The organism is Variovorax sp. GW458-11-26-14-LB1 (assembly GCF_059423965.1).
The window spans coordinates 1-54,553 of the sequence record NZ_JBWKYW010000029.1; the positions used below are offsets into that span (position 1 = coordinate 1).

55 protein-coding genes, 3 tRNA genes and 1 pseudogene (1 of these 59 cut by a window edge) are annotated in these 54,553 nt (G+C 65.8%); 19 read left to right on the forward strand and 40 right to left on the reverse strand.

Going from position 1 to position 54,553, the window contains the following annotated elements:
• On the forward strand, positions 1-660 hold a 660-nt coding region (locus AC07YS_RS19030; protein WP_495275723.1), incomplete at its 5' end, for a phosphatase PAP2 family protein.
• 10 nt (positions 661-670) lie between these two features.
• Here AC07YS_RS19030 and lpxO read toward each other — a convergent pair.
• The 3 genes from lpxO to AC07YS_RS19045 all read right to left on the reverse strand — a co-directional run bounded on the left by lpxO (position 671) and on the right by AC07YS_RS19045 (position 3,771).
• Complete coding sequence (gene lpxO, locus AC07YS_RS19035) at positions 671-1,567, reverse strand: lipid A hydroxylase LpxO (protein WP_062473341.1); 897 nt, start codon at positions 1,565-1,567, stop codon at positions 671-673.
• A gap of 93 nt (positions 1,568-1,660) precedes the next feature.
• Positions 1,661-3,091: a sensor histidine kinase gene (locus AC07YS_RS19040; protein WP_307694715.1), complete on the reverse strand. Its 1,431-nt coding sequence runs from the start codon at positions 3,089-3,091 to the stop codon at positions 1,661-1,663.
• On the reverse strand, positions 3,088-3,771 hold the full coding sequence (locus AC07YS_RS19045; RefSeq protein ID WP_495268814.1) for a response regulator: 684 nt from the start codon (positions 3,769-3,771) through the stop codon (positions 3,088-3,090). Before AC07YS_RS19045 ends, AC07YS_RS19040 begins: the two co-directional genes overlap by 4 nt.
• A 166-nt stretch (positions 3,772-3,937) precedes the next feature.
• On the opposite strand from AC07YS_RS19045, the gene AC07YS_RS19050 reads away from it, so the two are divergent.
• A complete protein-coding gene (locus AC07YS_RS19050; protein WP_495268815.1) occupies positions 3,938-5,074 on the forward strand; it encodes an alpha/beta fold hydrolase in 1,137 nt (378 codons plus the stop codon).
• Between the two features lie 3 nt (positions 5,075-5,077).
• Here AC07YS_RS19050 and AC07YS_RS19055 read toward each other — a convergent pair whose 3' ends face one another.
• Entirely contained in the window at positions 5,078-5,956 is an 879-nt protein-coding gene (locus tag AC07YS_RS19055) for an NAD(P)-dependent oxidoreductase (protein WP_495268816.1), read from the reverse strand.
• Positions 5,957-6,080: 124 nt separating this feature from the next.
• Between AC07YS_RS19055 and AC07YS_RS19060 the strand changes: the two genes are divergently transcribed.
• Entirely contained in the window at positions 6,081-6,434 is a 354-nt protein-coding gene (locus AC07YS_RS19060) for a winged helix-turn-helix transcriptional regulator (RefSeq protein WP_062473331.1), read from the forward strand.
• Positions 6,435-6,447: 13 nt separating this feature from the next.
• On the opposite strand, the gene AC07YS_RS19065 is transcribed toward AC07YS_RS19060, so the two are convergent.
• The 3 genes from AC07YS_RS19065 to AC07YS_RS19075 are packed head-to-tail and all read right to left on the reverse strand — an operon-like array spanning position 6,448 to position 7,824.
• On the reverse strand, positions 6,448-6,849 hold the full coding sequence (locus tag AC07YS_RS19065) for an OsmC family protein (protein ID WP_095746356.1): 402 nt from the start codon (positions 6,847-6,849) through the stop codon (positions 6,448-6,450).
• A gap of 31 nt (positions 6,850-6,880) precedes the next feature.
• On the reverse strand, positions 6,881-7,360 hold the full coding sequence (locus tag AC07YS_RS19070) for a GNAT family N-acetyltransferase (RefSeq protein WP_495268817.1): 480 nt from the start codon (positions 7,358-7,360) through the stop codon (positions 6,881-6,883).
• The gene (locus tag AC07YS_RS19075; RefSeq protein WP_062473326.1) at positions 7,357-7,824 is read right to left on the reverse strand and encodes an Lrp/AsnC ligand binding domain-containing protein; all 468 of its coding nucleotides are present in this window, start codon (positions 7,822-7,824) and stop codon (positions 7,357-7,359) included. The genes AC07YS_RS19070 and AC07YS_RS19075 overlap by 4 nt, the downstream gene beginning before the upstream one ends.
• 128 nt (positions 7,825-7,952) lie before the next feature.
• Here AC07YS_RS19075 and AC07YS_RS19080 point away from each other — a divergent pair, with 128 nt between their 5' ends.
• The gene (locus tag AC07YS_RS19080) at positions 7,953-9,254 is read left to right on the forward strand and encodes a D-amino acid dehydrogenase (protein WP_495268818.1); all 1,302 of its coding nucleotides are present in this window, start codon (positions 7,953-7,955) and stop codon (positions 9,252-9,254) included.
• A gap of 42 nt (positions 9,255-9,296) precedes the next feature.
• On the opposite strand, the gene AC07YS_RS19085 is transcribed toward AC07YS_RS19080, so the two are convergent.
• Genes AC07YS_RS19085 through AC07YS_RS19100 form a run of 4 tightly spaced genes read right to left on the reverse strand, consistent with a single transcriptional unit; the run spans position 9,297 to position 12,068 of the window.
• Positions 9,297-9,647 carry a hypothetical protein gene (locus AC07YS_RS19085; RefSeq protein ID WP_495268819.1) on the reverse strand — a complete coding sequence of 117 codons (351 nt, stop codon included), beginning with the start codon at positions 9,645-9,647 and terminating at the stop codon, positions 9,297-9,299.
• A gap of 28 nt (positions 9,648-9,675) precedes the next feature.
• Positions 9,676-10,500: a MetQ/NlpA family ABC transporter substrate-binding protein gene (locus AC07YS_RS19090; RefSeq protein ID WP_070062374.1), complete on the reverse strand. Its 825-nt coding sequence runs from the start codon at positions 10,498-10,500 to the stop codon at positions 9,676-9,678.
• A gap of 43 nt (positions 10,501-10,543) precedes the next feature.
• A complete protein-coding gene (locus AC07YS_RS19095) occupies positions 10,544-11,206 on the reverse strand; it encodes a methionine ABC transporter permease (protein WP_095746360.1) in 663 nt (220 codons plus the stop codon).
• The gene (locus tag AC07YS_RS19100) at positions 11,199-12,068 is read right to left on the reverse strand and encodes a methionine ABC transporter ATP-binding protein (protein ID WP_062473317.1); all 870 of its coding nucleotides are present in this window, start codon (positions 12,066-12,068) and stop codon (positions 11,199-11,201) included. Before AC07YS_RS19100 ends, AC07YS_RS19095 begins: the two co-directional genes overlap by 8 nt.
• Between AC07YS_RS19100 and AC07YS_RS19105 the strand changes: the two genes are divergently transcribed.
• From AC07YS_RS19105 to AC07YS_RS19140, 8 genes are all read left to right on the forward strand, one after another.
• Positions 12,067-12,231: a hypothetical protein gene (locus AC07YS_RS19105; protein WP_495268820.1), complete on the forward strand. Its 165-nt coding sequence runs from the start codon at positions 12,067-12,069 to the stop codon at positions 12,229-12,231. The two genes, AC07YS_RS19100 and AC07YS_RS19105, sit on opposite strands and share 2 nt — an antisense overlap.
• A gap of 72 nt (positions 12,232-12,303) precedes the next feature.
• Positions 12,304-13,128 carry a MetQ/NlpA family ABC transporter substrate-binding protein gene (locus AC07YS_RS19110; protein WP_495268821.1) on the forward strand — a complete coding sequence of 275 codons (825 nt, stop codon included), beginning with the start codon at positions 12,304-12,306 and terminating at the stop codon, positions 13,126-13,128.
• A 126-nt stretch (positions 13,129-13,254) separates the two neighbouring features.
• Positions 13,255-14,359, forward strand: a protein-coding gene (gene prfB / locus AC07YS_RS19115) for a peptide chain release factor 2 (protein WP_095950518.1) whose coding sequence is annotated in 2 segments (ribosomal slippage) — positions 13,255-13,335 and positions 13,337-14,359 — 1,104 coding nt in all. Because the reading frame shifts where the segments join, the coding sequence is not laid out codon by codon here.
• A gap of 3 nt (positions 14,360-14,362) precedes the next feature.
• Positions 14,363-15,052 (forward strand): HAD family hydrolase, encoded by a 690-nt coding sequence (locus AC07YS_RS19120; protein ID WP_070062371.1) that lies wholly within the window; start codon positions 14,363-14,365, stop codon positions 15,050-15,052.
• Entirely contained in the window at positions 15,036-17,735 is a 2,700-nt protein-coding gene (gene pepN, locus AC07YS_RS19125) for an aminopeptidase N (RefSeq protein WP_495268822.1), read from the forward strand. Before AC07YS_RS19120 ends, pepN begins: the two co-directional genes overlap by 17 nt.
• Before the next feature lie 23 nt (positions 17,736-17,758).
• Positions 17,759-18,772, forward strand: coding sequence for a class 1 fructose-bisphosphatase (locus tag AC07YS_RS19130; RefSeq protein ID WP_070062369.1), 1,014 nt, complete (start codon positions 17,759-17,761; stop codon positions 18,770-18,772).
• A gap of 25 nt (positions 18,773-18,797) precedes the next feature.
• Positions 18,798-18,873 (forward strand) — tRNA-Thr (locus AC07YS_RS19135).
• A 260-nt stretch (positions 18,874-19,133) separates the two neighbouring features.
• Positions 19,134-20,549, forward strand: coding sequence for a DNA cytosine methyltransferase (locus AC07YS_RS19140; RefSeq protein WP_495268823.1), 1,416 nt, complete (start codon positions 19,134-19,136; stop codon positions 20,547-20,549).
• A gap of 51 nt (positions 20,550-20,600) precedes the next feature.
• On the opposite strand, the pseudogene AC07YS_RS19145 reads toward AC07YS_RS19140, so the two are convergent.
• A pseudogene (locus AC07YS_RS19145) lies at positions 20,601-21,131 on the reverse strand (HhH-GPD family protein); the annotation flags it as partial.
• A 38-nt stretch (positions 21,132-21,169) separates the two neighbouring features.
• Here AC07YS_RS19145 and AC07YS_RS19150 point away from each other — a divergent pair.
• Positions 21,170-23,578, forward strand: a complete 2,409-nt coding sequence (locus AC07YS_RS19150) for an ATP-binding protein (RefSeq protein ID WP_495268824.1) — start codon at positions 21,170-21,172, stop codon at positions 23,576-23,578.
• The gene (locus AC07YS_RS19155; protein WP_495268825.1) at positions 23,575-24,531 is read left to right on the forward strand and encodes a response regulator; all 957 of its coding nucleotides are present in this window, start codon (positions 23,575-23,577) and stop codon (positions 24,529-24,531) included. Before AC07YS_RS19150 ends, AC07YS_RS19155 begins: the two co-directional genes overlap by 4 nt.
• 92 nt (positions 24,532-24,623) lie before the next feature.
• Here AC07YS_RS19155 and AC07YS_RS19160 read toward each other — a convergent pair whose 3' ends face one another.
• On the reverse strand, positions 24,624-25,838 hold the full coding sequence (locus tag AC07YS_RS19160) for a restriction endonuclease (RefSeq protein WP_495268826.1): 1,215 nt from the start codon (positions 25,836-25,838) through the stop codon (positions 24,624-24,626).
• Positions 25,839-26,092: 254 nt separating this feature from the next.
• On the opposite strand from AC07YS_RS19160, the gene AC07YS_RS19165 reads away from it, so the two are divergent.
• Together AC07YS_RS19165 and AC07YS_RS19170 are read left to right on the forward strand one after the other, a co-directional pair.
• Positions 26,093-26,506 (forward strand): nucleotide pyrophosphohydrolase, encoded by a 414-nt coding sequence (locus tag AC07YS_RS19165; protein WP_495268827.1) that lies wholly within the window; start codon positions 26,093-26,095, stop codon positions 26,504-26,506.
• 1 nt (position 26,507) lies between these two features.
• Complete coding sequence (locus AC07YS_RS19170) at positions 26,508-28,376, forward strand: DNA/RNA helicase domain-containing protein (RefSeq protein WP_495268828.1); 1,869 nt, start codon at positions 26,508-26,510, stop codon at positions 28,374-28,376.
• On the opposite strand, the gene AC07YS_RS19175 is transcribed toward AC07YS_RS19170, so the two are convergent.
• Entirely contained in the window at positions 28,369-28,641 is a 273-nt protein-coding gene (locus AC07YS_RS19175) for a hypothetical protein (protein WP_495268829.1), read from the reverse strand. The two genes, AC07YS_RS19170 and AC07YS_RS19175, sit on opposite strands and share 8 nt — an antisense overlap.
• Before the next feature lie 249 nt (positions 28,642-28,890).
• Positions 28,891-29,304 (reverse strand): hypothetical protein, encoded by a 414-nt coding sequence (locus AC07YS_RS19180; protein ID WP_487848916.1) that lies wholly within the window; start codon positions 29,302-29,304, stop codon positions 28,891-28,893.
• 109 nt (positions 29,305-29,413) lie between these two features.
• Here AC07YS_RS19180 and AC07YS_RS19185 point away from each other — a divergent pair, with 109 nt between their 5' ends.
• Complete coding sequence (locus tag AC07YS_RS19185; RefSeq protein WP_157627325.1) at positions 29,414-29,590, forward strand: hypothetical protein; 177 nt, start codon at positions 29,414-29,416, stop codon at positions 29,588-29,590.
• A gap of 128 nt (positions 29,591-29,718) precedes the next feature.
• Here the strand turns inward: AC07YS_RS19185 and AC07YS_RS19190 are convergent, their stop codons facing one another.
• The 4 genes from AC07YS_RS19190 to AC07YS_RS19205 all read right to left on the reverse strand — a co-directional run bounded on the left by AC07YS_RS19190 (position 29,719) and on the right by AC07YS_RS19205 (position 30,863).
• Positions 29,719-30,282, reverse strand: a complete 564-nt coding sequence (locus tag AC07YS_RS19190) for an HNH endonuclease (RefSeq protein WP_062473294.1) — start codon at positions 30,280-30,282, stop codon at positions 29,719-29,721.
• A 43-nt stretch (positions 30,283-30,325) separates the two neighbouring features.
• A tRNA-His gene (locus AC07YS_RS19195) sits at positions 30,326-30,399 on the reverse strand.
• Positions 30,400-30,434: 35 nt separating this feature from the next.
• Complete coding sequence (locus tag AC07YS_RS19200) at positions 30,435-30,647, reverse strand: short-chain dehydrogenase (protein WP_139702009.1); 213 nt, start codon at positions 30,645-30,647, stop codon at positions 30,435-30,437.
• Positions 30,648-30,786: 139 nt separating this feature from the next.
• A tRNA-Pro gene (locus AC07YS_RS19205) sits at positions 30,787-30,863 on the reverse strand.
• 285 nt (positions 30,864-31,148) lie between these two features.
• On the opposite strand from AC07YS_RS19205, the gene AC07YS_RS19210 reads away from it, so the two are divergent.
• On the forward strand, positions 31,149-31,478 hold the full coding sequence (locus AC07YS_RS19210) for a hypothetical protein (protein ID WP_307588821.1): 330 nt from the start codon (positions 31,149-31,151) through the stop codon (positions 31,476-31,478).
• 3 nt (positions 31,479-31,481) lie between these two features.
• Positions 31,482-31,898: a hypothetical protein gene (locus AC07YS_RS19215; RefSeq protein WP_095746368.1), complete on the forward strand. Its 417-nt coding sequence runs from the start codon at positions 31,482-31,484 to the stop codon at positions 31,896-31,898.
• Between the two features lie 14 nt (positions 31,899-31,912).
• Here AC07YS_RS19215 and AC07YS_RS19220 read toward each other — a convergent pair whose 3' ends face one another.
• The 21 genes from AC07YS_RS19220 to AC07YS_RS19320 all read right to left on the reverse strand — a co-directional run.
• Positions 31,913-32,380, reverse strand: a complete 468-nt coding sequence (locus AC07YS_RS19220) for an acyl-CoA thioesterase (protein WP_495268830.1) — start codon at positions 32,378-32,380, stop codon at positions 31,913-31,915.
• The gene (locus AC07YS_RS19225) at positions 32,377-32,910 is read right to left on the reverse strand and encodes a MarR family winged helix-turn-helix transcriptional regulator (RefSeq protein WP_062473285.1); all 534 of its coding nucleotides are present in this window, start codon (positions 32,908-32,910) and stop codon (positions 32,377-32,379) included. The genes AC07YS_RS19220 and AC07YS_RS19225 overlap by 4 nt, the downstream gene beginning before the upstream one ends.
• Complete coding sequence (locus tag AC07YS_RS19230; RefSeq protein ID WP_070062353.1) at positions 32,907-33,683, reverse strand: SDR family NAD(P)-dependent oxidoreductase; 777 nt, start codon at positions 33,681-33,683, stop codon at positions 32,907-32,909. Before AC07YS_RS19230 ends, AC07YS_RS19225 begins: the two co-directional genes overlap by 4 nt.
• A gap of 53 nt (positions 33,684-33,736) precedes the next feature.
• Complete coding sequence (locus tag AC07YS_RS19235; RefSeq protein ID WP_495268831.1) at positions 33,737-34,486, reverse strand: SDR family NAD(P)-dependent oxidoreductase; 750 nt, start codon at positions 34,484-34,486, stop codon at positions 33,737-33,739.
• Positions 34,483-36,072 carry an ATP-dependent acyl-CoA ligase gene (locus AC07YS_RS19240; protein ID WP_495268832.1) on the reverse strand — a complete coding sequence of 530 codons (1,590 nt, stop codon included), beginning with the start codon at positions 36,070-36,072 and terminating at the stop codon, positions 34,483-34,485. Before AC07YS_RS19240 ends, AC07YS_RS19235 begins: the two co-directional genes overlap by 4 nt.
• Positions 36,062-36,793, reverse strand: a complete 732-nt coding sequence (locus AC07YS_RS19245; protein ID WP_070062350.1) for an ABC transporter ATP-binding protein — start codon at positions 36,791-36,793, stop codon at positions 36,062-36,064. The genes AC07YS_RS19240 and AC07YS_RS19245 overlap by 11 nt, the downstream gene beginning before the upstream one ends.
• Complete coding sequence (locus tag AC07YS_RS19250) at positions 36,790-38,577, reverse strand: branched-chain amino acid ABC transporter ATP-binding protein/permease (RefSeq protein ID WP_495268833.1); 1,788 nt, start codon at positions 38,575-38,577, stop codon at positions 36,790-36,792. The genes AC07YS_RS19245 and AC07YS_RS19250 overlap by 4 nt, the downstream gene beginning before the upstream one ends.
• Positions 38,574-39,629, reverse strand: coding sequence for a branched-chain amino acid ABC transporter permease (locus AC07YS_RS19255; RefSeq protein ID WP_495268834.1), 1,056 nt, complete (start codon positions 39,627-39,629; stop codon positions 38,574-38,576). The genes AC07YS_RS19250 and AC07YS_RS19255 overlap by 4 nt, the downstream gene beginning before the upstream one ends.
• A gap of 61 nt (positions 39,630-39,690) precedes the next feature.
• On the reverse strand, positions 39,691-40,854 hold the full coding sequence (locus tag AC07YS_RS19260) for an ABC transporter substrate-binding protein (protein ID WP_492680837.1): 1,164 nt from the start codon (positions 40,852-40,854) through the stop codon (positions 39,691-39,693).
• A gap of 39 nt (positions 40,855-40,893) precedes the next feature.
• Entirely contained in the window at positions 40,894-41,358 is a 465-nt protein-coding gene (locus AC07YS_RS19265) for an aromatic-ring-hydroxylating dioxygenase subunit beta (protein WP_495268835.1), read from the reverse strand.
• The gene (locus AC07YS_RS19270) at positions 41,355-42,674 is read right to left on the reverse strand and encodes an aromatic ring-hydroxylating dioxygenase subunit alpha (RefSeq protein ID WP_495268836.1); all 1,320 of its coding nucleotides are present in this window, start codon (positions 42,672-42,674) and stop codon (positions 41,355-41,357) included. Before AC07YS_RS19270 ends, AC07YS_RS19265 begins: the two co-directional genes overlap by 4 nt.
• A gap of 26 nt (positions 42,675-42,700) precedes the next feature.
• Positions 42,701-43,843 carry an ABC transporter substrate-binding protein gene (locus AC07YS_RS19275; protein ID WP_062474995.1) on the reverse strand — a complete coding sequence of 381 codons (1,143 nt, stop codon included), beginning with the start codon at positions 43,841-43,843 and terminating at the stop codon, positions 42,701-42,703.
• Between the two features lie 42 nt (positions 43,844-43,885).
• Positions 43,886-46,360, reverse strand: coding sequence for a penicillin acylase family protein (locus AC07YS_RS19280; RefSeq protein ID WP_495274006.1), 2,475 nt, complete (start codon positions 46,358-46,360; stop codon positions 43,886-43,888).
• A gap of 19 nt (positions 46,361-46,379) precedes the next feature.
• Positions 46,380-47,546: an ABC transporter substrate-binding protein gene (locus AC07YS_RS19285; protein ID WP_489058046.1), complete on the reverse strand. Its 1,167-nt coding sequence runs from the start codon at positions 47,544-47,546 to the stop codon at positions 46,380-46,382.
• A 57-nt stretch (positions 47,547-47,603) separates the two neighbouring features.
• A complete protein-coding gene (locus AC07YS_RS19290) occupies positions 47,604-48,338 on the reverse strand; it encodes an SDR family oxidoreductase (RefSeq protein WP_495268838.1) in 735 nt (244 codons plus the stop codon).
• Positions 48,335-49,147, reverse strand: a complete 813-nt coding sequence (locus AC07YS_RS19295) for a cyclase family protein (RefSeq protein WP_495268839.1) — start codon at positions 49,145-49,147, stop codon at positions 48,335-48,337. Before AC07YS_RS19295 ends, AC07YS_RS19290 begins: the two co-directional genes overlap by 4 nt.
• 17 nt (positions 49,148-49,164) lie before the next feature.
• Positions 49,165-50,418: an SDR family NAD(P)-dependent oxidoreductase gene (locus tag AC07YS_RS19300; protein ID WP_492736882.1), complete on the reverse strand. Its 1,254-nt coding sequence runs from the start codon at positions 50,416-50,418 to the stop codon at positions 49,165-49,167.
• An 85-nt stretch (positions 50,419-50,503) separates the two neighbouring features.
• Positions 50,504-51,676, reverse strand: coding sequence for a thiolase family protein (locus AC07YS_RS19305; RefSeq protein ID WP_369629754.1), 1,173 nt, complete (start codon positions 51,674-51,676; stop codon positions 50,504-50,506).
• Positions 51,673-53,298, reverse strand: coding sequence for an AMP-binding protein (locus tag AC07YS_RS19310; RefSeq protein ID WP_495268840.1), 1,626 nt, complete (start codon positions 53,296-53,298; stop codon positions 51,673-51,675). Before AC07YS_RS19310 ends, AC07YS_RS19305 begins: the two co-directional genes overlap by 4 nt.
• A 7-nt stretch (positions 53,299-53,305) precedes the next feature.
• The gene (locus tag AC07YS_RS19315) at positions 53,306-53,794 is read right to left on the reverse strand and encodes an aromatic-ring-hydroxylating dioxygenase subunit beta (protein WP_159275705.1); all 489 of its coding nucleotides are present in this window, start codon (positions 53,792-53,794) and stop codon (positions 53,306-53,308) included.
• Positions 53,794-54,553: the 3' portion of an aromatic ring-hydroxylating dioxygenase subunit alpha gene (locus tag AC07YS_RS19320; RefSeq protein ID WP_495268841.1), read on the reverse strand. The gene runs 554 nt beyond the window's last position; only the last 760 of its 1,314 coding nucleotides appear in the window; its start codon lies beyond the right edge, outside the window — the gene reads right to left on this strand; the stop codon is at positions 53,794-53,796. Before AC07YS_RS19320 ends, AC07YS_RS19315 begins: the two co-directional genes overlap by 1 nt.

Genomic DNA, 54,553 nt, shown 5'->3' on the forward strand with positions numbered 1-54,553 from the left:
CTCCCCGTCACACCCTGGCACCTGGCGCTGGGGCAGCGCTTCGCCACGCTGTGGGTCGTGAAGATGATCGGCACCACGCTCGGCATCTCGGGCTTCTTCGTCCTGTACTTCTGGGTGATGCACCACCCGCCCTCGGTGCCCACGGTGATGCCGCTCACCGCCATCGACCACTGGGTGGAGGTGAGCGACGACGCGATGCTGCTGTACAGCTCGCTGTGGTTCTATATCTCGCTCGCGCCGGCCTTCACGAAAAACAAGGCCGAGCTGTGGGCCTGCGCGCGTGGCGCCGCGCTCATGGCGGCCATCGGGCTGGCGGTTTTCTGGTGTTTTCCGACGGTGGTGCCGAGCTTCGCGATCGACTGGTCGCAGTACCCGGCGCTGCAGTTCCTCAAGAGCGCCGATGCGGGCGGCAATGCCTTCCCGTCGCTGCATGTGGCCTTCGCCGTGTTCGCGGCCGTGTGGCTCGGCCGCCAGCTGCGCAGCGTGCAGGCGCCCGCGTGGACGCAATGGGTGAACGTGCTGTGGGCCGCGGGAATCGTCTACTCGACGCTGGCCACGCGCCAGCACGTGCTGCTCGACGTGCTCGGCGGTGTGCTGCTGGCGGGCCTCGTGTGCTGGCGTCGCGCGCCGCGTGCCCGCTTGGTGCTGGCCGAGGCGTGAGCGCCGTCGGTTACCAGAAGATCCAGAGGGCGAGGCCGCCGAAGATCGTCCACTTGACCAGGTAGTACGCGCGCTTGTCCCAGGCCTTCAGCCGCTTGCCGACCACGCGGATCTGGTAGATGTACTTGAAGGCGCGGTTCAGCCCGCCCGTCTTGTCGCCCGCGTCGTTGGGCGAGGCGGCGGCGGCCAGCAGGTTCTTGGCGAACCAGCGGTTCACGGCGCTGGCCCAGCGGTACTTCAGCGGACGCTCGATGTCGCAGAACAGGATCACGCGGTCGTGGTCGGTGGTGTTCTCGGCGTAGTGGATGTAGGTCTCGTCGAACACCACGGCCTCGCCGTCGCGCCAGTGGTAGCGCTGGCCGTCCACGTCGATGTAGCAGCCTTCGACGCCCGGCGTCCACAGGCCCAGGTGATAACGCAGCGAACCGGCGAACGGGTCGCGGTGGCGCACGAGGCGGCTGCCCGGGGGCAGCTCGGCGAACATCGCGGCCTTGATGGTGCCGATGCCCTTGAGCAACTCGGTGGTGCGCGGGCACAGCACGGCGGCCGAGGGGTGCGCCTCGTCGTACCACTTCAGGTAGAAGCGCTTCCAGCCGCTCTTGAAGAAGGAGTTGAAGCCCACGTCGTTGAACTGGCTCGAGGCCTTGATGCTGCCGCCGTTGCGCATGGCCAGCGCTTCTTCGCGAATGACTTCCCAGTTTTCCTCGAGGATGCGCATCTCGGGGAACTGCGCGGGCGACAGGTACGGCGTACCGGGCACCTTCGAGAAAAGGTACATGAAGACGTTCAGCGGCGCCAGGAAGGTCGAGTGATCAGAGAGCTGTCTGAAGAACTTGTGCCGGACCTGGCCACGGAAGTGAACGTAGAGTGCGCTGAGCACGAAGATGGCAAGAATGACCCACTTCATTGGTGAAAGTGTCCTGTAGACGAGCGCCGGGGGAGCCGGCTAGTGTAAATCCTTACCCCGAAACAGGCCCGGCCGGGGCCTTTGCCCCCCGGCTCAGGCGCCGACGAGCAAGGGCTGCGGCACATCGGCCTGCGCCAGCGGCAGCCGCACCGTGGCCAGCAGGCCGCCGCCCGGGGCCTCGCCCAGCACCGCATCGCCACCGTGCCGGTCGACCACCGACTTGACGATCGCCAGGCCCAGCCCACTGCCGCTTTGCGTCTGGTCGGGGTTGCGGAAGAAGCGGTCGAACACGCGCTCGCGCAGCGCGGGCGGAATGCCTGGGCCCGTGTCGGCCACGGTCAGCAGCGCCCGTGCGCCCTCGCGCGCCACGTGCACCGTCACGGTGGCGCCGCAGGGGCTGTACTTGATCGCGTTGTCGATCAGGTTGTCGATCATCGAGACCAGGCTTTCGCGCTCGCCGAGCACCGGCACGGCGTCGTCGCACACCAGTTCGAGCTCCACGCCGCGCGCACGCGCCAGGCCCTCGATCATGGCCAGCCGGTCCTGCACCAGCCCGTCGAGCGACAGCATCACGGGCAGCGCGTTGGTGGCCACCGCGTCGCTGCGCATGAGCTGCAGCAGCTGCCCCACCAGCCGCGCCGCGCGGTCATTGCTGCGCAGCAGGTTGGCCATGAGCTCGCGCTGGCCCTCGTCGCTGCTCTGCTCCTTCAGCGCCTCGACGTTCACGCGCATGGCCGCCAGCGGCGTGCGCAGCTCGTGCGCCGCGTCGGCGATCAGGCTGCGCTCGCGCGTGGTGCTGTCGCGCACCCGCAGCAGCAGGCTGTTGATGCTCTGCACCATCGGCTTGAGCTCCTTGTGTGGCGGCGTGTACGACAGCGGCGTCAGGTCGTCGGGACCGCGCTCGGCGGTCTCGCGGCTCACCTGGCGCCACGGACGCAGCGCCAGCCGCACCGACAGCCAGGCGGGAAAGACCAGGAACGGCAGGCTGATCACCAGCGGCAGCAGGTAGTAGCCCCGCGACAGCACGGTGACGGCCAGCCGCCACACGCTGGGCTCGGCCAGCACCACGCGGGTGTCGGCGATGGGCGAGGCCATCGTGCGCGCGCGCCACTCGCGGCCGCCCGCGACCACGGTCTCGTTGCGGTCGGGCACCGAGTTCAGCAGCACGGGCACACCGGCGCGCGAGTTGTAGATCAGCTTGCCGTGCTGCCACACCTGCATGACCGCCAGGGCTTCCGTGGTTTCGTCGCCATCGCTGAGCGCCTCGATGAGCGCGGCGTCGAAGGCCTCGAGCGCCTCTCGTTGCCGCTCGGGTTGGTCCTCCAGCTTCTGCGCGATGGAGATCGCCGCCTTGAAGATGCTGGTGAACCGGAGCAGCCCCGGGTCCTTGTACGAGTCGTACAGCAGCAGCCCCACGGCCGAGGTCCACAGCAGCGCGACCACGGCCATCTGCGCCACCAGCAGGCGGCGCATCAGGGATGGCTGGTTCCAGTTCTTCCAGCCGCGCGCCAGCTGGCGCATCATTTCGACGGGCTCCGCACCAGCGACTGGGTGTCGATCACATAGCCGATGCCGCGCACCGTGCGGATGTAGCCCTGCCCGATCTTCTTGCGCAGGTTGGAGATGTGCACCTCGAGCGAGTTGCTGCCGTTGGCCTGGCCGCCGGGCAGCACCTGCTCTTCCATCACGCGGCGCGTGACCACGCGGCCGGTGCGCTTGAGCAGGAGCGCCAGCAGGTCGAACTCGCAGCGCGACAGCTCCACCGGCTCGCCATCGACGATCACGCCGCGCGTGGGCTCGTGCAACGCCAGGCCGCGCATGCGGATGGTCTCGTCGTTGAAGCCGTAGCTGCGGCGCGCCAGGGCCCGCACGCGCGACAGCAACTCGGCCAGCGCGAAGGGCTTCACGAGGTAGTCGTCGGCGCCGTCGTCCAGGCTGCGCAGGCGGTCGTTGAGCGCATCGCGCGCGCTCAGCACCAGCACCGGCAATATCTGGCGGGTGCGGCGCAGGCGCAGCAGCAGGTCGAGCCCGTCGCCGTCGGGCAGGCCGAGGTCGAGCAGCACCATGTCGAAGGCGCCGTTGTCGAGGGTGCGCAAGGCGTCGTCGAGCCGGCGGACCCGCACCACGTCCAGGCCCTGGTTGGCGAGCGCAATGCGCACGCCGTTGCCAAGATCAAGGTCGTCCTCAACAAGCAAAAGATTCATGGGAAGGATTCCAAGCGAACAAGCCCGGTTCCGGGAAGTGGCCGAAGTATCTGCCACACCCCGTCGTTGCGCTTCAGGAAGCCTTCATGAAGGCTGCAGGGCTTCTTCAGGCGGCGTGCCCACACTGCAAGGCTCCTGTTTTCTTCTTCCTGCCTGGAGCCCCGACGTGCCTCGCCCCTGTCTTTCCACGGTCCGCCCGCACTGGGCGAACCCACTTCACTTCCAGCGCCGCGACCTGCTGCGCGCCGTGCTCCTGGGCAGCGCGGCCGGGCTGGCCGCTTGCGGCGGCGGCGGTGGTGGCAACGCCGGCCCCGCCCCCATCGGCAACGACCTTCCCGTGGCGGCCACCGACCGCCGCGTGAAAGTGTCGACCACGCCCGAGGTCTCGCTGCAGGTGCGCGACTGGCAGCGCAGCGACGACGGCGGTCCCGTGCTCGTGCTGCTCGCCGGCCTGGGCGGCAACGCGCGCTGCTTCGACAGCCTGGCGCCCGCGCTGGTCGCGGCCGGCGCCGCCTCGCGCGTGCTCGCCGTGAGCCGGCGCGGCTACGGCCTGTCGGACAAGCCGCTGCCGGTGAAGAGCGCCACGCAGCACTACGAGGTAGACACGCTGGTCGACGACCTGGCCGCGCTGTGCGATGCGCTCGGCCTCACGCGCGTGGTGCTCGGCGGCCATTCGATTGCCGGCAACGAACTCACGCGCTTCGCGGGCCGCTTTCCCGAGCGGGTGCGCGGCCTGGTGTACCTCGATACCACCTTCGACTACACGAAGGACGCCGACACCGGCGGCGAAGACCCGCCGCTGAATCGCCGGCTCGACGAGCCCGCGCCCACGCCCGAGGACGGCCGTTCGATGAAAGCAGCCGTCGCGTACCTGCGGCGCAAGTCCAAGAACTGGTGGCCGGCGCTCGAAGCCAACCTGCGCGACGCGCTCGAGGTGCAGGCCGACGGCAGCGTGCGGCCCAACACGCCCGACGCCGTGGAGACCGCGATGGACACCGCGGCCCACCGCTTCTCGCCCGACTACCGGCCGGTGCGCGCGCCGGCGCTGGTGGTGACCGCGCTGCCGTTCGACCAGCGCGACCTCTTCCCCTGGCTCGAACGACCGCTGGGCGCGCAGACCGGCCAGGACGCCGCCGACTTCCTGCGCATCTTCCGCCGCGTGCGCCGCGCCGACGCCGACCGTCTGGCCACCGCGCTGCAGACCTCGCACCGGCTCACGCTGGACCACTGCAACCACACCGACTTCTTCATGGAGCGCGAAGCCGAGGTGGTGCGCGCGATCCAGTCGATGCGCTGGGCCTGATCCTTACTTGCGCAGCAGCTTGATCAGCGCCGCCAGTTCCTCGCCGCCGAGCCCCGCCGCATCGGCGCGCTGGAACAGGCCCGCGGCAAAGGCCGGGAACTCGGTGTTGATGCCCGCCTCCTGCGCGGTCTGCAGGATGCGCTGCGTGGCCTCGACCGAGATGCGCATCGGGCTCTGCGTGATCGCGAAGTCGCCCGACTGGATGACCGCGCCCTCGTGCTGGAGAAAGCCCGCGAAGGTCGGCATGATGCCGGCCACGATGCGGCCGTACTCGGCCACGTCGAAGCCTTCGTGCTCGGCGATGCGCGCGCCGTGCAGGAAGCCGAGCATCGTGCCGTAGATGCTGGACAGCGTGGCCAGGTCCATGGCCGCGGCCGCGCTGGCCTTCTCGCCGAGGTAGACGATGCCGCCGGCCAGCACCTTCAGCAAGGGTTCGGCCTCGGCGAACACGGCCCGCGCACCCGACACCAGCAGCGGCGTGTCGGGCCGGCCCATCTGGTCCGGCGCGGCCTGGATCGCGCCTTCGAGGTAGGCGGCGCCGTGGCGGTGCGCCCAGGCCTCCGCCTCGCGCGCGTCCTTCGGGCTGCCGGTGGTGAGCTGCGCGAGCAGGCGGCCGTCCATGGCGGCGGCCACGCCGTCCATCGCGAAGATCGCGTCGGCGGCGCGGTAGTCGTACACGCACATCACGGCCATGCGGCTCGCGCGCAAGGCCTCGGCCGCGCTGCGCGCCAGCACGGCGCCGCGGGCGACCAGCGCGTCGGCCTTGTCGGCCGTGCGGTTCCACAGCGTGACCTTGTAGCCCTGGTCGAGAAAGAGCCGCGCGATGACGACGCCCATGGCGCCCAGGCCCAGAACCGAAACTTCCTTGTTGGTGTTGCTCATGGCAATCCGATGCAGTGGTTGATGACGCCTGCATGGTAGAAATTGCACTTCCATATGGTCAAGTACCTACGATAAAGTAAGGTACTTACCAAATGGGAAGTATTGGAATCGCAAGGAGCAAGAGATGGCAGCGAAGAAGCCCTACAACTGCGGCATCGGCCCCGCGTTCGAGGTCATCGGCGGCAAGTGGAAAGCCGTCATCCTGTGGGAGCTGCACCTGCAGCCCTACCGCTTCGGCGAGCTGAAGCGGCTGCTGCCCGAGGTCAGCGAGAAGATGCTGATCCAGCAGCTGCGCGAGATGGAAACCGACGGCCTCGTGCACCGCGAGGTGTTCCACGAAGTGCCGCCGCGCGTCGAGTACTCCGAGACCTCGCTCGGCGCCACGCTCAACGCCGCGCTGGGGCCGCTGGCCGATTGGGGCGACCGCTATGCCAAGCGCGTGGCGGCGGCGCGCAAGCAGGCCGAAGCGGCGAAGTAGGAACGCAGCGCGTTCAGTCGGCCCAGCCGGTTTCGATCTCGGTCTTGACCTCGGTCATCAGCTTGTGCACGGGGCACTTGCCCGCCACGCGCAGCAGCTCATCGCGCTGCGCCTCGCTCAGATCGCCCGTCAGGCGCAGGCCCGACTTCAGGCGGTAGATGCCCTTGCGCTCCTCGCTGTCGTCGCGATCGACCACGACCTCGATGTCTTCCACCGGAATGCCCTTGCGGCGCGCGTAGAGCAGCACCGTGAGCGCCTTGCAGGCCGCCAGCGACGCGTCGTACAGGTCATGCGGTTCGGCACCGCCGTCGCTGCCGCCGCCAGCGGGCGATGCATCGACGGGGATCTCGTGGTTGCGGATCTTGAGGATGTGGCGCGTGCCGGTGGTGCCGTCGCGGCGGATCGAGAGGGTCATGCCGATGTCCTTGAAGGGGTGGAAAGAATGCTCAGGCCAAGTCTTTCACATACAGGATGGTCGTGAATCCGCTGTGCCATTCGAGGTCGGGGTAGCGGCCGGCCTCTCGGTAGCCGAGCGCAAGGTACAGGCCCTGGCTCTGCGTGTTGAAGGTGTCGGTCTCGAGCCGCGCCTGCGCCACGCCGTCGGCGCGCATGCCGGCTTCGGCAAAGGCCATGAGCGCACGGGCGATGCCCTTGCGCTGGTGCGCGGCGGGCACGTGCAGGGCCTGCACGAAGTCGTGCTCCCAGTGCACCATGCCGACCACCTCGCCCTCGAGTTCCGCCACGAAGAAGGCCGGGCCGCTCTCGTCGATGTAGCCCACGGGCTCGCCGCTGTCGGCATAGGCCTTGGCGGCCTCGGGCGTGAGCTGCGGCAGCCAGGTGCTCGCGAAGGTGTCGTCGAGGATGGCCTTCACCGCGTCGAAGTCCGCCAGGCGCCAAGGCCGGATGACGATGACGGCGGCGCTCACCGGTCCACCGCCAGCATCAGCGTTTCCTTGATCTCTTCCATCACCACGTAGCTGTGCGACTCGGCCGCCACCGGCAGCTTCTTCAGGATGTCGCCCAGCAGGTGCCGGTACTCGCTCATGCCGCTCAGGCGCGCCTTCACGAGGTAGTCGAAGCTGCCCGACACCAGGTGGCATTCGAGCACCTCGGGCATGTGCAGCAGTTCCTGCTTGACCTTGTCGAACACGTCGCCCGACTTGGCCGAGAGCTTGATCTCCACGAACACCAGCAGCGTCTTGCCCAGCGCCTCGGGCGACACGTGCGCGTGGTAGCCGGTGATGACGCCGTCGCGCTCCATGCGCTTGACGCGCTCGGCGCAGGGCGAGGCCGACAGGCCGATGCGCTCGGCCAGTTCGGTCATGGAAATGCGGCCCTGGCGCTGCAGCAGGTCGAGGATCTTGCGGTCGATTCGGTCGAGTTCGGGCATTTCACTCCGCGCGGGGCCTTGGACGGTTTTCGGCAGCGATTTTCACGGCCAAAGACATAAAAACAATGGAATCCACTGCATTGTGCACTTTAGATTCACATCATTCCATTCAGATCAGCGGATACACCATGAAAGTCATCGTTCTCGGCGGCGGCGTGATCGGCACCACCACGGCGTACTACCTCGCGCGCTCCGGCGCCGAAGTCACCTTGCTCGACCGGCAGGCCGGCCCGGCCGAGGAAACGAGCTTCGGCAACGCCGGCCAGGTGTCGCCCGGCTACTCGACGCCGTGGGCCGCGCCCGGCATTCCGCTGAAGGCGATCAAGTGGATGTTCCAGAAGCACGCGCCGCTGTCGATCCGCCCCGACGGCACGCTGTTCCAGCTGCGCTGGATGGCCGCCATGCTGCGCAACTGCTCGCCCGAGCGCTACGCCGTGAACAAGGAACGCATGATGCGCGTGGCCGAATACAGCCGCGGCTGCCTGCAGCAACTGCGCGCCGACACCGGCCTGCAGTACGAGCACCGCACCGGCGGCACGCTGCAGCTGTTCCGCACGCAGGCGCAGCTCGACGCGGTGCAGCGCGACATCGCCGTGCTCGAGGAATGCGGCGTGCCCTATGAACTGCTCGACCGCGACGCCCTGGCGCGCGTCGAACCCGGCCTGGCCGGCGCGCGCGAGCGCCTCACGGGCGGCCTGCGCCTGCCCAACGACGAAACCGGCGACTGTCACCTGTTCACGCGCGGCCTCGCCGAGATCGCGCACGGCCTGGGCGTGGACTTCCGCTTCAGCCAGACCATCGACGGCCTGGAGACCGACGGCGGCCGCATCACCGGCGTGCGCACGCGTGCCGGCAAGATCCTCACGGCCGACCGCTACGTGATGGCCTTCGGCAGCTACTCGCGCGCCGCCATCGCCTCGCTGGGGCTGGACATTCCGGTGTACCCGGTCAAGGGCTATTCGCTCACGGTGCCGCTGCTCGACGAATCGCTCGCGCCGCAATCGACCGTGCTCGACGAAACCTACAAGGTGGCCGTCACGCGCTTCGACAACCGCATCCGCGTGGGCGGCATGGCCGAGCTCGGCGGCTTCGACCTGCGCCTGAACCCGGCGCGTCGCGCCACGCTCGAGAAGGTCGTGAGCGACTTGTTCCCGGGCGGCGACCTGCCCAACGCCAGCTTCTGGACCGGCCTGCGCCCCATGACGCCCGACAGCACGCCCATCGTCGGCGCCACGCGCTACCCCAACCTGTTCCTGAACACGGGCCACGGCACGCTGGGCTGGACCATGGCCTGCGGCTCGGGCAAGCTGATCTCGGACCTGGTGACGGGCCAGCGGCCGGAGATCCGCACGGACGGGTTGGCGATGGACCGCTACACGCAAGGGCCGTCGCGTTCGGCGCGCCCGAGCCCGACGACGGCGCCGGCCTGACCGACGCCTGGGAGGCGACGGGCCGCGCAGGCCCGCGCTGACTTACTCGTCGCTCGCGTCGTTGCCCGTCATCGCGAGCACCTCTTCGACAAAGGCCTCGAAGCGCGGCAACGCGACAGGCAGCCCGTCGAGCGAAGCTGCTTCGCCCGCATCGAAGAAATGCGGCGTATCGGCGGGCATGGCGACCCATTCCCCGCCTTCGACCAGCAACCCCAGATACCCCTGCGCCGTCGGCAGGTAGAACAGCCCCGCGCTGTCGAGCACGCGCTGGCCGTCGGCCTCGCCGCGCCCCCAGCGCACGCCGTGGCGCGCGAGGTGGTCGCTGATCCAGCCGTCGCACACGTGCGTGTCGCGCCAATTGGCCTGGCCATCGAATACGGCGAGCACGGGCATGGGGCGTCCTTCGCTGAAGCCTGATCGATTACTGCAGGAAGCTGGGCTTGGCGTAGCCCTGGAACTTGCTGTCGACCACCGTCTTGAATTCCTTCGAGCGGTAGGCGTCGGCGATGTCCTTGGCCCAGGCGGCGTTCTTGTCGGCGCTCTTCACGGCGACCACATTCAGGTAGTAGTCGGGCGTCTTCTCGAGCACCACGGCCTCGGTGAGCTTCAGGCCCGACGAGATCGCGAAGTTGCCGTTGACGATGGCGTACTCGGTGTCGCCCAGCGAACGCGGCAGCTGCGCGGCCTCGAGCGGAATGAACTTGAGCTTCTTCGGGTTCTCGGCCACGTCCTTCTCGGACGCGCGCAGCGGATCGATGCCGGCCTTGATCGTGACCAGCTTGTTCTGCTCCAGCAGCACCAGCGCGCGCGCCAGGTTGCTCGGGTCGTTCGGCAGCGTCACGCGGTCGCCTTCCTTCACGTCGGCCAGCGTCTTGCGCTTGGTCGAGTACACGCCCATGGGCGCGATCGGGCCCTGCACCAGCTCGGCGAGGTCGAGCTTCTGGTCGGCCGAGAACTTCTGCAGGTAGACCCGATGCTGGAAGAAATTGGCGTCGAGCGAGCCCTGGGCCAGCGCGAGGTTGGGCTGCACGTAGTCGTTGAACTCGACCAGCTTCACCTTGTAGCCCTTCTTCTCGAGGATCGGAATGATGCCGGCCTTGAGCTGGTCGGCGTTGGAGCCGGCGGTGCCGCCGATCACGAGGTTCTTCTTGGCGTCCTGCGCCTGCGCCGACAGCGAGAGGCCGCCGAGCGACAGCGCGACGAGGGAAACGGCGAGGACGGAACGGCGCAGCAGTGCGGTTTTCATGGAATGAACTGAAAGATGAGAGAAGAAAAAGGAGAAAGGGACATCAACGCTTGTCGAGCCGGCGCGCCGTGGTGTTGCCCACGAACTGCAGGATCTGCACCAGCACCACGAGCAGCGCCACGGTGAGCACCATCACGTCGGTCTGGAAGCGGTAGTAGCCGTAGCGGATCGCCAGGTCGCCGATGCCGCCGCCGCCCACCACGCCGGCAATCGCCGAGTACGACAGGAAGCTCACGGCCAGCACGGTGAGCGCGAGCACCAAGCCCGAGCGCGCCTCGACGATCAGCACGCGCCAGACGATCTGCAGCTCCGAGGCGCCCATGGCATGCGCCGCCTCGATCACGCCGCGCGGCACCTCGCGCAGGCACTGGTCGACCAGCCGCGCGAAGTACGGAATGGCCGCGAACGACAGCGGCACCGCGGCCGCGAGCGGGCCGATGGAGGTGCCCGCGATGATCCGCGTGAACGGCACCAGCGCCACCAGCAGGATGATGAACGGGAAGGAACGCACTGTGTTCACGATCCAGTTGAGGACGTGGAACGCCGGCTTGTTCTCGAGCGACTGGCCCGGGCCCAGCAGGAACAGCAGGATGCCCAGCGGTCCGCCGATGAGCACCGCCGCCGACAGGCCGATGGCCAGCATCAAAAAGGTCTGGCCCGTGGCCGTCCACAGCTCGGGAAGGATGGGGGTGATGTTCTCAAACATAGGCCAGCTCCTGCGCGTTGCGCTGTGCGGTCGCCACGCGCGGCGCCACGGGTTCACGCGCCTCGCGTTCGCGGCGGCGCACCAGTTCGTCGATCTCGCGGCCGAGCGCGGTCTTGCGTTCCTCGCTCGGCGCATCGACGGCGAACTGCTCGATGAGGCGGCCCTTTTCGAGGATGGCCACGTTGCGGCACAGCACCTCGACCACCGACAGCTCGTGCGTGACGATCACGATGGTCACGCCGATCTTCTGGTTGATGTCGCGCAGCGTCTCGAGCAGCGCGCGAGTGGTTTCGGTGTCGAGCGCCGAGGTGGGCTCGTCGCACAGCAGCACCTGCGGGCGCGGCGCCAGCGCGCGCGCGATGGCCACGCGCTGCTTCTGGCCGCCCGAGAGCTGGGCCGGGTAGGTGTCGATCTTCTCGGCCAGGCCGACGAGGTCGAGGCACTCGCGCACCCGTTCGTTGATCTCGGCCTTGGAGTGGCGGCCGTGGATCTTCAGCGGGAAGGCCACGTTGTCGAACACGGTGGCGTTCTGCAGCAGGTTGAACTGCTGGAAGATCATGCCGATGTTCTGGCGCGTGTCGCGCAGCTCGCGGCGCGACAGCGTCGTGAGGTCGCGCCCGCCGACGAACACCTGGCCCGCGTCGGGCCGCTCCAGCAGGTTGATGAGGCGCAGCAGCGTCGACTTGCCGGCGCCGCTCTTGCCGATCAGGCCGAACACGTCGCCCTGCTGGATCTCGAGCGAGAGCGATTGCACGGCATCGAACACCTCGCCACTGGGCAAGGCAAACGACTTCTGCACCGATTGAAGACGGATGACCGGCGCCGCGTTGCCGCGTGCCGCATCAGGCGAAGGGAAGGTCATGAAAGAAGGCGCGGGCCGCAAGGGCGCGATCGCGCAGGTTCGCAAAAAGGTGCCGAGTATGAAAAGAAACGAGCCGAAAGGGAACGAACAAATCGGCTCGTACTTATATGAAAAATCAAATAAGAAAGACCACATGGAGCGAGTGGACGCCATATCGATATGAGGATTGGTTCGTTCCCGATCCGCGGCGGCAATGCCACATTCGGCGCCTTCATTTCTTCGATTTCGCGCCACCATGCATTCCACTTTCCGCCGCCGCGGCCTCGTGCTCGCCACCCTCGCCACCCTCGTCACCGCCCTTTTCGCCGGCAGCGCCGCCTTTGCGCAGGACAACAAGAACACCGTCAAGGTCGGCATTTCCGTCGGCAGCGCCGAGCAGGTGTTCGAGGTGGTCAAGAGGGTCGCCGCCAAGGACGGCCTGACCGTCCAGGTCGTGGTGTTCAACGACTACCAGCTGCCCAACGCGGCGCTGGCCGCCGGCGACCTGGACGCCAACGCCTTCCAGCACCAGCCCTTCCTGGACAACCAGATCAAGGCGCGCGGCTTCGACCTCGTGCCCGTGGGCCTGACCATCACCGCGCCGCTGGGCTTCTACTCACGCAAGATCAAGTCGATCGACCAGCTGGCCGACGGCGCCTCGGTCGGCATCCAGAACGACCCCTCGAACGGCAACCGCGCCCTGCTGCTCTTGCAACAGGCCAAGCTCATCACCCTCAAGCCCGAGGCCGTGAAGAACAACAACGCCACGCCGCTGGACGTGGTGACCAACCCCAAGAAGCTCAAGCTGGTGTCGCTGGACGCCGCCCAGCTGCCGCGCTCGCTCGACGACCTGGCCATTTCGGCCATCAACAACGACTACGCCGAGAAGGCCGGCCTGTCGTTCGGCAAGGACGCCGTCATCAAGGAATCGGCCCAGAGTCCCTACGCCAACCTGATCGCCGTGCGCCGCGCCGACAAGGACAAGCCCTGGGCCAAGCGCCTCGTGGCGGCCTACCAGTCGCCGGAGGTGCGCAGCTTCATCGAGACGCAGTTCAAGGGGTCGCTGATTCCGGCGTTCTGATTTCGGTCCCCGCGCCTTCCCCCCGAGAGGGAAGGCGCAATACAGGGGCGCTGCCTGGCGGGTTGGCGGACCGTGAGAAAATGACGGGTTCCCCCGAACACCAACCTCACACAGTCAGGACACCCCATGGACGCAGAACAGATCAACCAAATCGGCGCAATGCTCGCGGACCTGAGCGTTCGTACGGTCGATTTACGGAGGTATCTTTGACTACGATGCCAAAGCTGAACGACTGAGGACAGTCAACGCATCGCTCGAAGACCCGAACGTCTGGAACGACCCCAAGAAGGCCCAGGAACTGGGCAAGGAAAAGAAGTCGCTCGACGACGTGGTCGTCACGCTCGACCGGCTCACCAACGGGCTGTCGGACAACACCGAGCTCTTCGAGATGTCGAAGGAAGACGGCGACCTCGATGGCCTGCAGGCCATTGCCGATGACGCCGCCACGCTCGAAGCCGACATCAAGCAGCTCGAATTCCGCCGGATGTTCAACAACCCGGCCGACCCGCTGAACGCCTTTGTCGACATCCAGGCCGGTGCCGGTGGCACCGAGGCCTGCGACTGGGCCAGCATGCTGCTGCGCCAGTACCTGAAGTACGCCGAGCGCAAGGGCTTCAAGACGCAGATCGAAGACGAAACGCCCGGCGACACCGCCGGCATCAAGGGCGCGACCATCAAGGTCGAGGGCGACTACGCCTTCGGCCTGCTGCGCACCGAGACCGGCGTGCACCGCCTGGTGCGCAAGTCGCCGTTCGACTCGTCGGGCGGGCGCCACACCAGCTTCGCATCGATCTTCGTGTACCCCGAAATCGACGACTCGATCGAGATCGAGATCAACCCTTCGGACGTGCGCACCGACACCTTCCGCGCCTCGGGCGCCGGCGGCCAGCACATCAACAAGACCGACTCGGCCGTGCGCCTGACGCACATCCCGACCGGCATCGTCGTGCAGTGCCAGGACGGCCGAAGCCAGCACAGCAACCGCGACGTGGCGTGGAAGCGCCTGCGCTCGCGCCTGTACGACCACGAGATGCGCAAGCGCCAGGAAGAGCAGCAAAAGCTCGAGGACAGCAAGACCGACGTGGGCTGGGGCCACCAGATCCGCAGCTACGTGCTGGACAACAGCCGCATCAAGGACCTGCGCACCAACGTCGAAGTCTCGGCCACGCAGAAGGTGCTCGACGGCGACCTCGACGTGTTCATCGAAGCCTCGCTCAAGCAAGGCGTCTGACCGATGAGCCTGAACACCGGCAGGGTTGAAGCCCTGATCTTCGACATGGACGGCACCATGATCGACTCCATGCCCTGGCATGCGCGCTCGTGGGTGACCTTCGCGCAGCGCCACGGCGTGCAGCTCGACGTGAGCGAGATCCTCGCGCGCACCACGGGCCGCACCGGCACCGAGAGCATGCGCGAGCTGTTCGAACGCGAGCTCTCCGATGCCGAGTGCCAGGCGATGGTCCACGAGAAGGAAGAGATCTACCGCGAGCTCTTTCACGACAACTTCACCGAAGTGGCGGGCTTCACCGCCTTCGCCAAGGCCGCGGTGGCACGCGGCCTGAAGGTGGCGGTGGGCACGGCCGGCGACAGGCACAACATCGCGTTCGCCATGTCGCGCCTGAAGATGGACCCGCTGCCGCTGGCCATCGTCGGCGGCGACGAAGGCTTTTCGGGCAAGCCCACGCCCGCGATCTTCCTGGAAGCCGCGCGCCGCATCGGCGTGGCGCCCGAGCGCTGCATCGTCTTCGAAGACGCGCCCTTCGGCATCGAAGCGGCCCGCCGCGGCGGCATGCGCGCCGTGGCCGTGTGCAGCACCCATACGGCCGCCGAGCTGGCCGGCCCCCACGTGATCGCCGCCGTTCGCGACTACAACGAACTGGCCCATTCGAATTTTCTGGAGACCCTCGATGCTGCTTCAGCGTGACGCCCAAGGGCAACCCATTGCCATCCGCCGCGAAGACTATGCCGCGCCGGCGTTCTGGATCGACACCGTCGACCTGACCTTCGACCTCGACCCCGCCAAGACCCGCGTGCTCAACCGCATGCAGCTGCGCCGCAACCCCGAGGTGCCGGCCCAGCCGCTGCGCCTGGACGGCGACGAGCTCAACCTGGCGCGCGTGCTCGTGAACGGCCAGGGCGCCTCGTTCCGCATGGAAGGCGACCAGCTCGTCATCGACGGCTTGCCCGACGCGTTCGAACTCGAAATCTTCACCACCTGCTGCCCCATCAAGAACACCAAGCTGATGGGCCTGTTCGTGAGCGAAGACACCTTCTTCACGCAGTGCGAGGCCGAGGGCTTCCGCCGCATCACCTACTTCCTCGATCGTCCCGACGTGATGGCGATGTACACCGTCACGCTGCGCGCCAGCAAGGCCGCCTACCCGGTGCTGCTGTCCAACGGCAACCTGGTCGACCAGGGCGAACTGCCCGAGGGCCGCCACTTCGCCAAGTGGGTCGACCCCTTCAAGAAACCCAGCTACCTGTTCGCCCTGGTGGCGGGCAAGCTCGTGGCGCGCGAGCAGCGCATCACCGCGCGCAGCGGCAAGGAGCATCTGCTGCAGGTGTACGTGCGCGCCGGCGACCTCGACAAGACCGAGCACGCCATGAACTCGCTGGTCAACTCCGTGCTGTGGGACGAAGCCCGCTTCGGCCTGCCGCTCGACCTCGACCGCTTCATGATCGTGGCCACCAGCGACTTCAACATGGGCGCCATGGAGAACAAGGGCCTGAACATCTTCAACACGAAGTACGTTCTGGCCAACCAGGCCACCGCCACCGACGCCGACTACAGCAACATCGAAAGCGTGGTCGGCCACGAGTACTTCCACAACTGGAGCGGCGACCGCGTGACCTGCCGCGACTGGTTCCAGCTCTCACTGAAAGAAGGCCTCACCGTCTTCCGCGACCAGGAGTTCAGCCAGGACCTGTGCGCCGACGCCTCGGCCCGCGCCGTCAAGCGCATCGAAGACGTGCGCGTGCTGCGCACCGCTCAGTTCCCCGAAGACGCCGGCCCCATGGCGCACCCGGTGCGGCCCGACAGCTACATCGAGATCAGCAACTTCTACACCGTCACCATCTACGAAAAGGGTGCCGAGGTCGTTCGCATGATGCAGACGCTGGTCGGCCGCAAGGGCTTCGAAAAGGGCATCACCCTGTACTTCGAGCGCCACGACGGCCAGGCCGTGACCTGCGACGACTTCGCCCAAGCCATTGCCGATGCCAACCCCGATTCCGAACTGGCCCGCCTGCTGCCCCAGTTCAAGCGCTGGTACAGCCAGGCCGGCACGCCCCGCCTGGCCGCGCACGGCGTGTACGACGCGCAGAACCGCAGCTACACCCTGAGCGTGGTGCAAAGCTGCCCGCCCACGCCAGGCCAGCAGACCAAGGAACCCTTCGTCATTCCGCTGAACATCGGCCTGCTCGACGCCGCCACCGGCCGCGAACTGCCGATGCAGCTCGAGGGCGAAAGCGACGTCGCACGCGGCACCCGCACCATCGTGCTGTCGCGCGCCGGCGAGCAGATCACCTTCGTGGGTCTGGACGCCGAGCCCGTGCCATCCATCTTGCGCGGCTTCAGCGCGCCGGTGATCCTCGACTTTGCGTACACCGACGCCCAGCTGCTCACCCTGCTGGCCAACGACCCCGATCCGTTCAACCGCTGGGAAGCCGGCCAGCGCCTGGGCCTGCGTGCCGCGCTGCAAGCCATTGCCGCCAACGCCACCGACACCACGCCGGTGCTGAACGACGCCTACCTCGACGCCATGCGCGGCGTGCTGCGCCACCCGCAGCTCGACGCCGCCTTCAAGGAACTGGTACTCACGCTGCCGTCGGAAACCTACATCGCCGAACAGCTCGACGTGGTCGATCCGCAGCGGGTGCACCTGGTGCGCGAAGCCATGCGCGCCCAGCTCGCCACCGCCCTCTTCGCCGACTGGGAACAGGCCTACGAAGACAACAAGGACACCGGCGCCTACACGCCCGACCCGACCTCGTCGGGCCGCCGCGCGCTGGCCGGCATGGCGCTCAACTTTTTGTGCCTGGCGGCGCGCGCCTCGGGCGACACCGTGTGGCCGGGCAAGACCCTGCAGCGCTTCAAGGACGCGGGCAACATGACCGACCGCTTCAACGCGCTCAACGCCCTCGTGTCGTCGGGCCACACCCTGGCGGCGCAGGCGCTCGCGCGCTTCCACGCCATGTTCAAGGACGAGGCGCTGGTCATCGACAAGTGGTTCTCGCTGCAAGCCGGCGCCAGCGACCGCGGCGGCGACATCCTGCCGCTGGTCAAGCAGCTCATGAAGCACCCCGACTTCTCGCTGAAGAACCCCAACCGCGCGCGCAGCGTGATCTTCAGCTACTGCAGCGGCAACCCCGGCGCCTTCCACCGCGCCGACGCGGCCGGCTACGTGTTCTGGAGCGAGCGCGTGATCGAGCTCGACGCCATCAACCCCCAGGTGGCCGCACGCCTGGCGCGCGCACTCGACCGCTGGAGCAAGCTGGCCGAGCCCTACCGCAGTGCCGCTCGCGAAGCGATTGCCCGCGTGGCCGCCAAGCCCGACCTGAGCAAAGACACGCATGAGGTCGTCACCCGCGCCCTCGCCGGAAACTGAACCCACTGAACCCCACAAGATCCATGGCTCAACAAAAAATCTCCTTCACCCGCTACCTCGTCGAGCAGCAACGCGCCGACGGCCTCATTCCCGGCCAGCTGCGCCTGTTGCTCGAAGTGGTCGCCCGCGCCTGCAAGAGCATCAGCCAGGCCGTCAACAAGGGCGCGCTGGGTGGCGTGCTCGGCACCGCCGAGAGCGAGAACGTGCAGGGAGAAATCCAGAAGAAGCTGGACATCATCGCCAACGAAGTGCTCATTGAAGCCAACGAATGGGGCGGTCACCTCGCGGCCATGGCCAGCGAGGAGATGGAAACCATCCACGTGGTGCCCAACCGCTACCCGCAGGGCGAATACCTCCTGATGTTCGACCCGCTCGACGGCAGCAGCAACATCGACGTCAACGTGAGCATCGGCACCATCTTCAGCGTGCTGAAGAAGCCCGACGACACCCCCGGCGTGCAGGAAGCCGACTTTCTGCAGCCCGGCAGCCAGCAAGTGGCCGCCGGCTACTGCATCTACGGCCCGCAGACCACCCTGGTGCTCACCGTGGGCAACGGCGTGGCCATGTTCACGCTCGACCGCGAGCAAGGCAGCTTCGTGCTCACGCAGGAAGACATCCAGATTCCGGCCGACACCAAGGAATTTGCCATCAACATGAGCAACATGCGCCACTGGGACGAGCCCGTGAAGCGCTACATCGACGAATGCCTGGCCGGCAAGGAAGGCCCGCGCGGCAAGGACTTCAACATGCGCTGGATTGCCAGCATGGTGGCCGACGTGCACCGCATCCTGATGCGCGGCGGCGTCTTCATGTACCCGTGGGACAAGCGCGAGCCCGAAAAGGCCGGCAAGCTGCGCCTGATGTACGAGGCCAACCCCATGAGCTGGCTCGTCGAGCAGGCCGGCGGCGCCGCCACCAACGGCAAGCAGCGCATCCTCGACCTGAAGCCCACCAAACTGCACGAGCGCGTGAGCGTGATGTTGGGTTCGCGTCACGAAGTCGAGCGTTTGACGCAGTACCACGCCGAGAAGCCTTGATTTCTTGGCTATAATCTGAGGCTTCGCCGGTGTAGCTCAGTCGGTAGAGCAGCTCATTCGTAATGAGAAGGTCGGGTGTTCGATTCATCTCTCCGGCACCAATCCAAAAAAGCCCCGCTATTTTTCGATAGCGGGGCTTTTTTCATGCTCAAACAAAAGACCCGTGCCTGTGACCGTTCTATGTCGAACGTCGACCGGAGTAAATGATTAGTAGGCGCTGCCCCAAGAAGGTCGAAGCTGCCGCCATTTTCATTGCGTTCCCAGGAAACAACAGAGCAAAAAAAGGACGCTGGGACTCTGGCTCTGATCGCGGACTTTCTATAACGTGACGCACGTGCCTTGACTCCGTGCTTGCAAACCCATGAACCTCAATTTTGTAGACTTGTTCGCCGGCTGCGGCGGACTTTCTCTCGGCCTAATGCAGGCCGGTCATCAGGGCATTTTGGCAGTGGAGAAGGCAGCTCATGCTTACGCAACACTGGACGCCAACCTCGTAGCGCGCTCTGTCAATGGGCGTTCGTTTTCATGGCCCAAGTCGATACCAAGGCAGGCACACGACATTGCCAAACTGCTGACGGAACATCGCGATGCGATCGCTGCACTCGCAGGCACCGTCGACTTAGTAGTTGGTGGGCCGCCATGTCAGGGCTTTTCGGTATACGGCAAACGCAAACCCAACGACCTTCGCAATACCCTGTATCGACGCTATTTAGAGTTTGTAAAAATCGTCCGCCCTCGAGCGGTGATACTCGAAAACGTTGAAGGCATAAATATGCCCTTCGTCGACAAGCGGGCCAACAGCGATCGGCGCACCGTCAATACCGCAGCACTGAGAATTCAAAACCAATTAAAAACGCTGGGCTACGGCTCCGTTGCACTACGGCTTTGTGCCTCTCAATATGGAGCACCTCAAGTTCGTCCGCGCTTCTTTATAGTTGCAATTCAAAACGCTAGCAAACAATCCCTGGAGCTTGCAGTAAACGATAGCTTTCTCGATGAAATGCGCAACCTCCATTTGCAATCACTTGGGCTTAGCACACAAGATATCGTTACTACAAAAGATGCGATTTCCGATCTGGAAATTGAGGGAAAAGCTCGAATCCCTTGCCCTGATACACGCGGCTTTGAGCAAGCTTTTTATCCCGGCCCGCAAACTGACTACCAGCGGGCAATGCGGCAAGGCATGGCCTTGAGCTCCCCCCCAAACTCAATTCGACTCCCTAAGCACGCGACCACAACAATTGAAAAGTTTCGCCTAATTCAACAAAAGGGAAATCCTGGGCACAAAATTAGTGCCGAATTGCGCGCAGAACTCGGCACTGCAAAATTTCGAATTCACTGGTTGGGTGCCGCACGCCCGGCCCCCACGATTACCACTCTGCCAGACGATTTCGTTCATTACTCTGAGCCTAGAATTTTAACGGTCCGAGAATGTGCTCGCTTGCAAACATTTCCGGATTGGTTCGAATTTCAAGGAAAATACACTACAGGCGGTGAGCTTCGAAAAACCGATTGTCCGCGCTATACCCAGGTCGGCAATGCAGTGCCCCCTCGGTTGGCTCAATTTCTAGGCACCTATATCAGAGAATTGCTACAGCGCGACGTCAACTTTAAAGAGCAAAAAACTACGCAATTGCAATCGACCAAAATTGCAGGTATTTCGCAAAGGGCAATTGACGCAAACCGGGTTTCGAATGTGGCATACCAACGCAGCGAGATCCAAAACTGCCCAGCTAATCAGGATCGAGTTCTCATCGTCGACAAGTGCGTGGCTTAGAGCTTGAAGCCACGGGTCAAAGCGTATATCAACGAGTTGGCGTGCTGAAAAACAACGCTCGAGAACGCGCGCCATGCTTGCATCAAGAAGCGGCTTGCGGCGCCCATACACATGCACCTCAATCGCGTTAGCAACATATTGCCCCACGCCAGGTAGCCGCTCAAGTTCAGCGCGCTCGATCGGAAAAGCGCCCAGCTTTACCCGCTCTCTTGCAAGCGCCTTCAAAACCTCCGCTCGTCGCCTCCACAAGCCTAGCGGACGCAGTGCGTCCTCGAGCGTAGTACGCCTGGCCCTTGCGAGACGAGGCCAGGACGGATAGCGCCGAAGAAACGCTGGCAGAAAATCGCTCACGGATTTCGCTTTCGTGCGCTGAAGCAGCACTTCGCTGACGACCAAAACATACTCGTCAACGTCGTCATAGCGCCAAACAAAGTTCCGGCCATGGCTCTCGAACCAGACCAGCAGCAATGAGCGAATACGTGCGATCGAACGTCTGGCAGCCGCATCTAACGCAACTGACTGGGGGCGACGCCGAGGTGATGTGGCATCGGGCACTTGGCGAAGCTGGGCTTTCAGGCGCATACTATTAACAAAATGTAAAGCCCTGACAGGGAAGATCAATGCCGCCAAAGAAATTGGATCGCAACAAAGACCCGAGCTTGTTTTTCCGAGTTAGCTCCGGCTTGAAAAGCATAATCGGGCGAGATCTTATCGTCAGCGATTTCGTTGCCTTGTTCGAGCTTGTGAAAAATAGCTTCGATGCCAGAGCAATAGACGTGCGTCTGGTTTTTGAAGAAGACACCATTTGGATAATCGATGACGGCAAAGGCATGTCGCACTCCGATTTAATAAAAAAATGGCTCTTTGTCGCATACTCCGCAAAAAAAGATGGGACAGAGGACTATGACTATCGTGACAGCGCGTCGACCAACCAATATGCTGGAAACAAAGGAGTTGGTCGTTTCTCATGCGATCGGCTTGGAAAATTTTTAACATTACAAACTCGCTCCCAGGAGAAAGGTAGTTCTGTTGAAGAGCTGGACCTTAAGTGGGGATTATTTGAGCAAGATCAAAATAATGAGTTTATATCCATCCCGGTAGATCATCAAACCCTGGATGAATTCGAAATTCCCAAAGGGATCGAGGCACCGCTACATGGAACAGTGCTACGAATTAGGGGCTTGCGAGATTCATGGAATCGAGAAAAACTACTAAAGCTTAGAGCCCACCTAGAGAAGCTTATCAATCCATTTGAATCCAAGGACGAAAAATTCAAAATCACACTCATCGCAGAACACGAAAAGCGAACTGACGAAGAGATTCAAACCCGTCTTGCGGCAGAAAGCCCTGATGATGCGCCTGCGTTAAATCGAAAAATAGTTAATGGGCAAATCACGAATTTTGTTTTCGCCGAGCTAACTGACAAAACCACTCGCCTCGAAGTCTATTTCGTCGACGGCGGCGAGAGCATTGAAACAGTACTTATCGATCGCGGCAAGCTGATTTATCGAATTCGGGAAAAAAATCCATACCTATTCTTAAGTCACGCAGGATTCAAATGTCGGCTATTTTTCTTGAATTTGGCGGCTAAGCAAACATTCTCTCGAAGAATTGGCGTTCCTGTAGTTCAATTTGGCTCTGTTTTTCTTTTTCGGAATGGCTTTCGCGTCTTTCCCGTTGGAGAGGAAGGTGATGACACATTTGAGCTTGACCGGAGAAAGCAGCAAGGCTATGCGCGTTTTCTGGGAACTCGAGACGTTATCGGCCGAATCGATGTTCATGGCACCGAAGACAAATTTCGCGAAGCAACTAGTCGCGATCAAGGACTAGTTGAGACGCCTGCCTATCTGGAGTTACTTGACGCGTTCAAAGAACGATGTTTAAAGCGACTAGAAGCATACGTTGTTGATGTCACATGGCAAGACAAACTGGACAAGATGCGAGACGACGCATCGGGTCTTTCTTCCGCTCCAGCGCGTGCTCGTGTAATTGAATTGGTTGCAGCAATTGCAAAAACCAACGAAATTGAATTACTAGAATATGCAAAAGATATTGTTGACGTCCTAAGTGAACGCGTCACGGAATTTGAAGGCTCCCTTGATGATCTGAAGCTACTGGCACGTCATCTAAAAGACCCTCAACTTGAGAAACGAGTTGCTCGAGCCGAACAACGCTTTAGAGAGCTGAAGGAGGCGGAGGAAAGAGCGCGTGAAGCCGCGGATCGGGAGTTAGCGGCACGGAAGCAAGCAGACCTCCGGGCCCGCAGTGCAGAAGAAGCCCGAGTAAAAGCTGAGCAAGGTCGCGCGGACGCCGAGACTGCTTACGAAGAGGAGAGAAAACGCAATCTTTTTCTCGCCGCAGTTACCTCACTCGATTTTGATGCGGTCACGAACTTACATCATCAAATCACAATTCATTCCTCTGATATTCATTCGCTTATCGAGGCTCAGATTGATCGCCTTAGTTTAGGGAAATCGCCTGACAAAGAAACGCTCTTTAGCTTCTTGGAACAAATGAGATTCAAGAATCAACAAGTAATGGCTATTTCTCGACTGGCTACGCGTGCAAACTTCCGAATGGATTCGGATGTTATTCATGATGACTTGGGAACTTACGTCGCTCAGTACATGAGCAACGTAACACCACTCTACATGGACCGAATTCAAATCAATGTTGGAATTCCAGAAAAATCATTTATTCAAAAATTCAAGCCCATCGAAATAGCTATTGTTCTTGACAATCTGGTTGTTAACGCCAGAAAGGCTGCGGCACGCATTTTAAATGTCAGCTTCAACTTTTCGACAAAAGACGCAATGCAAGTGGCTTTTTTGGATGATGGCAAAGGAATAAATTCTTCTCTCAAAGAAGTTTCTCGACTTTTTGAAAAAGGATTCAGTACTACTGATGGCTCAGGCCTTGGTCTTTATCATTCTCGACAGGTGATGGAGTCGTTTGGTGGGACTATTGAATATCGCACGCCGCCCAATGGTAAGGGCGCTGCTTTCATCTTGACATTTCCTTCGACATGAACCTCCTTGAATACTCCGTTGCGTGGATTGAGGATCAACCCAATCAGGCCAAGGGACATGAAGACGTTCTTCGTGGGAAGCTGGCCAGACAGGGACTCGATCTGCGAGTTCAATGGATCACAAACGGCGATGAATTAAGAAACTTTCTCGAAGCACTCACGGAAGAAAGTGGCCTGGATTTAATTCTGGTCGATTGGAAGCTAGGGCAAATGGTTCAAAACGGCTCGGGGTCGAGTGTTGCGAAATCAATTCGTGACCAGCACTCCTATGCCAATATCATTTTTTACAGCTCCGCCAGCCCATTAGAATTGCGAAATGAAATCGCAAAGCAATTAATTGATGGGGTTTGGTGCGTCAATAGAGACTATTTTGTACAAGAAGCTTGGCATACGATACAAGCCAGCCTTCGACGACTTGATTTAAATTCAATGCGAGGTTTATTTGTAGCTGCCGTTGCAGAGTTTGATCAAAAAATGAAGGGGGCCATAATGAAAGTCTATGGTCAACTTGACGAAAAATCAAAAACACAACCTGCTATCGCTTTGGTTGCAAAGAAGCTAAGCTTCGCTCGCGCAAATGTCGAGGCGATCGAAAAACTCGATGTCGATGCAAATCTCGGAAGTTTTTTGGAAAAGGCCGGGACTTTCGAATTATTCTCTCTCTTGCAAGAATTAAATTCCAGAGCAGGAATTTTTGATGCGCCTCACAAAGAGGTGACCAAACTTCTTAGTAAATTTGAAGAAGAGGTAATTACACCGAGAAATGATTTGGCTCACGCGAAAACGAGCTACAACGCAGGCAAGCCTACTCTTACTCGTAATGGCCGCAGCTATGATGGCCCTCGATTTTCAGAGCTCCGGACTAATCTATTGCAGCATCACGAGAATTTGCTACTACTTTCAGACAAATACGCAGAGAAAATCGCCACTAGACTTAAAGAATTGGGAAACTGATCTTGGCCCATGCATGAATTTTCGCCGCGAGGAACGCTCCCTCTCCAGCACCACAAAGTGAGCGGCTTGCCTTAAAGGCACGGTCCCCCTTCCTAGGCTTGCTGGCCCGACGTTGCCCATTCGTCTAGCAGCAGGCGGACACGCTCTAGTGAGTTGTAGCCAGCTTGAATCAGAATTTCGGCGATATCTCGTCCGCTGATGAGAACGATGGGATGCCGGTCATCCCGCACCTCCGTGTAGGCTTGCCGAGCGATTACCGACGTGGTGACCAATACGCCGAACTGACGATGTCGAATGCGTGAGATCAATCGGGCTACTTCGCGCACGCCAACGGTGTTTGCCGAGACATCTCCAGAGCTGGGCCGATAACACTTGGCCTCCAAAGCGAACTCCGCATACACAGGATCGGCGCTCAGGCCCAGCAAGTACCTCCCGATGGCATCTCGTCCGCCATCGACGCTGCCTCTGGTGATCTCGTCAATGATCACGCGCCGATCCGTCAGCTGGTAAATCCGTGCAGCGAACGACTCGAAAGCAAGAGGCGAGTCTTTGAAATGAGCCCAGACGCGCTCCAAGATCGCGGCTTTGAGCGGTGTATCCGGCGTTTGCTCGCTCTCCGTTCGGATCACCTTCGTGGGCTCGGAGGTCAGCGGGCTGTACGCACCTGACTCGACCCAGGAGCGCCACGTACTTGGCGCGGTTGCCAAAGCGCTCTCTTGCGAAGCGAGGCTCTCGATCCACGCGCGCGGAACGGTGGCGGTGTTGAGCACAGTAAAGACCGAGCGGTAGTTCTGAAACCGCTCGCCGGCAGTCGTCTTCCACACAGCAACCAAGTCTTCAGTCATCGGCAGCCCCGGAAACCCCGGCGCCGCAAGCCCCTTGAACTGAACGGATCTGTTGCTCTTTGCCGTAGGGCACTTGGTGAAGACAAAGAACGGGGGCACCTCTGCCCTCTTCGCGGCATCTCCATGCGCGTTCTCGAAGGCCGCCTTCAGCAACAGATTGCCTCGCCGCCTCGTGTCATGCAGATCGTGGCCCGGCGTACGGTTGTCTCCGTAGTAGACGAATTGCCCGGTATTCAGGTCCAAGCGATCGGGCCAGTCGCCTTCCTCACCGCTCGAGTAGAGAACGACGAACTTCCTTTTCAAGCCGAGGCCTGACGCTCGAAAACCACCCTGGTTGCCGGCGCCAGGGAGCAGCTTGGCAATGGGATCGCTGCTTGTGTTGCCGGCACTACCGCCCTCATAGATCGCATCCACAACCAGGTCGGCAGTCGATAAATCCTCGAAGCTGAATATGCGAGTCATGGGCAAGAAAGGTTGAGGCGGGCGCCACAGAAAAACGCGCGGCCGATATGCGCGGGCGCATTGAATTTAACAATCTTGAACCGGCACGCCTATCCCGCAGGCCTCGCTTCCTAGGGAAACACGTCGTTCCCAATCTGCGCTGGATACACTTGTTTCATGAAGCCCCCTCTGATGTTGGCGATCAGCTTGGCTCGAAGCAGTCAACGCCATGACCGTGAAGCACTTGCTTGTTTGCTCGCACAAGGAGAACGCGGGTGAACGAGAAGCAAGGCGCTGGGCCAGTCGCCCCTCTCATCGATGTCTCACGGCTGGCAGCGCAACTCGAGCACTTCGCCACCGAGCGCGACTGGGCCCAGTTCCACTCCCCCAAGAACTTGGTGATGGCCCTGACCGGCGAGGTCGGCGAGCTGAACGAGATCTTTCAGTGGATGTCCGAGCAAGGCTCCAAAGAAGCCGGCCGAAACCCACAGACAGCCCAGGCCGTTCAGGACGAACTCGCGGATGTCCTGCTCTATCTCGTTCGCCTGTCTTCCGTCTTGGGCGTGGACCTCAACGCTGCGGTCCAACAGAAGCTGAAGGCCAACGCCCTGCGCTATCCGGCTGACAAGGTGCGCGGCAGTAGCAAGAAGCACAGCTCGCAGGAAGCGGGCGAATCTGGGAAGGATTGACGTGATCGTCTACGAGGCCGACAAGAAGCAATTTCTCAGCGACAACAACGACAGGGACATCGAAGACGTCATCCTGGCCAAGTACTTCAGCGCCACCGGCCGCAAGGTCCCGGCGGCCGAAATGAGGTCGTGGAGAGATTCGTTGGGCTACATGTCGAAGGTCCTCAGCGACTCCGAAATTCCGAATGACGTCGGCGTGGCCGTTGAACTTCATATCCCGCAGAGTTCCAAGCGCATCGACATCAGCCTGACTGGTCGCGGCCACGACGACTCGAAGAACATCGTGATCGTCGAGCTGAAGCAGTGGGACAAGGTGAAGTCGTCGACCAAAGACGCACTGGTCAACACCTACCTCGGCGGCGGGCACCGCGAGGTCGTTCACCCGTCGTACCAAGCGTGGTCCTATGCCTCCTTGATGGAAGGCTTCAACGAAGCCGTCTACTCCGGAGGCATCTCCGTTCAAGCCTGCGCCTACCTGCACAACTACGAGCGCGACGGCGTGATCGATTCGGCCCACTACGCCGACTACATCGCCAAGGCGCCGCTGTTCCTGCGCGGTGAGGCCGAGCGAGGCTTGCTGCGCAACTTCATCAAGCAGCACATCAAGTTCGGCGACCCGAGCGTGCTCTATGAACTGGCCAACGGACGCATCAGGCCATCGAAGGCGCTCAGCGACAGCCTTGCGGGCCTACTGAAGGGGAATCCCGAGTTCATCTTGATCGATGACCAGAAAGAGGTCTACGAGAACATCTTGGCTGCAGGCCGATCTGCATCGAGCGCGAACCCCAAGGTGGTGATCGTCGAAGGCGGCCCGGGGACTGGCAAGACGGTGCTCGCCATCAACGCCTTGGTCACCTTGATGGGTGCCGGCCTGAACTGCAAATACGTTTCGAAGAACGCCGCACCTCGGCGCGTCTACGAAACCAAGCTCGCGGGCACCATGACGCGCACGCGCTACTCCAACCTCTTCACGGGCTCCGGTGGTTTCATCGAAACACCCGCAGACCAGTTCGACGTGCTGATCGTGGACGAGGCGCACCGCCTGAACGAAAAGAGCGGCCTGTACGGCAACCTGGGCGAGAACCAAGTCAAGGAGTTGATTGCCGCCGCCAAGTGCACGGTGTTCTTCATCGACGAGGACCAGCGGGTCGCGTTGAGCGACATCGGCACGAAGCAAACCATCCGCACATTCGGCACGGACAAGGGCGCAGAGGTCTCTGAGCACGGGCTCGCGTCGCAGTTCAGATGCAGCGGCTCCGACGGCTACATCGCGTGGCTCGACGACGCCCTCGCCGTTCGAGAGACCGCGAACAAGACGCTCACGCCGGCCGAGTTCGACTTTCAGGTCTTCAGCGATCCGGCGGATCTTCATACAGCGATTGCGCAGAAGAACAACACAGGCACCGCCCGTGTCGTCGCCGGTTACTGCTGGCCCTGGACCAGCAAGAAAGACCCGAAGGCCTTCGACATCGTCATTGGCGACTACCGCAAGCGATGGAACCTCGATGTCGATGGCAGCCTCTGGATCATTGCGCCGAACTCGATCAACGAGGTCGGCTGCATCCACACCTGCCAAGGGCTGGAGGTGGACTACATCGGCGTGATCATCGGCCCCGACCTCATCGTGCGTGACGGCCGGGTCGTGACGGAGCCATCGGCCCGCGATCGGCACGACAAGACCTTGCGCGGCTACAAGGCACGGCTCAAGGCAGACCCGAAGAACGCCACAGCAGAGGCCGACCTGATCATCAAGAACACCTACCGCACGCTGATGACGCGAGGCATGAAGGGGTGCTACGTCTACTGCAGCGACGAGGAGACCGCCAGCTACTTCCGCGCGCGGTTGTCGTCCCCCGTCGCGCTCACGTAGGTGCCGACGCGTCCGCTGCGTTGATCCGTCTCAGCAGTTGCTGCGCAAGCTCTGCAACTTCGCCAGCCAGGTCTGATGCGATCCACATCACGTGGTCTCGGTGCACGGCACCGATCGCGTCGAACCATTCACTGCAGTCTCCGTAGCAACAGCTCAGCAGCGATTGCAGCTGGGACGACTTCTTCTCCAGAAGGTCGGCGGCGTCGGGGCAGGCTGCCCTGAGGGAATCGGGCGTGGTTTGCCCGGCGATAATTTGATCAGCCATTTGGTGTGCGTCCTTTCCGAGGTTGTGCACGTCACTTGGTCAGACGGTCAGGGTGTTAGCGCACCCTGGCCGTCGCCTTTTGTGCCTCACATCGACATCGCTGCGGTGTGCATCGATGTCCCGCCGTGAGGCGCGGCGGTCGTTCAAATGTAGGGAGAGAAGCGCGTCAGCGGAAGCCTCGCACGGTGAACAAATGAGGACTCGCGTCGACTTGTAGTGACGCACGCGAAGGCAATCGCGCTGCGAGCCTCAACCCGCACCCGCCTCCCACGCCTCCACCCGCCGCACCAACGCATCCCGCCGCGCCACCACCTCCGCCAGCAGGTACTGCCGCGCCTGCTCTTGCGCCACGTCGCTCGACAGAAACCACTGCTCGCGCTCGGCGCTGCCTTGCGGTGGCGGGGTGCCCCACCCTGCTTCGCCGTTGGCGCCTCTGAACGCTTCGGTCATGGGCAGGCGGCCGTCGGTCTTGCCGATGCTCGACAGCGCATCGGGCGGGCCGTCGAGCGCAATGCGCACGTGCACGACGCTCTCGCCTTCGGTGCGGATCGATGCGCCCAGGCCGCCCTCGCGGTGCACGCGCCACAGCTCGGCCGCGGAGGCATTGCGGACCCAGCTCTCCAGGGCGCGGACCAGGCTCTCGAGAATGATTTGTTGGTTCATGAGGAATATTTCACACATTTCTGTCTGGTGTCGGCAAGCGGCCACGGTGCGATGGGGCCAAAAAGCCGTTGTAACTTCTTGCCTTGGCGCCTGCGCTATATTTCTTGGCATGGAAAAGGCATCCGACATAGGCAAACCCACGGTTCCGATCGATCTGATCGGGCCGGAGCATTGGGTCCGTTCACGGCGCGGCCCTCGCCGTACGACGAAGGTGCTCTTCATCCTGCTCGGCGGGCTCGCAGCAGCCACAGCAGTGGCTTACAGCTTCTTCGGCGCGGGGCGCTGAACACAACAAGCCACTCGCACCTTCATTCACTCACACACGCATCGCTCGCCCACCGCGAGCCGCACAAGGCAAAGCCCGCTGTCCGTTGATCCAACGGGCAGCGGGCTTTTCTCTTTGTGCGCGTGGCGCTACTGCAGCCGCGAGCCGCGCGGCAGGCGCTTGGCCAGCCACTCGTGCACGTCCGCGCGGATGTTGCGGCCTTCGAGCAGGAAGTTCTCGAAGCGGCTCGGCACGTACGGCAGGTAGACCAACGGCATGCCGGCTTCTTCGGGCGTGCGCGCGGCCTTGCGGTTGTTGCAGACGGCGCAGGCGCTCACGAGGTTGGTCCAGCTCCACGGGCCGCCGCGCGACTCGGGCATGACGTGCTCGCACTGCAGGTCGCGGTCGGCGAACACCTGCGCGCAGTAGGCGCAGGTGTGGCGGTCGCGGCGCAGCAGCTTGGCCTTGGTCACGCCGGGCACGACGTCGAAGAGGTTGATCTTCGACGCGCCGCGCAGCGCGATGATGGGCGCGACGTCGATGCGCGACTGCACACCGCGCGCCACGTTGAAGCCACCACGCAGCGTGGCCAGCGGCAGCGCGCCGTCTTCCCAGGCCACGTTGCCGGTGGCGTAGTGCAACACCGCCTGCTCCAGCGAGATCCAGGCTTGCGGCGTGCCCTGAATATCGAGTTGCAGGACGTGTGAATGCATGACGAATCGCCTCCCTTCGCGGCGATGGCTTGTGGTGAACGGATGGGGTGCACGAACGGAATCGAACCGTTGTCAGCGGGACCACAACCCGCGGCTCTGCCATTGAGCTACACGCACCATTGAAGAAACAGAAGACGAGCAGTGCTGAGCTGCTACCACTCGCCCGACGCGCGCACGCGCTGGTCGAGGTCGAGGCTGTCGAGCGGCGCCTCGCTGCCGCCCGGCAATGCCGACGCGCGATCGGCCACGTAGCGCGGCCCGAGCCCCACGCCGAAGCGCTGGGCCAGCGACCACACCATGTGCCTGCGCGGCAGCGGTGCCGGATGCACGGCGATCATCCGGATCGGTGTGTTGCGCTTGCGCATGAGGGCCTCCTTGGTGGGTAACGAAAAAGAAAGTAGTGACTTGAAAAATGTCCGGTGACGGGTTCCGGCGCCGCCCTATCTTTGCGGCCGGTTTCCGCGGGCGGGCCACGCGTTGGCATGGCCCGGTCCCGCTCGGGTGTGGTCCGTGTGGCAGGAGTTGAACCTGCGACCCTCTGGTCCCAAACCAGATGCGCTACCAGGCTGCGCCACACACGGAAAAAAAACAAAGAAAAGCCTGCCGCCCTTCCATTTCGGTTGTGTCCTCACGCGACGGGCCACGCGCTGGGCGCGGCCCCGTCGAACGTCGCTGCACAGGAGTGATCAACTCATGCACATCCCGCCAGACCGTCGACGCGGCAATTTCTGGCGGTGGGGTGAAGGCACACCCGAAATGAAAAGCGGCAAAAACAAAAAGGCCCGGAACCTTGCGGTGTCCGGGCCTCTTTGCGAGAGAGCTTGAGAGATGCGCGCCTACGCGCGACCTCCACCCGGGGGCACCTGATGAGCCTCGAACTGACCACCCACGCGCAGACGGGCTGCGGCTTTGGCGGCGTACGCGGTGTTCAGGTGCGAAGACAACGACAGGGGCGACGGCATGTCGAAACCATGGCAGAACCCGACGCGCACGAGCGGTCGGCCCGAGGCGGGTCGATGGCTGGTGAGGATCAGTGCGGTGTTCACGATGGTTCCTGGTCAAAAATTGCCGCTGTCGGCTGTAAGGGGTTGGAAAAAAGGGACGGCTTGTGCCGTGAATTGGAGGCAACTGTAAAGAGTGTTTACGGCGACGTCAACAACCGGGACAATCTTTTCTTGTCTTGTTGTTGTTTTTGAACAGTGCCCCATACCACCGTCGCGCGCCGCCGCAATGCGCTTGTGCTGCATCGCCGCTTTCTCGAGGACGCCGTCGCGGCGGGCCTGCCCGCCAAGGGGCTCGACCAGGCGTTCGCACGCAAGCTCGAAATCTCTCCGAGCATGTGGAGCCAGATCAAGAGTGCGCGGCCCATCGGCGACAAGCTCGCACGGCAGATCGAACGGCATTGCGACGTGGCCGCGGGCTGGCTCGACGAAGACAACACTGCGCCTTCGGAAGCACCGCCCGACGCGGCGGAAGAGCGCTTCGTGGCGGCCGCGCGCGAGGCGTGGCGCCAGGCCAATGCGAAGGGAAAGCGGGAACTCAGCGGCTGGCTGAAGAAGCACGCACAGGAGAAGAAGGCGCTCGAGCCTGCCGACGGCGCTGCGCCGGCGCCCTAGCCTTGCTCAGGCCTTCAGGCCTTGCCAGCGGGCTCGGCAGCAGCCAACGCCGGCGCATCGCGCAGGATGGCCGCGCGCATGTCGTCGGGCACGGCGATGGCGCGGTGCGTGTCGAGCGAGGTCGTCACCAGCACCTGACGCACCTGCATGCGCACCTCGCCCGTGGTGGGCTCGAAGCAGCGCAACGCGAGCGCGATCGAGCGCGAGCCCAATTGCGCGACAGAGAGGCCGAGCATCACGCGGTCGCCCATGCGGCTCACGGCGCGGAAGTCGGCGTCGAGCTTCACGGTCGGCAGGCCGACGCGGCGTTCGCCGATCAGTGCGTGGTAGCCCACGCCGAGTCCTTCGCTCACCCAGTCTTCGACCAGGCCGTTGAGCATCACGAAGTACTGCGGATAGAAGACGATGCCCGCCGGGTCGCAGTCGGAGAAGCGAATCAGGCGCGGGCGCTGGAACTCCACACCACCGCCCTCGCCGCTCATGCGCGGTCCTCGACCGCGCCGTCGCCGCGCATCACGTGCACGCGCAGCAGCCCGAGCTGGTTGTGCATCTGCTTGACGGTCTTCATGTCCAGGCCCGAGAACATCTCGAGGATCCACTGCTCGTGCTCGGTGGCCATGGCCTCGAAGGCGTTGCGGCCTTCGGGCGTGAGGCTCACGATCCAGGCGCGGCGGTCGTCGGGGCTGGGCGCGCGCGCCACCATGCCTTCGCGCTCGAGTTCGTCGGTCAGGCCGGTGACGTTGCCGCCGGTCACCATCAGGTAGCGCGAGAGCACGCGCATCTTCAGTCCGTCTTCGTAGCGGTACAGCTGCGCCATGTAGTCGAAGCGCGCCAGCGAGATGCCGAAGCGCTCGCGCAGCCGGCGCCGGATCTCGGCCTCGATCTGCGTGGTGCTCGCGAGCATGCGCAGCCACAGCTTGAGCATGGCGTGGTCTTCATGGCCGGCGCGGGCTTCGTGGCCGAGTTCTTCGGCGTCGCTCAGCACGGCGTGGGAGGCATCGTTGCGACTCATGTGACTTCTCCTCCGGAAACGGAGATCGACTGGCCCGTGACCGACGCGGCGCCTTCGCCGCACAGCCAGCGCACGGCGTCGGCCACTTCGGCCGGCTGCACGATGCGCTTTTGCGGGTTCACGCTGGAGAACTCGGCCAGCGCATCGGCTTCGCTGCGGCCGGTCTTGCCGACCACGTTGGCGACGCTGTTGCGCAGGATGTCGGTGTCGGTGTAGCCCGGGCACACGGCGTTCACGGTGATGCCCTTGCGCGCCACTTCGAGCGCGAGCGCGCGCGTGAGGCCGATCACGCCGTGCTTGGCCGCGGTGTAGGCCGACACGTAGGCGTAGCCCTTCTGCCCCGCCGTGCTGGCGATGTTGACGATGCGGCCCCAGCCGGCGTCGAGCATGTCGGGCAGCGCGGCCTGTGCGCACAGGAAGCTGCCGGTGAGGTTGACCGACAGCATGCGCTGCCACAGCTCGACCGAGGTCTTCAGGAACGGCGCGCTCTCGGCGGCGCCCGCGTTGTTGACCAGCACGGTCACCGCCCCGCGCTCGGCCCGCGCCTGCGCAAAGGCCGACTGAACAGCCTGCGGGTCGGCCACGTCGGCCGCCACCACGCCGTGGCCGCTGCCCGCCAGGGTCTCGGCCACGCGCTGCAGGGCCTGCGCATCGCGGCCCAGCAAGGTCAGCACAGCGCCCTGGGCGGCAAGGGTGCGGGCGATCTCTGCGCCAATGCCGCGAGCGGCGCCGGTGACGAGGGCATGACGGCCAGTGAGCGAATTTGTGTGCATACCTGAATGGTTTAGTTCTGAATCATTTTAGCCATTTGCGCACCAGCAGGGTGCTACCGCATGAAACGGCCGCCGTTGAGGTCCAGCGTCGCCCCGGTCATGAAGGCCGCGGCCGGCGAGGCCAGGTAGACGACGGCGGCGGCCACCTCGTCGGCCAGCCCGAAGCGACCGAGCGGAATGCCGTCCTTCAGCGCCTGCTGCCGCTCGGGTGGCAGCGCGGCGAGTGCGGGGCTGTCGATGGCGGCGGGGGCCAGCGCGTTCACGGTCACGCCGTGCGGCGCCAGTTCCTGCGCAAAGGCACGCGTCAGCGCCAGCAGGCCGGCCTTGCTGGCCGCGTAGTGCGCGCCGGTGGCGCTGCTGACCTGCTGCCCCGCCAGCGAGGCCAGGTTGACGATGCGGCCCGCGCTACGTTCGCGCATGTGCCTTCCCGCGATGCGGCAGCCGAAGAAGCTGCCACGCAGGTTGATGGCGAGCACGTCGTCCCACTCGGCGGGCGTGATGTCCCACAGCGAGGTGGTCGGCGTGCGCGCCGCGTTGTTGACCAGGATGTCGACGCCGCCGAAGTGCGCCACGGCCTGCGCGAAGCGGTCGTTGAAGGCTTGCTCGTCGCGCACGTCGAGCGGCAGCGCGAGGCCATTCACCTCGGCGGCAACGGCCTGGGCGTTGGCTTCGTCGATGTCGGCCAGCGCCACGCGCGCGCCGGCCTGCGCCAGCCCTCGCGCGATGGCCGCGCCCAGCCCCTGCCCTGCGCCGGTCACGAAGGCCACGCGCCCTGCCAGTGGAAGCGCGGTGGCGTGCGTCATCCGGCTTTGGCGGGCCGACCGTCCCAGGTCTGCGGCCCCACGCCGCGCTCGCGCAGCTTGAACTTCTGCACCTTGCCGTTCTCGGTGCGCGGCAGGTCGGGCAAGAGGTCGATGTAGCGCGGCACCGCGAAGTACGGCAGCCGGCCTTCGCAGAAGCGCGCCAGCTCGGCCGGGTCGATGACGACGCCCTCGCGCGCGACCAGCGCGGCCATCACCTCGTCTTCGGCCAGCTCGGAGCGCACGGGGTACACCGCGCACGAGGCCACGCCGGGGTGGCTCAGCAGCACCTGCTCGACCTCGAAGGACGAGATGTTTTCGCCGCGCCGGCGGATCGCGTCCTTGATGCGGTCCACAAAGCGGAACGCGCCGTCGGCATCGCGCACCACGCGGTCGCCGGTGTGGAACCACAGGTTGCGCCAGGCCTCGACGGTCTTCTCGGGCATGTGGAAGTAGCCGCTGGCAAAGGCATAGGGCTCGTCGGCGCGCAGCAGCAGCTCGCCGGCCTCGCCGGGCGGCAGCGGCACGTCGTCTTCGTCGGCCACGCAGGCCTGGAAGCCGGGGCGCAGCCAGCCCATGACGCCGCCGCGCGGCGAATCGGGCGCGGTGGCGATGGCGAAGTTGGTTTCGGTCGAGCCATAGCCTTCGAGCAGCGCCACGCCTGTGCGCGCCTTGAACGCCTGCCCCGCCGCGGCGGGCACGCCGGGCCCGAGGCCGGTGCGCACGCGGTGGTTGCGCTCGCCCTCGCCCTCGGGCTGCGCCAGCAAAATCGGCACCATCGCGCCGAGCAGATAGACCACGGTCGCGCCGTTGGCACGCATCGCCGGCCAGAAGCCCGAGGCGGAGAAGCGTGACTCGAACACCACCTCGGCCCCGGTGAGCGCGGCCTGCGCGAAGGTGTTGAGCGCGTTGATGTGAAACAGCGGCAGCGTGGTGCACAGCACGTCGTCGCGGCCCACGCCGAGCACCTCGGCGCTGTTCACGCCCCACCAGAAGTACTGCGCCTGCGGGCAGATCACGCCCTTGGCCGGGCCCGTGGTGCCCGAGGTGTAGAGGATGGCGAGCGGGTCGCCCGGCTGCACCGCAGCGGGCGGCAGCGCCTGCGCACCCGGCGGGTAGGCCGACACGCGCACGCCGGCGGGCGGCGTCCATGGCGCTTCGGCCTCGCCGACCACCCACACCTCGCGCAGCGCCGTGCGGGCCAGGTCGGCCGTGACCAGTCGATCGAGAAAGCCCGCCTCGATCACCAGCAGCTTCGCCTCGCTGTTCGCAAGGAAGTACTCGATCTGCGGCCCCATCGACGCGGTGTTGACCGGCACGACCGACGCACCGAGCCAGCCCGCGCCAAGGAAGGTGTCGAGGAACTCGATGCGGTTGCCGCACATCACGGCGATGCGGTCGCCGCGCGCCACGCCATGCTGTGCGAGCGCGCCGGCGCGCGTGGCCGCCGCGTCGGCTGCATCGGCATGCGTCCATTGCCGGCCCGCGATGCGCAGCAGCGGGCGGGCGCCGAACAGCGCCGCCTGCCGCTGCAGCATGGCGGGCAGCGTGCGCTGCGCCGGCGGCACCGCGCGCGGGTCACTCGTCATCGTGCGTGCCTCCGCCGAGGTAGGTGGCCTGCACGCGCGGGTCGCTGGCGAGGTCACCGGAAGCACCCGACAGCGCGATCTCGCCGGTCTCCAGCACGTAGCCTTCGTCCGAGCTTTCGAGCGCGGCGCGTGCGTTCTGCTCCACCAGCAGGATCGACACGCCGTCGTCGCGCAGCTTGCGCACGATGGTGAGGATGTCGCGCACGATCAGCGGCGCCAGGCCCAGGCTGGGCTCGTCGAGCATCAGCAGGCGCGGCGCCGACATGAGCGCGCGGCCCACGGCCAGCATCTGCCGCTCGCCGCCCGAGAGCGTGTCGGCGCGTTGGGCGCGGCGCTCGGCCAGGCGCGGGAAGCGGTCGTACACCGACTGCAGCTGCTTCTTCATCGCATCGCCCCGCAGCCGCTTGGCGTAGGCGCCGAGCTGCAGGTTGTCGAGCACGGTGAGTTCGCCGAACAGTTCGCGCCGCTCGGGCACGAGGCACAGCCCGCGCTCCACGCGCGACTCCACGTCGAGCCCTTGCAGGTCTTCGCCTTCGAAGCGCAGCGTGCCCTTGCACGGCAGCAGGCCCATGGCCGCCGCCAGCAGCGTGGTCTTGCCCGCGCCGTTGGGGCCGATCACCGAGATGATCTGGCCCCGCTGCACGTCGAGCGACACGCCGCGCACGGCCTCGACCTGCCCATAAGACACGTGCAGGTCGCCAATCTCCAGCATCGCGGTCATACAACGCTCCCCAGGTAAGCCGCCTGCACACGCTCGTCGGCGCGCACCGCCGACGGCACGCCCTCCACGAGCTTGGAGCCGAAGTTCATCACCACCAAACGGTCCACCAGTTTCATCACGAAGTCCATGTCGTGTTCGACGATCAGGATGGTCACGCCCTCCTCGCGCAGCTTGCGCAGCAGGTCGCCCAAGGCCATCTTTTCCTTGCGGCGCAGGCCGGCCGCGGGCTCGTCGAGCACCAGCAGCACGGGGTCGGCGGCCAGCGCGCGCGCAATCTCCAGGATGCGCTGCGTGCCCAGCGGCAGGCTGCCCGCGAGCTCGTGCGCGCGGTCGCCCAGGCCGATGCGGTCGAGCTGGCGCTGCGCCTCCTGCAGTATCTGGCTTTCTTCCGTGCGGTCCAGCCGCAGGCCCGCCTTCAGGATGCCCGAGCGGGTGCGCGAGTGCGCGCCCAGCGCCACGTTGTCCAGCAGGCTCATGTGCGGGCGCAGCTTCACGTGCTGGAAGGTGCGCGCCAGCCCGAGCCGCGCCACCGCGCGCTGCGGCATGCCGGCGATGTCGTGCTCGAGAAAGCGCACCTGGCCCGCGCTCATCGGCAGCGTGCAGGTCAGCAGGTTGAACATGGTCGACTTGCCCGCGCCGTTGGGCCCGATGAGGCCGATGATCTCGCCCGCCTTGACGTCGAAGCTCACGTCGTTCACCGCCACCAGCCCGCCGAAGCGCTTCACGGCGCCGTTGACCGACAGCACCTGCGTGCCGCGTGCCGGCAGCTGCCGGTGCGGCAGCGGCTCGACCGGCGCACCGGTGTAGCGCGAGGCACCCTGCGGCGCGGCACGCCGGCGCGTCCAGCGCCGCAGCAGGCCCATCACGCCGCCGCGCGCAAAGTGCAGCAGCAGGATGAAGAGCGCCGCGAAGGCCACGGCCTCCAGCTGGCCCGCGCGCTGCGTGAGCATCGGCAGCACGTCCTGCAGGCCGTTCTTCAGCACCAGCACCAGCGCCGCACCCACCAGCGCGCCCGCCAGCTGCCCGAGCCCGCCGGCCACGGCCATCAGCAGGTACTCGATGCTGGCGCGCACGTCGAAGGGCGACGGGCTCACGAAGCGGTTCATGTGCGCATAGAGCCAGCCGGCCAGACCCGCGAACAGCGCCGCCGTGACGAACAGCGACAGCCGCACGCGGTACGCATCCGCCCCCACGCTGGCCAGCAGCGTGGCGCCGCCGCGCAGCCCGCGAATCGCGCGGCCGGGGCGCGACTGCAGCAGGTTGTGGCTGAACAGGCAGGCCAGCCCGACCACCACCCAGATCAGGTAGTACATCGCGCGCGGATCGGCCAGCGACCAGCCGCCGATCTGCAGCGCCGGGATGTTCGACAGGCCCGTGTGGCGCCCGAGCGCATCGACGTTGCCGAACAGCATCGCGATCGACAGCCCCCAGGCGATGGTGCTCAGCGGCAGGAAGTGCCCACCCAGGCGCAGCGTGAGCATGCCGATGGCCAGCGCCGACAGGCCCGTGAGCAGCAGCGCGAACAAGAGCCCCAGCCACGGCGACAGGCCCTGCGCGGTTGTGAGCCACGCCGTGGCGTAGGCCGCGATACCCACGAAGGCCGCCTGGCCGAACGAGGTGGCGCCGCCCACGCCGGTGAGCAGCACGAGGCCCAGCGCCACCAGCGCGCCGATGCCGATGTCGTTCAGCAGCGAGACCGTGAAGCTGCCCGCCACGGCCGGCACCAGGGCCAGCACGACGATCACCGCCGCGATCCACGCCATGCGTTTGGTGTTGCCGTTCATTGGTCCACCTCGTCTTCTTCCTCTTCCGAATGGGCCGCCATGAAGGAGCGCAGCATGAGCACCGGGATCAGCAGGCTGAACACGATCACGTCTTTCAGCGCGCCGCTCCAGAACGACGCGAAGCTTTCGACCACGCCGACCGCCAGCGCGCCGATGGCCGTCATCGGGTAGCTCACGAGCCCGCCGATGATCGCGGCCACGAAGGCCTTCAGGCCGATGATGAAACCCGAGTCGTAGTACATGGTGGTCACCGGCGCGATCAGCACGCCGATGAGCCCCGCCAGCAGCGAGGCGCAGCCGTAGGCCAGCAACGCCGTGCGCACCGGCCGGATGCCGACCAGCCGCGCGCCCACGCGGTTCACGGCCGTGGCGCGCAGCGCCTTGCCGGCCACCGTGCGCTCGAACACCAGGAAGAACAGCCCGCTCAGCACCACAGCCGCCCCCACCATCAGCACCACCTGGCCGCTGACCGTGAAGCCGTCGCCCAGCGTGAACACCGCGCTCGTGAGCGGCGTGGTGCGCGAGCCTTCAGGACCGAAGAACAGCAGGCCCAGGCCCGAGAGCAGAAAGTGCAGCGCCAGCGACACGATCAGCAGCACCAGCACCGAGGCATCGGCGATCGGCTGGAACACCACGCGCGCCAGCAGCGGCGCGATGGGCACCACCAGCAGCACCGCCACCGCGATGTGCACGGCCACCGGCACGCCGGGCCGCGCCGCCAGCCAGGCGAGCACGCACGGAATGGCGGGCAGCACGCCCCACATCAACACCGCCTTCGGTATGCGTGCGGCCTCGCCGCGCCGCAGCAGGCTGCCGATCTCGGTGACCAGCGCCAGCGCGGCCAGCACCGCGACCATGCCGATGGTCGGCGGCACGCGGCCGGTTTCGAAGGCCGCCAGCGACAGGGCGGCAAAGGCCGCGATGTCGCCGAACGGCACGAAGACCACGCGCGTGACCGAGAAGATCAGCACCAGCCCGAGTCCGGCCAGCAGATAGACGGCACCGTTGGCCAGGCCGTCGGTGACGAGGATCAATGCCACGTCCCAGTTCATAGAAAAACCTCTGTCGGAGTCATCGTTGTCGTTGTCGTTGTCGTGAAGGGAAACAGGAGATTCAAGGGGCGAGCTTCCATTGGCCGTTGTCGAGCTTGACGATCACGCGCGCGCGCTCGTCCACGCCGTACAGGCTGCCGGGCTTGAAGGTGTAGACGCCGTGCGTGCCGACCACTTCCTTGGTGCTGAAGATGGCGTCGCGCAGCGCCACGCGGAATTCGGGTGTGCCCGGCTCGGCCTTCTTCATGGCGCGCGAGGCGGCGTCCACAAACACCAACCAGCCGTCGAACGAGTAGGCCGAGAAGGCGTCGCTGGTGGGTGCGTTGTTGACCTTCTGGAACACGGCGCGGAAGTCGGTCGCGATCTTCTTGGTCGGGTAGTCGGCCGGCAGCTGCTCGGCGACGATCACCGGGCCCGTGGGCATCAGCGCGTTCTGGCCGGCCGCGCCGACCACGCGCACGAAGTCGGGGTTGATCAGGCCGTGCTGGCCGTACACGCCGCCCTTGAAGCCGCGCTCCTGCAGCGCCAGGAACGGCAGCGCGCCCGGCGTGCCGGCGCCGCCGGTCATCACCGCGTCGGGGCGCAGCGCCACGATCTTCAGCACCTGGCCGGTCACCGAGGCATCGGCGCGCGCGTAGCGCTCGTTGCTCACCACCTTGATGCCGGCGGCGGGCGCGGCCTTGTTCAGGGCCTCGTACACCAGGTCGCCCCAGGCGTCGGAAAAGCCGATGTAGCCCACCGTCTTGACGTTGTTGCGCTTCATGCGCTCGACCACCGCGTCGATCATGAGCTGCGTGGGCTGCGCCACCGTCATGACCCACGGGTTCTCGTTGGGGTCGAGCAGGATGGGCGTGAGGCCGATCATCGGCGTCTTCGCCTCCTTGCCCACCTGCGCCATCGCGATGGCCGACGGCACGCCCGAGGTTCCCATGAGCACGTCGACCTTCTCGTCCTCGATGAGCTTGCGCGCGTTGCGCCCGGCCGTGGTCGGGTCGGAGCCGTCGTCGAGCACCACGAGCTGGATCTTGCGGCCGTTGACCTCGCCCTTGTAGGCCAGCGCGGCCTGCATGCCCTTGGCGTACGGCACGCCCAGCGAGGAGTTGGGCCCCGACAGCGACACGCTGAGTCCGACCTTGAGGTCGGCCGCCAGTGCGCTCGCCACACCACAGGCGGTCAGCGCCGCGGCGAGGGCACCGCGCGTCAAGGTCTGCATCAGGTTCTTCATGTCGTAGCTCCAGTGAGGAAGGATGGAAGGAACAGAAACTCAGATGAACAACTGGATGGCCGGCAGAGGGCGCGCGGCGTTGAGCAGGTCGATGCGCTTCTCGCGGATCGACCAGCCCGTGGGGGTGCGGACGAGGTGATGGCGGGCGGTGCCGCTCAGCAGCAGCTGGTCGTCGCCGCGCGCCTCGATGTAGAGAAAGGGCGTGCGCAGGTGAACTTCGTCGGCGCCCTCTTCCTCGATGCGCGAGGGCTGCAGCACATGCTGGCTGTGGCTGGCCGGGTGCTGCGAATGCGCGCGCGGGTTCTTCAGGCGCTCCACGCGCAGCTGCAGCAGCAGCCGGTCTTCGTAGGCCAGCGAGTTGTGCGAGAACGGATCGGCCTGCGCCGCGCCGAGCAGCGGCACCCAGTAGTGGCCGTCGTCGGCGAACAGGGCCAGCCAGTCGTCGAAGCGGCGCGCGTCGAGCAGGGCCGCCTCGTGGGCGATGAAGTCGCGCGGGTCGTTCATGCCGCCACCTCCGGCGTCATGGCCCGGGCCCAGGCGCGGAACTGGTTGCGCATGAGCAGCTCGTTGGTGCCGTTGGTGGTCACCGTGGCCTGCTGCGTCTCGGCCGGGTCGTGGTTGCGGTGCAGGCTGATCCATTCGTTGCCACCGGCGCGCAGGCCCTTCTGGATGCTCTCGAACAGGTGCACGTCGTCGTGCGCCACCACCGACATGGGCGAGAACACGAGCCGGTTGTAGCTCATGGCACGCTCGAACAGCAGCGCGGGCGCACCGGCCGCGCGGAAGCTCCAGGCCTCGATGAGCGTGCGGTCGGCCGCCAGCGGGCGGATCACGCGGATGGCCTGCGGCGAGCCCTTGACCGACAGGCTCGGGTACAGCACCGAGTTCTGCGGCGAGCGCTGCAGGATGTCGGCGGCGCGCGCTGCGCCGTGCGCGGCCTGCATCGCGGCCTCGTACTCGGGAAGCTGCGCGTAGTTGGAGTGGATGCTGAAGTTCACGCCCAGCACGCTGTGGCCGTTGGCGAACACGCGCCCGCCCATCTGGTCGAAGAACTCGTAGCCCGAGCCGAAGGGCAATATCTGCTCCATCGCCATCGGCTTGGGGTCGGTGGGCGCATGCCCTTCCCACAGCGCCTCGGCGGCCTTGGTGGCCGACTCGTGCGTCGACATCGGGTGCACCGTGTCGTTGATGTTCTCCAGGTACATCTTCCAGTTGCAATGGACGATGTTGCGCAGCACGCCGCCGCCCACGGTGAGCTTGCCCTCGGGCGAGCGGTCGACCATGTTGTCGAGCGCGCCCAGCACCTCGCCGAAGTAGTCCTCGAACGAGGGGCCGGTGTCGGACAAGCGCACGAACACGAAGTCGCGGTACACCTTCACATGCTTCACCACCGACAACCCCTGCCCCGACTCGCAGGCCTTGAGCTGCGTGCCCTCGTAGCCGTTTTTCAGCGGCAGGCCCAGCGGCGCGCCGTCCAGCTTGTAGGTCCACGCGTGGTACGGGCAGCGAAAGAAGCGGCCGGTGTTGCCGCTCTCTTCCGTCACCAGCTGCGTGCCCTTGTGGGCGCAGCGGTTGTACATGACGTGCACCGCGCCGTCGGGCTGGCGCACCATGAGCAGCGGGCGGCCCGCGATCTCCTGCGTGACGAAGTCGCCCGCCGCCGGCACCTGGCTGGCATGGCCCAGGAAGACCCAGGTGCGGGCGAACAGGCGCTCCTGCTCCAGCGCGAACAATTCGTCGCTGAGGTACAGGTCGCGGTGCACCCGGTCGTCGCGGACCAGCGCCGCGACGAGATCGGGGCGGTTGCGGTAGGCGGTCATGGCGGTGGGCTTCGGTTGAACCGAGGTCAGGGAACGAGCTTCCACTGGCCCTTGTTCATCTGCACGATCACCACGCCGCGCTGGTCGGAGCCGTAGCGGTCGTCGGGCTTGAAGGTGTAGATGCCGTGCGTGCCCACCAGCTCCTTCGTGCCCACGATGGCGTCGCGCAGCGCCGTGCGGTACTGCGGCGTGCCGGGCTCGCCCTTGGTGCGCGAGGCCGCGTCGGCCAGCAGCAGGTAGGCGTCGTAGGTGTACGACGAGAAGGCATCGGTGGGCACCGCGCCGTTCGCCTTCTGGTACGCAGCGCGAAAGCCCATCGCGACCTTCTTGATGGGGTTGCTCTCGGGCAGCTGGTCGGCCACCAGCACCGGGCCGCTGGGCACCTGCAGGCCGTCGATGGCCGTGCCGCCCACGCGCACGAAGTCGGCGTTGATGAGGCCGTGCGTGCCGTAGATCTTGCCCTTGTAGCCGCGCTCGGCCAGTGCCAGGTAGGGCAGCGCGCCCGGCGTGCCGGAGTTGCCCGCGAACACCGCGTCGGGCCGCGCCGCGACGATCTTCAGGATCTGCCCGGCCACCGACGAATCGCTGCGCGCATAGCGCTCGTTCGCCACCACCTTGATGCCGGCGGTGGCGGCGCTCTTCACGAGCGAGTCGTAGGCCAGGTCGCCCAGCGCGTCCGAGAAGCCGATGAAGGCCACCGTCTTCACGCCCGACTTCTGCATGCGCTCGACCACGCCCGCCACCATGAGCGGGAACGGCTGCGACACGGTGACGGTCCATGCGCCGTCCGCGCCCGGAATGGTCACGGGCGTGGGCGAGATGAGCGGCGTGTTGAGCTCGCGCGCCACCGAGGCGATGGCCATCGCGCCCGGCACGCCCGAGGTGCCGATGAGCACGTCGACCTTGTCTTCCGTCACCAGCTTGCGCGCGTTGCGCCCGGCGGTGGTCGGGTCGGATGCGTCGTCGAGCACGATGAGCTGCACCTTGCGCCCGCCGATCTCGGGCCGCTCGGCGATGGCCGCGCGGATGCCCTTCTCGTAGGGCACGCCCAGCGCCGCGACCGGCCCCGAGAGCGAGCTGATGAAGCCGATCTTGAGGTCTGCCGCCGCCGCACCGACGGCGGTGAAGGCGGCCAGCAGCGCGAGGCCAAGGCGGGAGATTTTCTTCATGGGAGCTTCCTCTTCGGGGGTTGGAATGGGGACGAGGGACGGTCAGTAGCGCAAGGTGCGGCGCGATTCGAGGTCGGCATCGACCTGCGCGGGCGTGAGCCGCTCCGGCTTGCATTCGAAGCGCTCGAACAGCGCCAGTTGGTCGCCGTAGTGGCGGTCGCGCACGCCGGCCGGGCTCACGAAGCCGCTCTGCCCCGGCGCGGCGACCGAGCACATGTCGAGCGCGCCCGGGCGCAGCACGACGCGGTAGTTGAGCGTGCCGCGGTTCATGTAGGGGCTGACTTCGGGCTCGTCGCCCGCGCCGGCCCATGGCACGCCGATGGCGTTGATGCGCGAGAAGCGGTGCCGCACCACGGGCGTGGTCCACGCGGCCATGTCGGGCCCGAGGCGGGTGCGCAGCTCGCCCACCGCGTCGGTCAGTGCGGCGCGCACCATCGTGCGCGGGTCCTGCCCGTTGAAGAAGTCGTGGCGCTGCGGCACACCCGACGCCGGGCCGCTCAGCGCGTTCCACAGCAGCTTGGCCACGGCCGCGGGCTGGGCGCTGCCCGGCGAGCCGCGCGGCGTGAGCGTGGGATAGCCGAGGTTGGCGTAGGTGGAGAACACGGCCGGCGGCAGGTCGTCGGCCAGCAGGCGCCGCGACATCGCGCCCAGCCACGCGCGCAGCACGGTGGTGGCGCGGTTGTCGTACACCTCGCCACCCGGGGCGACGCGGTTCTTCAGGTCCCAGTTGGCGAGCAGGTCGGCCGCGCGGCGCGCGGGGTCGCCGGCCGGCAGGCCCTTGGCCGCGTCGACGATGAGGGGCACGAAGTAGCGCGCGTTCAGGTCGGCCAGCGCCGCGCCCTGGCTCACGCGCCAGACCTCGTCGGCGCCCAGCTTCGCCGTGCCCTGCAGCTGTGCGTGGATCTCGGCGACGCGGTCGACGTGCGAGAAGTTCGCGCCGTCTGCGCGCAGGCCTTCGGCGATCTGGTTGTTCCAGCTCGCGAGGTAGCCCTGCGCGGGGTTGTAGGCACGCGGGTTGGCGCTGAACGGCAGGCTGCCCTGCCACTCCATGCTGCCGTCGCCGCGCGCGGGAAAGCGGATGTCCTGCGTGGCCGGGCGGCGCGGCATGCGGCCCAGGCCCACGGCGCCGATGTTGCCCGCCACGTCGGCATAGAACCAGGTGATGGACGCGGCCACGCGCTCGCCCTGCGCGAGAAAGCCCGACCAGTCGCGCGCCCGCGCAGCGCGCGCCCAGCCGAGCATGGTCTCGACCTCGCGGCCCTGCCAGGTGCTGCGTGCGGTGTAGGCGCGGGCGTTGTCCACGTCCCAGCTCTGAACGAAGCCGTGCACCGTGGCGTAGATGTCCACGCTCTGCGGCGCGGCGCCCTTCACGCGGATCACGTCGGTGCGACGGGTCATCGGGCGGTAGGCGCCGTCGTACTTGTATTCGTGGCGGTTGGCCGGGTTCAGTTCTTCCTGGTAGATGTCGTTGGTGTCGAGCGAGCCCACCGTCGATCCCCAGGCGATGGTGCCGTTGGTGCCGAACAGCACCGGCAGCAGGCCGATGGGTGTGAGGCCCGTGAGGTCGTAGCCCGCGCCGTGCAGGCCGATGCCGTGCACGAACGACGGGTTGTTGAAGCCCTGCTGCGGGCCGTTGTACAGAACGGCCACGCCTTCCTTGGTGCGCGAGGGGCCGAGCACCCAGGCGTTGCTGGCGGTCGGCATGCCTTCGGTGGCGGCCAGGCCCATGCGGGCGACCTGCGTGGCGCGGAAGTCGGCGGCGGCCTGCGCGGAGACCGGCGCGAGCGCGGCGTCGCCGGGCTCGGCGCTCGCCAGCCGGCTCGCGTTGCCGCGCGGCACGATGGTCGGCGCGGTCGGGTCTTCGAGCCAGCGCAGCTGCTCGTACAGCTGCAGGCCGGCCACGTCGCCGCGCGCGGCCTTGAGCTGGTTGAGCAGCGAGAGGTTGGCCACCTCCGCCGTGCCCGCGAAGAAGCGGTTGAGGATCAGGCCGATCCAGACCATGGCCACGTCGTCCGCGGTCCAGGGCGCGGGCTCGAAGCCGTTGTCGATGAACTCGCGCGGCATCAACTTCGCGCGGTCGGCCAGCACGTCGCGGATGCGCGCGTTGACGCCCGCGGCGTAGCCTTCGAACATGGCACGGTCGTCCGCATTCAGCGCATCGATCTGGCGGCGGATCGACACCGGATCGATGTTGGAGCGCGTGGCCTTGTCGGTCGCGACGAACTCGGCCCCCAGCACCTCGGCCACGCTGCCGTTGCCCGAGCGCCGCGCCATCTCCAGCTGGTAGAGCCGGTCTTCGGCGACGGCATAGCCGAAGCCGTGGAACAGGCCGCGCGTGTCGCTGGCGTAGACGTGCGGCACGCCGTAGCGGTCGCGCTTGATGGTGACCTCGCCGCTGCCGCCCGGGGCGGTCGCGGCGCAGCCGGCCAGCAGCGCGGCGGCGAACAGCACGGTGCCGGTCGCGCGCCGGCGACGCAGGGAACGAAGCAGCGGGTGCATGGGGTGGGCGGCGTTCATCGGATCGACGCGAGGGCGTTCAGGGCACCAGCTTCCACTGGCCCTTCTCGAGCTTCACGACGACGCGCGAACGGTCGTCCGAGCCGTAGCGCTCGGTCGGCTTGAAGTTGTAGACGCTGTGCGTGCCCACCAGCTCCTTGGTGCTCACGATGGCGTCGCGCAGCGCCAGGCGGAACTGCGGCGTGCCGGGCTCGGCCTTGGTGGCCAGCGCACGCTGGGCGGCGTCCAGGTACACCAGCCATGCATCGAAGGTGTAGGCCGAGAAAGCGTCGGTCGGCGGCGCGCCGTTGGCCTTCTGATACGCCGCGCGGAAGTCCATCGACACCTTGCGGATCGGGTTGTCGTTCGGCAGCTGCTCGGCCACGATCACCGGGCCGGTAGGGGCCAGCAGGCCTTCGACCGAGGCACCGCCCACGCGCACGAAGTCGGGGTTGATGAGCGCGTGCATGCCGTAGATCTGGCCCTTGTAGCCGCGCTCCGAAAGCGCGAGGTACGGCAGCGCGCCCGGCGTGCCCGAGGTGCCGGTGATCACCGCGTCGGGGCGCAGCGCCACGATCTTGAGCACCTGCCCGGTCACCGAGGCGTCGCCGCGCGCATAGCGCTCGTTCGACACGATCTTGATGCCGGCCGGCTCGGCGCTCTTTTGCAGCGCGCCGTACACCAGGTCGCCCCAGGCGTCGGAGAAGCCGATGTAGCCCACCGTCTTCACGCCCGACTTCTTCATGCGCTCGACCACCGCGCTCACCATGAGCGGTGCGGGCTGCGGCAGCGTGACCATCCACGCGCCCTCTTCGCCCGGCAGGTTGGCGTTGGCGATGGAGATCAGCGGCGTCTTGGTTTCGCGCGCCACGCCGGCAATGGCCAGCGCGCCGGGCGAACCGGCCGTGCCGATGATGACGTCGACCTTGTCCTCGTCGATCATCTTGCGTGCATTGCGCGCGGCCGTGGTGGGGTCGGACGCATCGTCGAGCTGCACCAGCTGGATCTTGCGGCCGCCCAGGTCGGCCTTGTAGGCGAGCGCGGCCTTCATGCCCTTTTCGTACGGAATGCCCAGCGACGACACCGGCCCCGACAGCGAGGTGATGAAGCCGACCTTGAGATCGGCGGCCCACGCGCTGGCGGCGCTCAGCGCGCCGAGGCCCGCGACAACAGCCGCGAGGGTGCGAATTCGGTTCAGGACTTTCATGGCGATGCTCCAGAGGTGATGTTTTTGAACGGAACGAAACGGACGCTGAAATGAAAACTAGAGGGCGAGGCTGCCGACGCTGGTGCCGCCGCAGACATACAGGACCTGGCCGGTGACGAAGCTGTTCTCGGGCGCGGCGAAGAAACGCACGGCGCGTGCCACGTCGGCCGATTCGCCCAGGCGCTTGACGGGCACCGAGGCCGCGAGCGCGCGCTCCTTCTCGCTGCCGGCCTCGACCACGTCGTAGAACATGTCGGTGCGGATCGGGCCCGGCGCCACCACGTTCACCGTGATGCCGTCGGCCGCGAGCTCCAGCGCCCAGGTGCGCGCCATGCCCAGCATGCCGGCCTTGGTGGCCGAGTAGCTGGTGCGCATGGCCAGGCCCAGCGCGGCGCGCGACGACAGCAGCACCACGCGGCCGAAGCGCTGCGCACGCATCGCGGGCAGCGCGCCCTGCACGAGCTGGATGGCGCAGCCCAGGTGCAGGTCGACCAGCACATCGAGGTCGTCGAGCTTCACGTCGGGCAACAGCGCGGCGCGGATGACGCCGGCGTTGTGGACGATCGTGGTCGGTGCAAAGCGTTCGACCAGTTCGCGCACGGCCTGGCCGGTGGCGGCGCGGTCGGCCAGGTCGACCTCGAGGCTGTGCATTTTGGGGTGGTCGATCTCGGCCTTGCGGCGCGCGAGTGAGACCACCTCGTAGCCTTGCGCGAGCAGGTCTTCGCAGATGGCCTTGCCGATGCCGGCGCTGCCGCCGGTGACGGCCGCGACCTTGGGTGCGGCGGCGCTCATGCCGTGGCTCCCACCAGGGCCAGCACGCGCAGCGGGCTGCCGCTGCCCTTCTCGATCTTCAGCGGCGGGCAGATCAGCACCGCGCCCGAGGCTGGCAGCAGGTCGAGGTTGCTCAGGCACTGCAGGCCGTAGCGACCCGCGCCGTGCATGTAGTAGTGGCAGGGGTACGGCGGACGCAGGTGGTAGCCCTGCCCGGCGTCCGTGCCGATGGCTTCGGAGCCGAAGCCCAGCACGTCGCGCTGCTCGACCAGGAAGCGCACGGCCTCGGTGCTCGGGCCGGGCGTGTGCTGGCCGGTCTCGTCGAAGTTCTGGTACGCCTCGGGGTCGGTGCGCTTGGACCAGTCGGTGCGCATGAGCACCCACGCGCCCTTGGGAATGCGGCCGTGCGCGACTTCGTAGGCCTCGATGTCTTCGAGCGTCAGCAGGTAGTCGGGGTCGTCCTTCACCTGCGGCGAGCAGTCGATCACGCAGGCCGGCGCCACGAAGTGCTGCACGGGAATGGTGTCGACCGAGTTGTTCGGCAGGTCGCGGCCCGAGATCCAGTGGATCGGCGCGTCGAAGTGCGTGCCGGTGTGCTCGCCGCAGGAGAAGTTGTTCCAGTACCAGCCCGGGCCGCGCTCGTCGTACTTCGACACTTCCTCGATGCGGAAGGGCCAGCACTGGCCCATCTCGGGCGGCAGCGCGATCTGCGGAAACTCGGGCGTGAGCGTCTGCGTGAGGTCGATCACGCGGATGCGGCCGCTGGCCATGGCGGTCACGAGGCTGCCGAGGACTTCGGCGGCGGACATCAGTTCGGTTGTCGTGGTCATTCGTGTGGCTCCTGTTCTCAGCCGCCAGCGGCCAGTTCGCGTTCGAGCACCTTGGGGTTGTCGCGCCAGCGCTCGAGCCACTCCTGTGCCACGTCGCCGGGGTACACGTCTTCCACGCCGTCGCGCAGCGCCTTCACGATGGCGTTGGCCAGCGCGGTGGGTGCCAGCTTGGGCGGCGGCGTGTGCTGGTTCCATTCGTCGTCGATGGGGCCGGGGAACACGTTGATCACGCGGATGCCGGCGGGCCGCATCTCGGCGCGCAGGCACTGCGCCAGCGAATGCGCCGCGGCCTTCGAGGCGCTGAAGGTGCCGTGCGGCGGGAAGTTGCTCAGCGCGTAGATCGACAGCAGGTTGACCCACGCCGTCGCGCCCGTCGCGCCGTCGGCCGAGCGGCCCTTGAGCGCGGGGCCGAACTCCTGCGCCAGGCGCAGCAGGCCGAAGTAATTGATGTCCATCTCGGCCTTGGCCACGTCGGTGCCACGGCGCGCACCGATGCCGAAGGTGCGGTGCACCTCGGCGTTGTTGATCACGATGTCGACCTTGCCGCCGATGGAGCCGGCCAGCTCGGTCACCTGGCGGCCGTTGGTGAGGTCCAGCGGCACCAGCGTGACCTGCGGCAGCGCCGAGATGTCGTCCAGCCCGTCGCCCATCTTTTTCCAGGGCTCGGCATGGCCGACCCAGACGATGTCGGCGCCGGCCTTCACCAGCGCACGCACGAGGGCCTGGCCCGTTTCGGTCTTGCCGTCGGTCACCAGCACCTTGCGGAACTTCGGGTCGCTGGTCATTTCGCGCAGCATCTTGTCGTCGGCCATGTGGGGACTCCCTTCAGTCGGAAAAGCAATGAGGACGGCCTGGCCGGCGCGGTCGAGCCGGGCGCCGACACGCACGCGCGTGGGCGCATCGCCGACCTCGCCGTGCAGGTGGACCATGAGCGTGGGGCCGGCATCCAGGTGCACCAGGCCCAGCCGCCAGGGCAGCCGCTCGCGAAAGAACAGGTCGTTGCTGTGGTGCAGCGTGGTGCTGCCGAGCAGCGCGCCCTCGCCGCTCTGTTGGCGCCAGCGCAGCGCCGACGACAGGCACTTGTGGCAGACCTCGCGCGGCGGGTACTGCACCGTGCCGCAGTCCTCGCAGGTCTGCAGCTCGAAGCGGCCCTCGGCGGCGGCGGCCGTGAGGCCGAGCGCGACGCGGCCGCGCGCGCCGGGCGGCAGGTTCATCTGCCGGGTGCGCAGCACCGGGTTCTTGCGCGGGGGGCGCATCATGGGCATCGTCATAGCGCCTCCGCCGGGCCGCCCCAAGGCAGGCGCGCGGCCCCCTCGGGGGGCAGTGCAGCCGCGAAGCGGCAAACGTGGGGGTACATCATTCCGGTCTCCCGAGGATGACGGCGCCTGTACAGAGGCAGCGGTCGTAGGTCACCATGCCGAAGCCGGCGACAAGGCCCAGCTGGGCGTTGGGCACGGCGCGCGCGCCGGCCTGGTCGGTCAGTTGTCGGATCGCCTCGACCATGCCGAGGAAGCCGCCCGCCGCACCCGCCTGTCCGGCCGAGAGCTGGCCGCCGCTGGTGTTGTTCGGAAAGCTGCCGTCGAAGGTCATGGTGTTGGCCTGCACGAAGGCCGAGCCCTCGCCCTTCTCGCAGAAGCCCAGGTCCTCGAACTGCATCATCACGATGACGGGGTAGTCGTCGTAGGTCTGCACGAAGTCGAGCGCGGCGGGCTGCACGCCGGCCTGTGCGTAGAGGTCGTCGCGGTCCTTGCGCCAGCCGCCCTGCACCATCACCGGGTCTTCGGCGTAGGCGTTGTGGCGCTCGATCGCGCCGCGGATCACGACGTGCGCCAGGCCCAGGTCGCGCGCACGCTCCTCGCTCATCACGAGGAAGGCGTCGGCGCCGGCGCAGGGCATCACGCAGTCGAACAGGTGGATCGGGTCGGAGATGGGCCGCGCGGCCATGTACTCGTCGAGCGTGAGGCCCTTCTTGAACATGGCGTTGGGGTTGCCCAGCGCGTTGGTGCGCTGGTCCACGCAGATGCGGCCGAAGTCTTCGCGCGTGGCGCCGTAGGTGCGCATGTAGTTGGCGGTGATGAACGCGAAGATCGAGTTCGGGCCGCCTGAGCCGTAGGGGTAGCTCGCGTCGCGCGCGAAGTTGCTGAAGCTGCCCAGCGTCTGGCGGAAGGAGTCGACGTGGTTGGTGTCGGCGCCCACGCAGGCGACGATGTCGGCATCGCCCGCCTGCACGGCGCGCGCGGCGCGGCGCAGGCACATCACGCCCGAGGCGCCGCCGGTGGGCATGTGGTCGAGCCAGCGCGGTGACAGGCCCAGGTGCTGCGTGACGCCCACGGCCGTATCGGGCGCCAGCGAGAAGCTGCTCAGGCACAGGCCGTCGATCTGCTCCTTGGCCACGCCGCTGGCCTGCACCAGCGCGTCGATGGCCTGGCCGACGAACCAGTGCGCGGTGCGCGTGGAGTAACGCACATAGGGCACGGTGACGGGCACCGCGACCGCGACGCCTTCATAAGAGAGCCGTCGCTTGGTCATGCCTGCCTCTTCTTCATGGAGCGCGTGTCGATGCAATGGCCCTGGCCCGGCAACGTCTGCGCCATCTCGCGCAGCTGGCCGCGCTGGATCTTCTGCGAGGGCGTGAGCGGCAGCGCCTCGACGAAGGCCACGTAGCCCGGCGCCTTGTAGTACGCCAGCTGCGCCAGCGCATGCCGGACGATGCTGGCCGCGACCGCTTCGCGCTGCGACGCATCGGTGTCTTCGCGCAGCACGATGCAGGCGAGCACCTCGTCGCCGCGCACCGCATCGGGCGTGGCGGCCACGGCCGAGGTCTTCACGGCCGGGTGCTGGTTGAGCACGCTCTCGACCTCGACGGCCGAGATGTTCTCGCCGCTGCGGCGGATCACGTTTTTCTTGCGGTCGACGAAGAAGAAGTTGCCGTCGGCATCGCGGCGCACGAGGTCGCCGGTGTGGAACCAGCCATCGGCCCAGGCTTCGCGCGTGGCCTCTTCGTCCTTCAGGTAGCCGGAGAAGAAATAGCGGCGCGGGTCGGCGCCGGCCGAGCGCACCAGCAGTTCGCCGGGCATGTCGGTGCCCACGTCGCTGCCGTCCTCGCCCATGAGGCGAATCTCGACGAAGTCTTCCTGCCGCCCGAAGCAGCTGGTGCCCACGAGGCGCGGCTCGCGGTTGGCCATGATGCAGGCGGCCGCGCCGGTCTCGGTCATGGCCCAGGCCTCGACCAGCGGGAAGCCGAAGCGTTCTTCGAAGGGCGCGTGGTTCTTGCGGTCGACACCGGCGCCGAAGCCCCAGCGGATCGCGTGGTCGCGGTCGGCCGCCGACGCGGGGGCCGACAGCAGCATCGCGGGCATCACGCCCAGGTAGTGGACGATGGTCGCGCCGCTTTCCTTCGCGCTGGCCAGCCAGCTCTTCGGGTGGAAGCGGTCGAGTTGCACGAGGCAGCCACCGGCAATGAGCACCACCATGGTCGAGAACGCCATCGCGTTCATGTGGTTGAGCGGCAGCGGCGTGATCACGCGCTCGGCATCGGGGCGGATGCTGCACACGCCGTCGAGCGCGGCATACCACTGGCCCGCGCGCAGGAAGTACGCGTTGCTCAGGATGCAGCCCTTGGGCCGGCCCGTGGTGCCCGAGGTGTAGAGCAGGCCGCATTCGGTGTCGGTGCCCACGGGCTCGCCGGCGCGCGGCGCGGCGGTCTTCGCGGGTGGCACGGCGTCGTCGGGGCCCATGGTCTCGAAGGCCACGCCGGCTTGCGCGGCGGCGGCCTGCAGGTCGGCAGCGCGCTCGGGCAGCGTGACGGCCAGGCCGATCTCGCTGTGGCCGATGAGGTAGACCAGCTCGGCCGAGCGCATCTCGGCGTTGATCGGCACCACGCTCGCGCCCAGCGCATTCAGCGCGAGCCAGTGGAAGATGAAGGCGGGCCGGTTCTCCAGCAGCAGGCCGACGCGGTGGCCGTGGCCGTAGCCGGCCTGCGCGTAGGCGCTGCGCAGCCGCTCGATTTCTGCGGCGGCTTCGCCCCAGCGGATGGCGCCGGCGGCGATGCCGTAGGCGGCGGCGGTCACCGATTCGGTGAAGAGGAATTCGGCCTGCGGGGTGCGCGCGGCCGTGGCGGCGAAGACCTGGTGGACGGTGGCGTGGGTCATCGCGTCCTCAGATGAAGAGCTGCACGGCCGGAAGCGCCGCGTCGCAGTTGAGCAGGTCGACGCGCTTGAGCGTCATGCGCAGCGCGCCGTCCTGCACCGTGAGGTGATGGAAGAAGGTGCCGACGTAGAACTGCAGCTCGTCGCCCTGCGATTCGGTGTAGTGGAACTCGGTTCGCACCACGAAGCGCTGGGCCTCGGTGTCGAAAGTCTCGACCACGGGCACCTGCAGCAGGTGGTGGCAGCGGCTTTGCGGCTGCTGCGAAAAGGCGCGCGGGCTCTTCAGGCGCTCGATGCGCAGCTCGCGCAGCAGCTTATCCTCGTACAGGTGCGAGGTGTGGTTCAGGCCGTCTTCCTGGTCGGGCACGAGCGGAATCCAGTAGAACGCATCGTCGGTGAAGAGCGCGTTCCACTCCTCGTAGCGGCGTGTATCGAGCAGGCGCGCTTCGTTGACGACGAAATCGACGAGGTCCTGGCGGGTGATATCGGCGGCGGCCATTACATCGTCTCCGTCATGCGCTGCACCCAGCTGCGGTACTGGTTGCGCATGGGCAGCTCGTTGGTGCCGCCCGTGGTGATCTCGCCGCCCTTCAACTCCGATTCGTCGTAGTCGCGGTGCAGGCTCACCCACTCGTTGCCGCTGGCGTGCAGGCCGGCCTGCATGCCGCGGTAGGCCTGCAGGTCATCGTGGCCCACCACCGAGAACGGCGAGTTGATGAGGCGGTTGTACATGGTGGTGCGCTGCAGCAGCTCGGGCGGCGCGCCCTTGAGGCGGAAGGTCCAGCTCTCGATGAGGGTCTGGTTGGCAGAAATCGGCTTCACCACGCGGATCGCCTGGATCGCGCCCTTGATCGTGAGGTTCGGGTAGTACACGGTGTTGTGCCGCGCCATGCCCAGGATCTGCGCCGTCTTCTCTTCGCCGTAGCGCGCCTTCATGGCGTCGTCGTATTCGGGGATCGCCTTGTACTTGCTGTGGATGCTGAAGTGCACGCCCGTGAAGCTGTGGCCGTGGTCGTAGGTGCGAATGCCCATGTCCTCGAAGAACTTGTAGTCGGACATGAAGGGCACGAACTGCTCCACGGCCATGGGCTTGGGCTCGTCCTCGGGCTTGTCGGCCCACATGCGCTTGGCGGTGCCGGCCGACGACTCGTGCGCCACCATGGGGTGCATGGTGTCGTTGAGGTTCTCGACGAACATCTTCCAGTTGCACTGGTGCATGAAGCGCAGGCAGCCGCCGGCGATTTCGAGCTCGCCTTCG

Bases quoted from the DNA above. Each gene is read 5' to 3' on its own strand.
- AC07YS_RS19245 (WP_070062350.1), bottom strand. From the start codon at position 36,793: ATGACCGCGATGCTGGAGATTGGCGACCTGCACGTGTCTTATGGGCAG.
- AC07YS_RS19105 (WP_495268820.1), top strand. From the start codon at position 12,067: ATGAAAGAAGGCGCGGGCCGCAAGGGCGCGATCGCGCAGGTTCGCAAA.
- AC07YS_RS19185 (WP_157627325.1), top strand. From the start codon at position 29,414: ATGGAAAAGGCATCCGACATAGGCAAACCCACGGTTCCGATCGATCTG.
- AC07YS_RS19250 (WP_495268833.1), bottom strand. From the start codon at position 38,577: ATGAACGGCAACACCAAACGCATGGCGTGGATCGCGGCGGTGATCGTC.
- AC07YS_RS19290 (WP_495268838.1), bottom strand. From the start codon at position 48,338: ATGAGCGCCGCCGCACCCAAGGTCGCGGCCGTCACCGGCGGCAGCGCC.
- AC07YS_RS19220 (WP_495268830.1), bottom strand. From the start codon at position 32,380: ATGAGCGGCGAGGGCGGTGGTGTGGAGTTCCAGCGCCCGCGCCTGATT.
- AC07YS_RS19305 (WP_369629754.1), bottom strand. From the start codon at position 51,676: ATGACCAAGCGACGGCTCTCTTATGAAGGCGTCGCGGTCGCGGTGCCC.
- AC07YS_RS19275 (WP_062474995.1), bottom strand. From the start codon at position 43,843: ATGAAGAAAATCTCCCGCCTTGGCCTCGCGCTGCTGGCCGCCTTCACC.
- AC07YS_RS19040 (WP_307694715.1), bottom strand. From the start codon at position 3,091: ATGATGCGCCAGCTGGCGCGCGGCTGGAAGAACTGGAACCAGCCATCC.
- lpxO (WP_062473341.1), bottom strand. From the start codon at position 1,567: ATGAAGTGGGTCATTCTTGCCATCTTCGTGCTCAGCGCACTCTACGTT.
- AC07YS_RS19260 (WP_492680837.1), bottom strand. From the start codon at position 40,854: ATGAAGAACCTGATGCAGACCTTGACGCGCGGTGCCCTCGCCGCGGCG.
- AC07YS_RS19175 (WP_495268829.1), bottom strand. From the start codon at position 28,641: ATGGCTGATCAAATTATCGCCGGGCAAACCACGCCCGATTCCCTCAGG.
- AC07YS_RS19085 (WP_495268819.1), bottom strand. From the start codon at position 9,647: ATGCCCGTGCTCGCCGTATTCGATGGCCAGGCCAATTGGCGCGACACG.
- AC07YS_RS19190 (WP_062473294.1), bottom strand. From the start codon at position 30,282: ATGCATTCACACGTCCTGCAACTCGATATTCAGGGCACGCCGCAAGCC.
- AC07YS_RS19130 (WP_070062369.1), top strand. From the start codon at position 17,759: ATGGCTCAACAAAAAATCTCCTTCACCCGCTACCTCGTCGAGCAGCAA.
- AC07YS_RS19230 (WP_070062353.1), bottom strand. From the start codon at position 33,683: ATGCACACAAATTCGCTCACTGGCCGTCATGCCCTCGTCACCGGCGCC.
- AC07YS_RS19200 (WP_139702009.1), bottom strand. From the start codon at position 30,647: ATGCGCAAGCGCAACACACCGATCCGGATGATCGCCGTGCATCCGGCA.
- AC07YS_RS19270 (WP_495268836.1), bottom strand. From the start codon at position 42,674: ATGACCGCCTACCGCAACCGCCCCGATCTCGTCGCGGCGCTGGTCCGC.
- AC07YS_RS19110 (WP_495268821.1), top strand. From the start codon at position 12,304: ATGCATTCCACTTTCCGCCGCCGCGGCCTCGTGCTCGCCACCCTCGCC.
- AC07YS_RS19045 (WP_495268814.1), bottom strand. From the start codon at position 3,771: ATGAATCTTTTGCTTGTTGAGGACGACCTTGATCTTGGCAACGGCGTG.
- AC07YS_RS19075 (WP_062473326.1), bottom strand. From the start codon at position 7,824: ATGCCCGAACTCGACCGAATCGACCGCAAGATCCTCGACCTGCTGCAG.
- AC07YS_RS19315 (WP_159275705.1), bottom strand. From the start codon at position 53,794: ATGGCCGCCGCCGATATCACCCGCCAGGACCTCGTCGATTTCGTCGTC.
- AC07YS_RS19060 (WP_062473331.1), top strand. From the start codon at position 6,081: ATGGCAGCGAAGAAGCCCTACAACTGCGGCATCGGCCCCGCGTTCGAG.
- AC07YS_RS19285 (WP_489058046.1), bottom strand. From the start codon at position 47,546: ATGAAAGTCCTGAACCGAATTCGCACCCTCGCGGCTGTTGTCGCGGGC.
- AC07YS_RS19235 (WP_495268831.1), bottom strand. From the start codon at position 34,486: ATGACGCACGCCACCGCGCTTCCACTGGCAGGGCGCGTGGCCTTCGTG.
- AC07YS_RS19225 (WP_062473285.1), bottom strand. From the start codon at position 32,910: ATGAGTCGCAACGATGCCTCCCACGCCGTGCTGAGCGACGCCGAAGAA.
- AC07YS_RS19160 (WP_495268826.1), bottom strand. From the start codon at position 25,838: ATGACTCGCATATTCAGCTTCGAGGATTTATCGACTGCCGACCTGGTT.
- AC07YS_RS19280 (WP_495274006.1), bottom strand. From the start codon at position 46,360: ATGAACGCCGCCCACCCCATGCACCCGCTGCTTCGTTCCCTGCGTCGC.
- AC07YS_RS19255 (WP_495268834.1), bottom strand. From the start codon at position 39,629: ATGAACTGGGACGTGGCATTGATCCTCGTCACCGACGGCCTGGCCAAC.
- AC07YS_RS19095 (WP_095746360.1), bottom strand. From the start codon at position 11,206: ATGTTTGAGAACATCACCCCCATCCTTCCCGAGCTGTGGACGGCCACG.
- AC07YS_RS19310 (WP_495268840.1), bottom strand. From the start codon at position 53,298: ATGACCCACGCCACCGTCCACCAGGTCTTCGCCGCCACGGCCGCGCGC.
- AC07YS_RS19300 (WP_492736882.1), bottom strand. From the start codon at position 50,418: ATGACGATGCCCATGATGCGCCCCCCGCGCAAGAACCCGGTGCTGCGC.
- AC07YS_RS19055 (WP_495268816.1), bottom strand. From the start codon at position 5,956: ATGAGCAACACCAACAAGGAAGTTTCGGTTCTGGGCCTGGGCGCCATG.
- AC07YS_RS19265 (WP_495268835.1), bottom strand. From the start codon at position 41,358: ATGAACGACCCGCGCGACTTCATCGCCCACGAGGCGGCCCTGCTCGAC.
- AC07YS_RS19155 (WP_495268825.1), top strand. From the start codon at position 23,575: ATGAACCTCCTTGAATACTCCGTTGCGTGGATTGAGGATCAACCCAAT.
- AC07YS_RS19065 (WP_095746356.1), bottom strand. From the start codon at position 6,849: ATGACCCTCTCGATCCGCCGCGACGGCACCACCGGCACGCGCCACATC.
- AC07YS_RS19080 (WP_495268818.1), top strand. From the start codon at position 7,953: ATGAAAGTCATCGTTCTCGGCGGCGGCGTGATCGGCACCACCACGGCG.
- AC07YS_RS19100 (WP_062473317.1), bottom strand. From the start codon at position 12,068: ATGACCTTCCCTTCGCCTGATGCGGCACGCGGCAACGCGGCGCCGGTC.
- AC07YS_RS19295 (WP_495268839.1), bottom strand. From the start codon at position 49,147: ATGACCACGACAACCGAACTGATGTCCGCCGCCGAAGTCCTCGGCAGC.
- pepN (WP_495268822.1), top strand. From the start codon at position 15,036: ATGCTGCTTCAGCGTGACGCCCAAGGGCAACCCATTGCCATCCGCCGC.
- AC07YS_RS19180 (WP_487848916.1), bottom strand. From the start codon at position 29,304: ATGAACCAACAAATCATTCTCGAGAGCCTGGTCCGCGCCCTGGAGAGC.
- AC07YS_RS19120 (WP_070062371.1), top strand. From the start codon at position 14,363: ATGAGCCTGAACACCGGCAGGGTTGAAGCCCTGATCTTCGACATGGAC.
- AC07YS_RS19090 (WP_070062374.1), bottom strand. From the start codon at position 10,500: ATGAAAACCGCACTGCTGCGCCGTTCCGTCCTCGCCGTTTCCCTCGTC.
- AC07YS_RS19210 (WP_307588821.1), top strand. From the start codon at position 31,149: ATGAGCCTCGAACTGACCACCCACGCGCAGACGGGCTGCGGCTTTGGC.
- AC07YS_RS19150 (WP_495268824.1), top strand. From the start codon at position 21,170: ATGCCGCCAAAGAAATTGGATCGCAACAAAGACCCGAGCTTGTTTTTC.
- AC07YS_RS19240 (WP_495268832.1), bottom strand. From the start codon at position 36,072: ATGACGAGTGACCCGCGCGCGGTGCCGCCGGCGCAGCGCACGCTGCCC.
- AC07YS_RS19140 (WP_495268823.1), top strand. From the start codon at position 19,134: ATGAACCTCAATTTTGTAGACTTGTTCGCCGGCTGCGGCGGACTTTCT.